General features: G+C 71.3%; 47 protein-coding genes, 3 tRNA genes and 2 pseudogenes (2 of these 52 only partly in view). 24 read left to right on the top strand and 28 right to left on the bottom strand.

Annotated features, from left to right (window positions below):
- A protein-coding gene (locus AB0N16_RS13095) for a hypothetical protein (protein WP_365795987.1) crosses the window boundary here: on the top strand, positions 1 to 2,729 show its 3' portion. Its footprint begins 1,510 nt before the window's first position; 2,729 of the gene's 4,239 nt are visible here — the last part of the coding sequence; its start codon lies off the left edge, out of view; it ends in the stop codon at positions 2,727 to 2,729.
- An 88-nt stretch (positions 2,730 to 2,817) separates the two neighbouring features.
- Here the strand turns inward: AB0N16_RS13095 and AB0N16_RS13090 are convergent, their stop codons facing one another.
- On the bottom strand, positions 2,818 to 2,976 hold the full coding sequence (locus AB0N16_RS13090; RefSeq protein ID WP_365795985.1) for a hypothetical protein: 159 nt from the start codon (positions 2,974 to 2,976) through the stop codon (positions 2,818 to 2,820).
- A gap of 130 nt (positions 2,977 to 3,106) precedes the next feature.
- Here AB0N16_RS13090 and AB0N16_RS13085 point away from each other — a divergent pair, with 130 nt between their 5' ends.
- Positions 3,107 to 4,270: an alpha-hydroxy-acid oxidizing protein gene (locus AB0N16_RS13085; RefSeq protein ID WP_365795983.1), complete on the top strand. Its 1,164-nt coding sequence runs from the start codon at positions 3,107 to 3,109 to the stop codon at positions 4,268 to 4,270.
- Between the two features lie 107 nt (positions 4,271 to 4,377).
- Here AB0N16_RS13085 and AB0N16_RS13080 read toward each other — a convergent pair whose 3' ends face one another.
- Entirely contained in the window at positions 4,378 to 5,187 is an 810-nt protein-coding gene (locus AB0N16_RS13080; RefSeq protein ID WP_365795981.1) for an SDR family NAD(P)-dependent oxidoreductase, read from the bottom strand.
- 78 nt (positions 5,188 to 5,265) lie between these two features.
- Between AB0N16_RS13080 and AB0N16_RS13075 the strand changes: the two genes are divergently transcribed.
- Positions 5,266 to 5,829 (top strand): TetR/AcrR family transcriptional regulator, encoded by a 564-nt coding sequence (locus AB0N16_RS13075; protein ID WP_365795979.1) that lies wholly within the window; start codon positions 5,266 to 5,268, stop codon positions 5,827 to 5,829.
- A 76-nt stretch (positions 5,830 to 5,905) separates the two neighbouring features.
- Here the strand turns inward: AB0N16_RS13075 and AB0N16_RS13070 are convergent, their stop codons facing one another.
- The gene (locus AB0N16_RS13070; RefSeq protein WP_365795977.1) at positions 5,906 to 6,874 is read right to left on the bottom strand and encodes an SDR family NAD(P)-dependent oxidoreductase; all 969 of its coding nucleotides are present in this window, start codon (positions 6,872 to 6,874) and stop codon (positions 5,906 to 5,908) included.
- A gap of 234 nt (positions 6,875 to 7,108) precedes the next feature.
- On the opposite strand from AB0N16_RS13070, the gene AB0N16_RS13065 reads away from it, so the two are divergent.
- Both AB0N16_RS13065 and AB0N16_RS13060 read left to right on the top strand, forming a co-directional pair.
- Positions 7,109 to 7,696 (top strand): TetR/AcrR family transcriptional regulator, encoded by a 588-nt coding sequence (locus tag AB0N16_RS13065; RefSeq protein ID WP_365795976.1) that lies wholly within the window; start codon positions 7,109 to 7,111, stop codon positions 7,694 to 7,696.
- A gap of 73 nt (positions 7,697 to 7,769) precedes the next feature.
- A complete protein-coding gene (locus AB0N16_RS13060) occupies positions 7,770 to 8,336 on the top strand; it encodes a YciI family protein (protein ID WP_365796205.1) in 567 nt (188 codons plus the stop codon).
- Between the two features lie 17 nt (positions 8,337 to 8,353).
- Here AB0N16_RS13060 and AB0N16_RS13055 read toward each other — a convergent pair.
- Positions 8,354 to 8,815, bottom strand: a pseudogene (locus tag AB0N16_RS13055) (hypothetical protein).
- Between the two features lie 111 nt (positions 8,816 to 8,926).
- Here AB0N16_RS13055 and AB0N16_RS13050 point away from each other — a divergent pair.
- A complete protein-coding gene (locus AB0N16_RS13050) occupies positions 8,927 to 9,865 on the top strand; it encodes an oxidoreductase (RefSeq protein ID WP_365795974.1) in 939 nt (312 codons plus the stop codon).
- A gap of 173 nt (positions 9,866 to 10,038) precedes the next feature.
- On the opposite strand, the gene nirD is transcribed toward AB0N16_RS13050, so the two are convergent.
- From nirD to AB0N16_RS13025, 5 genes are all read right to left on the bottom strand, one after another.
- Positions 10,039 to 10,401 (bottom strand): nitrite reductase small subunit NirD, encoded by a 363-nt coding sequence (nirD, locus tag AB0N16_RS13045; protein ID WP_365795972.1) that lies wholly within the window; start codon positions 10,399 to 10,401, stop codon positions 10,039 to 10,041.
- Positions 10,398 to 13,007 (bottom strand): nitrite reductase large subunit NirB, encoded by a 2,610-nt coding sequence (nirB, locus tag AB0N16_RS13040; RefSeq protein ID WP_365795970.1) that lies wholly within the window; start codon positions 13,005 to 13,007, stop codon positions 10,398 to 10,400. Before nirB ends, nirD begins: the two co-directional genes overlap by 4 nt.
- On the bottom strand, positions 13,007 to 13,210 hold the full coding sequence (locus AB0N16_RS13035; protein ID WP_365795968.1) for a hypothetical protein: 204 nt from the start codon (positions 13,208 to 13,210) through the stop codon (positions 13,007 to 13,009). Before AB0N16_RS13035 ends, nirB begins: the two co-directional genes overlap by 1 nt.
- A gap of 416 nt (positions 13,211 to 13,626) precedes the next feature.
- Complete coding sequence (locus AB0N16_RS13030) at positions 13,627 to 14,250, bottom strand: class F sortase (protein ID WP_365795966.1); 624 nt, start codon at positions 14,248 to 14,250, stop codon at positions 13,627 to 13,629.
- A 223-nt stretch (positions 14,251 to 14,473) separates the two neighbouring features.
- Entirely contained in the window at positions 14,474 to 14,998 is a 525-nt protein-coding gene (locus tag AB0N16_RS13025) for a hypothetical protein (RefSeq protein WP_365795964.1), read from the bottom strand.
- A gap of 102 nt (positions 14,999 to 15,100) precedes the next feature.
- Between AB0N16_RS13025 and AB0N16_RS13020 the strand changes: the two genes are divergently transcribed.
- Positions 15,101 to 15,541 carry an Imm7 family immunity protein gene (locus tag AB0N16_RS13020; protein ID WP_365795962.1) on the top strand — a complete coding sequence of 147 codons (441 nt, stop codon included), beginning with the start codon at positions 15,101 to 15,103 and terminating at the stop codon, positions 15,539 to 15,541.
- Between the two features lie 73 nt (positions 15,542 to 15,614).
- Here AB0N16_RS13020 and AB0N16_RS13015 read toward each other — a convergent pair whose 3' ends face one another.
- Both AB0N16_RS13015 and AB0N16_RS13010 read right to left on the bottom strand, forming a co-directional pair.
- On the bottom strand, positions 15,615 to 16,277 hold the full coding sequence (locus tag AB0N16_RS13015) for a YceI family protein (RefSeq protein ID WP_365795960.1): 663 nt from the start codon (positions 16,275 to 16,277) through the stop codon (positions 15,615 to 15,617).
- Between the two features lie 235 nt (positions 16,278 to 16,512).
- Complete coding sequence (locus AB0N16_RS13010; protein ID WP_365795958.1) at positions 16,513 to 18,156, bottom strand: M4 family metallopeptidase; 1,644 nt, start codon at positions 18,154 to 18,156, stop codon at positions 16,513 to 16,515.
- A gap of 138 nt (positions 18,157 to 18,294) precedes the next feature.
- Between AB0N16_RS13010 and AB0N16_RS13005 the strand changes: the two genes are divergently transcribed.
- Complete coding sequence (locus AB0N16_RS13005) at positions 18,295 to 18,747, top strand: gamma-glutamylcyclotransferase family protein (protein WP_365795956.1); 453 nt, start codon at positions 18,295 to 18,297, stop codon at positions 18,745 to 18,747.
- 243 nt (positions 18,748 to 18,990) lie between these two features.
- Complete coding sequence (locus AB0N16_RS13000) at positions 18,991 to 20,373, top strand: AMP-binding protein (RefSeq protein WP_365795954.1); 1,383 nt, start codon at positions 18,991 to 18,993, stop codon at positions 20,371 to 20,373.
- A 59-nt stretch (positions 20,374 to 20,432) separates the two neighbouring features.
- Here the strand turns inward: AB0N16_RS13000 and AB0N16_RS12995 are convergent, their stop codons facing one another.
- Positions 20,433 to 21,131, bottom strand: coding sequence for an ElyC/SanA/YdcF family protein (locus tag AB0N16_RS12995; protein WP_365795952.1), 699 nt, complete (start codon positions 21,129 to 21,131; stop codon positions 20,433 to 20,435).
- A gap of 187 nt (positions 21,132 to 21,318) precedes the next feature.
- On the opposite strand from AB0N16_RS12995, the gene AB0N16_RS12990 reads away from it, so the two are divergent.
- From AB0N16_RS12990 to AB0N16_RS12965, 6 genes are all read left to right on the top strand, one after another.
- Positions 21,319 to 22,056, top strand: a complete 738-nt coding sequence (locus tag AB0N16_RS12990) for a sirohydrochlorin chelatase (protein WP_365795950.1) — start codon at positions 21,319 to 21,321, stop codon at positions 22,054 to 22,056.
- A 201-nt stretch (positions 22,057 to 22,257) separates the two neighbouring features.
- Positions 22,258 to 23,538: a deoxyguanosinetriphosphate triphosphohydrolase gene (locus tag AB0N16_RS12985; protein WP_365795948.1), complete on the top strand. Its 1,281-nt coding sequence runs from the start codon at positions 22,258 to 22,260 to the stop codon at positions 23,536 to 23,538.
- A gap of 158 nt (positions 23,539 to 23,696) precedes the next feature.
- Positions 23,697 to 24,959, top strand: a complete 1,263-nt coding sequence (locus AB0N16_RS12980; protein WP_365795946.1) for an FAD-dependent oxidoreductase — start codon at positions 23,697 to 23,699, stop codon at positions 24,957 to 24,959.
- 125 nt (positions 24,960 to 25,084) lie between these two features.
- Positions 25,085 to 26,992 carry a DNA primase gene (dnaG, locus tag AB0N16_RS12975; protein WP_365795944.1) on the top strand — a complete coding sequence of 636 codons (1,908 nt, stop codon included), beginning with the start codon at positions 25,085 to 25,087 and terminating at the stop codon, positions 26,990 to 26,992.
- Positions 26,993 to 27,095: 103 nt separating this feature from the next.
- Positions 27,096 to 28,412 carry an RNA polymerase sigma factor gene (locus tag AB0N16_RS12970; protein ID WP_365795942.1) on the top strand — a complete coding sequence of 439 codons (1,317 nt, stop codon included), beginning with the start codon at positions 27,096 to 27,098 and terminating at the stop codon, positions 28,410 to 28,412.
- Between the two features lie 326 nt (positions 28,413 to 28,738).
- Positions 28,739 to 29,428 (top strand): Crp/Fnr family transcriptional regulator, encoded by a 690-nt coding sequence (locus AB0N16_RS12965; protein WP_365795940.1) that lies wholly within the window; start codon positions 28,739 to 28,741, stop codon positions 29,426 to 29,428.
- Here the strand turns inward: AB0N16_RS12965 and AB0N16_RS12960 are convergent.
- From AB0N16_RS12960 to AB0N16_RS12920, 9 genes are all read right to left on the bottom strand, one after another.
- The gene (locus AB0N16_RS12960; RefSeq protein WP_365795938.1) at positions 29,361 to 29,855 is read right to left on the bottom strand and encodes a hypothetical protein; all 495 of its coding nucleotides are present in this window, start codon (positions 29,853 to 29,855) and stop codon (positions 29,361 to 29,363) included. The two genes, AB0N16_RS12965 and AB0N16_RS12960, sit on opposite strands and share 68 nt — an antisense overlap.
- 3 nt (positions 29,856 to 29,858) lie before the next feature.
- Positions 29,859 to 31,115, bottom strand: a complete 1,257-nt coding sequence (locus AB0N16_RS12955; RefSeq protein WP_365795936.1) for a hypothetical protein — start codon at positions 31,113 to 31,115, stop codon at positions 29,859 to 29,861.
- Positions 31,115 to 33,067 (bottom strand): dynamin family protein, encoded by a 1,953-nt coding sequence (locus AB0N16_RS12950; protein WP_365795934.1) that lies wholly within the window; start codon positions 33,065 to 33,067, stop codon positions 31,115 to 31,117. Before AB0N16_RS12950 ends, AB0N16_RS12955 begins: the two co-directional genes overlap by 1 nt.
- A gap of 107 nt (positions 33,068 to 33,174) precedes the next feature.
- Positions 33,175 to 35,181, bottom strand: coding sequence for a dynamin family protein (locus AB0N16_RS12945; RefSeq protein WP_365795932.1), 2,007 nt, complete (start codon positions 35,179 to 35,181; stop codon positions 33,175 to 33,177).
- A 3-nt stretch (positions 35,182 to 35,184) separates the two neighbouring features.
- Positions 35,185 to 37,134 carry a dynamin family protein gene (locus AB0N16_RS12940; protein WP_365795930.1) on the bottom strand — a complete coding sequence of 650 codons (1,950 nt, stop codon included), beginning with the start codon at positions 37,132 to 37,134 and terminating at the stop codon, positions 35,185 to 35,187.
- A gap of 155 nt (positions 37,135 to 37,289) precedes the next feature.
- A complete protein-coding gene (locus tag AB0N16_RS12935; RefSeq protein WP_365795928.1) occupies positions 37,290 to 39,218 on the bottom strand; it encodes an ABC transporter ATP-binding protein in 1,929 nt (642 codons plus the stop codon).
- The gene (locus AB0N16_RS12930) at positions 39,218 to 40,951 is read right to left on the bottom strand and encodes an ABC transporter ATP-binding protein (RefSeq protein ID WP_365795926.1); all 1,734 of its coding nucleotides are present in this window, start codon (positions 40,949 to 40,951) and stop codon (positions 39,218 to 39,220) included. The genes AB0N16_RS12935 and AB0N16_RS12930 overlap by 1 nt, the downstream gene beginning before the upstream one ends.
- A 151-nt stretch (positions 40,952 to 41,102) precedes the next feature.
- Complete coding sequence (locus AB0N16_RS12925) at positions 41,103 to 42,557, bottom strand: FGGY family carbohydrate kinase (protein WP_365795924.1); 1,455 nt, start codon at positions 42,555 to 42,557, stop codon at positions 41,103 to 41,105.
- 212 nt (positions 42,558 to 42,769) lie between these two features.
- Positions 42,770 to 43,072, bottom strand: coding sequence for a YtxH domain-containing protein (locus AB0N16_RS12920; protein ID WP_365795922.1), 303 nt, complete (start codon positions 43,070 to 43,072; stop codon positions 42,770 to 42,772).
- Positions 43,073 to 43,216: 144 nt separating this feature from the next.
- Between AB0N16_RS12920 and AB0N16_RS12915 the strand changes: the two genes are divergently transcribed.
- The 5 genes from AB0N16_RS12915 to AB0N16_RS12895 all read left to right on the top strand — a co-directional run bounded on the left by AB0N16_RS12915 (position 43,217) and on the right by AB0N16_RS12895 (position 47,684).
- Positions 43,217 to 43,289 (top strand) — tRNA-Asn (locus tag AB0N16_RS12915).
- A gap of 5 nt (positions 43,290 to 43,294) precedes the next feature.
- Positions 43,295 to 43,367 (top strand) — tRNA-Asn (locus AB0N16_RS12910).
- Positions 43,368 to 43,588: 221 nt separating this feature from the next.
- Positions 43,589 to 43,662 (top strand) — tRNA-Ile (locus AB0N16_RS12905).
- A 547-nt stretch (positions 43,663 to 44,209) separates the two neighbouring features.
- Positions 44,210 to 45,805 carry a phospholipase D family protein gene (locus AB0N16_RS12900; RefSeq protein ID WP_365795920.1) on the top strand — a complete coding sequence of 532 codons (1,596 nt, stop codon included), beginning with the start codon at positions 44,210 to 44,212 and terminating at the stop codon, positions 45,803 to 45,805.
- Between the two features lie 229 nt (positions 45,806 to 46,034).
- Positions 46,035 to 47,684, top strand: a complete 1,650-nt coding sequence (locus tag AB0N16_RS12895; RefSeq protein ID WP_365795918.1) for an alkaline phosphatase family protein — start codon at positions 46,035 to 46,037, stop codon at positions 47,682 to 47,684.
- Positions 47,685 to 47,852: 168 nt separating this feature from the next.
- On the opposite strand, the gene AB0N16_RS12890 is transcribed toward AB0N16_RS12895, so the two are convergent.
- Positions 47,853 to 47,990, bottom strand: coding sequence for a hypothetical protein (locus AB0N16_RS12890; RefSeq protein WP_365795916.1), 138 nt, complete (start codon positions 47,988 to 47,990; stop codon positions 47,853 to 47,855).
- Between AB0N16_RS12890 and AB0N16_RS12885 the strand changes: the two genes are divergently transcribed.
- Entirely contained in the window at positions 47,989 to 48,711 is a 723-nt protein-coding gene (locus AB0N16_RS12885; RefSeq protein WP_365795915.1) for a hypothetical protein, read from the top strand. The genes AB0N16_RS12890 and AB0N16_RS12885 overlap by 2 nt on opposite strands.
- Positions 48,712 to 48,875: 164 nt before the next feature.
- On the opposite strand, the gene AB0N16_RS12880 is transcribed toward AB0N16_RS12885, so the two are convergent.
- A complete protein-coding gene (locus AB0N16_RS12880; RefSeq protein ID WP_365795913.1) occupies positions 48,876 to 49,499 on the bottom strand; it encodes an NAD(P)-binding domain-containing protein in 624 nt (207 codons plus the stop codon).
- A 33-nt stretch (positions 49,500 to 49,532) separates the two neighbouring features.
- Complete coding sequence (locus tag AB0N16_RS12875) at positions 49,533 to 50,267, bottom strand: SDR family oxidoreductase (protein WP_129772044.1); 735 nt, start codon at positions 50,265 to 50,267, stop codon at positions 49,533 to 49,535.
- Between the two features lie 143 nt (positions 50,268 to 50,410).
- Between AB0N16_RS12875 and AB0N16_RS12870 the strand changes: the two genes are divergently transcribed.
- The gene (locus AB0N16_RS12870; RefSeq protein WP_365795911.1) at positions 50,411 to 51,022 is read left to right on the top strand and encodes a helix-turn-helix domain-containing protein; all 612 of its coding nucleotides are present in this window, start codon (positions 50,411 to 50,413) and stop codon (positions 51,020 to 51,022) included.
- Positions 51,023 to 51,540: 518 nt separating this feature from the next.
- Here the strand turns inward: AB0N16_RS12870 and AB0N16_RS12865 are convergent.
- The 3 genes and pseudogenes from AB0N16_RS12865 to AB0N16_RS12855 form a co-directional block, all read right to left on the bottom strand.
- Positions 51,541 to 51,813, bottom strand: coding sequence for a hypothetical protein (locus AB0N16_RS12865; protein ID WP_365796217.1), 273 nt, complete (start codon positions 51,811 to 51,813; stop codon positions 51,541 to 51,543).
- Positions 51,814 to 51,938: 125 nt separating this feature from the next.
- Positions 51,939 to 52,169: pseudogene (locus AB0N16_RS12860) on the bottom strand (LysR substrate-binding domain-containing protein); the annotation flags it as partial.
- A gap of 481 nt (positions 52,170 to 52,650) precedes the next feature.
- Entirely contained in the window at positions 52,651 to 53,532 is an 882-nt protein-coding gene (locus AB0N16_RS12855; protein WP_365795909.1) for a helix-turn-helix transcriptional regulator, read from the bottom strand.
- Positions 53,533 to 53,735: 203 nt separating this feature from the next.
- Here AB0N16_RS12855 and AB0N16_RS12850 point away from each other — a divergent pair, with 203 nt between their 5' ends.
- Positions 53,736 to 55,172, top strand: coding sequence for an MFS transporter (locus AB0N16_RS12850; RefSeq protein WP_365795907.1), 1,437 nt, complete (start codon positions 53,736 to 53,738; stop codon positions 55,170 to 55,172).
- 384 nt (positions 55,173 to 55,556) lie between these two features.
- Here AB0N16_RS12850 and AB0N16_RS12845 read toward each other — a convergent pair whose 3' ends face one another.
- Complete coding sequence (locus AB0N16_RS12845) at positions 55,557 to 56,093, bottom strand: STAS domain-containing protein (protein WP_365795905.1); 537 nt, start codon at positions 56,091 to 56,093, stop codon at positions 55,557 to 55,559.
- Between the two features lie 692 nt (positions 56,094 to 56,785).
- Between AB0N16_RS12845 and AB0N16_RS12840 the strand changes: the two genes are divergently transcribed.
- Positions 56,786 to 57,034: the 5' portion of a hypothetical protein gene (locus AB0N16_RS12840; protein ID WP_365795903.1), read on the top strand. Its footprint extends 117 nt past the window's final position; only the first 249 of its 366 coding nucleotides appear in the window; the start codon lies at positions 56,786 to 56,788; its stop codon lies off the right edge, out of view.

The following is a 57,034-nucleotide window of genomic DNA, read 5'->3' as shown; positions in this document are numbered from 1 at the left end:
ACCAGCTGTCGACCACGCCCAGCAAGGTGCTGGACTCCGGCGCGATCGCCGCGGGCGGCACCACGACCGACGACACGCTGTCCGTTCCTCCGCAGAACGGCGGCGCCGCGTCGGCCAACGGCACCTGGGCGACCACCAGGCTCAACGGTTCCGAGGTCTTCTCCTCGGGATTCGGCACCCGCGTGAACGTCTCGGCACCCAGCGACGGCATCCTCGCCTACGAACACCAGGGCCAGACCGCGCAGTCGGTGACGGAGGTCCTCAACGGAGGCACGTCGGCGTCCGCGCCGGAGATCGCGGCCGCCGCCGCAGTCGTACTCCAGGCCTCCCGGCTGACCGGACAGCACCCGTCGCCCGATGACGTCCGTTCGCTGCTGGAGCGCACCGGCCGGGCCGTGCCCACGCCGCCGCAGATCGACCAGACACTGCACGTGGGCCCGCAACTCGACGTCACCGCCGCGCTGCAAGCGGTCCTGGCCAAGGCGCACGGCAGCCACGCCCACACCGGCACGCCCCGTATCGTCCGGCTCTCCGTGGCGCATCGCCAGACCACGGGCGGACTCGGTGGCGCGTACACCGAAGGCACCGACCCCGGCCACATCGACCTGGCCGGACCGGGCACGGGCGCCGGCGCCACCGGGGAGGGCCTGGTGGGACCGGTGACCATCGGCGCCGACGTGACCGGCCTGTCCGACCGGCAAGGCGTCGGCTACGCGCTGCGCATCGGGAGTCACGAGTTCACCTCGGATGTGCCGGCGATCCGGCTGACCCCCACGCAGATGCTGACCGCGGCCGGACTGCCGGTCGTCTCCACGACGGACCGTCAGGTGGCGCTCACCTTCGAGGTGCGCCACGGCCGCCACGTGCTGGCCTCGGCCACTCACGAGCTGACCTTCGGCCCCACCGACGGGGGCTACGCCGAGTCGCTCGCCCCGGTGGTCCGGCCCGTCGTCGGCGCGGGACACTCCGTGCGGGTGAGCTACGACCTCACCGGAGTGCGGAACGTCAGCTCGCCGAAGTTGGTCGTGTCGGGAGTCGGCCACTGGAGCCCCGCGGCGGCGCCCATCTTCTCCGCCTCCTACACCGCCCCGCTGACGGATCTTCGCGGCACGGTCACCGTCCCGGCCGGAGCCTTCTCCGCAGGCGGCGGCATCTACGGGATCGGCATCCTCCAGAACCCCACCGCCGGCTCCAAGGGCGGCCCGGCGTACGGCGAGTTCGCCTCGATCCGGGTCGACGGCGGCGACCCCTCGCAACGCCCGGCAGCGCCGACCCTGGCCGCGAAGGCAGCCGGAGACTTCGGTCACCTGCTGGAGATCAACCGGGCCGCACCACGGTTCTCGGTGCACTACGACGTTTCGGGCATCAAGGGCGCCACCGGCACCCTGCTGGAGTTCTCCGCGCCCGGACCGAACCTGTACCACTCGTACAACCTGGTCAGCAACCAGAACGGCACCACCCGCGACCACAACGGGGTGGACAGCCCGGCCACGCTCGACCGCTCGCTGACGGGCACGCGAGGCACGGCGGCACTCGACGCCCTCGCGCTCAAGCTGCCCTCGTCGATCGCCTACGACCTGCGCGTGTTCGCCGTCGACCGGCACGGCCGGACAGTCGGGCAGGCCTCGCCGACGTCGCTGCTGGCTTACGACGACGGACCGACGCCCGAGGGCACCAACCTGACCGACTTCGCGGTCGTCCCCGGCGGCACGTCCGTCGCGGCGGTCGAAAGCCCCACCGGTGAAGGCTCGGTGTACGCCTACGACGCCGCCACCGGAACCTATGGGCGCAAGTTGACGAGCGACCCCGCGTACGGCTCCATCTACGAGGTGTTCGGCGTCGACTCAGCCCACCACACGCTGGTCCTGCACAAGCAGACCACCACCGGTGAGCAGTGGCTCGAGACCTACGACACGAGCACCGGCGACGCGGTCGGCAGCCCCGTCCGCGTCGACGACCAGTACGTCGTGACGGGTGGGCGGGTGGACGCCAAGCGCCACCGTGCGGCGGTGCTCGCCTACCGTTCGAGTGACCGTGCGGGCTTCGTGCTCCCCGTGGACACGGCGACGGGCGCCCAGGGGACGCCGCTCCAGCTCGAACCCACCCCGGACGGGAGAACCTCCTACGGTCTGCTGGACGTGGACGAGTCGACCGGCGTCTTCTCCGCGCAGAAGTCCGGGTCCACCATCAACTGCCTGGCGTCGGTCGGGTCCGGCACCCTGGCCTCGATCGACCTGGACCGCGCGACGGTCACCAACAGCCAGGGGGGCGCCCCTTGCGCCACGGATCTCGCCTCCGACCAGAAGGGCAACCTCTACGAAACCTGGTACCACTCCTTCAGCGTCAACTTCGCCGGCACCGGGTACTTCGCGCAGTTGCCCGCCGGGGACCAGGTGAATCTCGGCATGGCGCAAGCGCCCCTCGCGCTCGCCGTCGACGGCGTGCACCAGCTGGCGCTGTTCGCCTTCCGGGTCCCGGACCTGAAGCCGACGGGAGGCTTCCAGCAGTACGGCTTCGGTGACAACAACGCCACCGGCCGCATCGCCGTCGTCGACCTGAAGACGGGCCGGACGGTGCGCACCGTGACCGGCGTCGAGTACCCGCTGTTCGGGTCCTACAACGGCCGGCTCGAAACCCATCGCGAGCGCGTCATGCAGCTCGACCCGGCAACCCGGACCGGCTGGACGTACGCGGGCGACGGCAGCCAGATCCAGCAGTTCTCCTACTGACCCGACCCGCTGCTCGACCACCCGGGTCCGCGGGCGCCACGGCGCCCGCGGACCCGCGGTGTTTCCGGAGGACCGAGACGACGTGCCGTCAGAGCAGGCCGAGGTCGCCGAGTTGCTTGTACAGGTCGGCGCGTGGCTGCGAGGCGTCGCCGGTCACCGCTCGCGGGGTTTTCTCGAGTTCGGCCCAGGAGGCGCGCGGGCGCAGTTGCAGGGCGTTGATCAGCGCCAGCTCGTCCTCGCTCAACAAGGAGGGGACAGCATCCTGCGTCAGCGCGCCCCTGGTGCGAGAATCCTGCGTTTCAGGGCTATGCCGCGTCAGTCATTGTGGACCCGAGGGCCCGCATTCGGCGGGCGGGGGCGTGAAGGAGCTCTGGATCATGGCTTTCGCCGACTACCAGAACGAGATCTACCTCGACGGGCTGCGCGGGGTGACGCCGCGGTTCCCGATGACGTACGACGAGCTGGAACCGTTGGCCCAGGCCGCGATGCCCACCTCGGTTCGGTCGTATGTCGCGGGCGGCGCGGGCGACGAGCGGACCCAGCGGGCCAACGTCAGCGCGTTCGAGGGCTGGGGGCTGATGCCTCGCATGCTGGTGGGGGCGAGCGAGCGGGACCTGTCCGTCGAGTTGTTCGGGATGCGGCTGGCCGCGCCGCTGTTCATGGCGCCGATCGGGGTGATCGGGCTGTGCGCGCAGGACGGCCACGGTGATCTCGCCGTCGCGCGCGCCGCCGCCCGTACCGGCGTGCCGATGGTCGCCTCCACGCTGACGGTCGATCCGCTGGAGCAGGTCGCCGCCGAGTTCGGCGACACTCCGGGCTTCTTCCAGCTCTACACCCCCACCGACCGTGGACTGGCCGAGAGCCTGGTGCACCGGGCCGAGCAGGCCGGGTTCAAGGGGATCGTGGTCACGCTGGACACCTGGATCACCGGCTGGCGGCCACGGGACCTCGGCACCAGCAACTTCCCGCAGCTGCGCGGGAACTGCCTGGCCAACTACACCAGCGACCCCGTCTTCCGCTCCCTGCTCGGCGGCCGGACTCCGGAGGAGGACCCGCAGGGCACGGTCGCCCTGTGGGCGGGCATCTTCGGCAACCCGCTCACCTGGGACGACCTGCCCTGGCTGCGGTCGATCACCGATCTGCCGTTGATCCTCAAGGGCATCTGCCACCCCGAGGACGTCCGCCGGGCCAAGGACGCCGGCGTGGACGGCGTCTACTGCTCCAACCACGGCGGCCGCCAGGCCAACGGCGGCCTGCCCGCCCTCGACGCGCTGCCCGGCGTGGTCGAGGCGGCCGACGGCCTGCCCGTCCTGTTCGACTCCGGGGTGCGGACGGGAGCCGACATCATCAAGGCCGTGGCGCTGGGCGCGACCGCCGTGGGCGTCGGCCGGCCCTGTGCGTACGGTCTCGCGTACGGCGGTGAAGCCGGCCTCGTCCATGTACTGCGGGCCCTCCTGGCCGAGGCGGACCTGATCATGGCCGTCGACGGGTATCCGACGCTCGCCGATCTCACGCCCGAGGCCCTGCGGCGCGTCGCCTGACCCGTCGGGCCGGGGCGCGGTCGTCAGCCGCTGGCGCGCCCTCGGCCTCGGCCCTGGGGACGGTCGTCAGTCGGTGGCGCCCTCGGCCTCGGCCCTGGGGACGGTCGTCAGTCGGTGGCGGCCGTGACCGACTCCCAGCGGGCGTACTCGTCCAGCAGCTCGGCGAAGTGGCCGCGCACCATCTCCAGGCCGGCGGTGGCCACCGCCAGGTGCACCGGGGGCTCCTCGACGCCGGTGATGTCGGCCACGGCCGCCATGGACCTGGTGAGGTTGCCCCGTACCGCCTGCTTGGCGAACTCGGCCATGGTGGCGTAGGAGTCCGCGTAGTCCGGGACGGACCTGGCCGGGAGCTTGGAGCTGGTCCCGAAGTTGGTGTCGAAGCCGGCCGGCTCGACCAGGGTGACGCGGATGCCCAGCGGGTCGAGCTCCTTGGCCAGTCCCTCGGTCAGGTTCTGTACGGCGCTCTTGGAGGCGCAGTACACGGCCATGGTGGGCAGGCTGACGTGGCCGCCCATGGAGCCGATGTTGAGGATGTGGCCGGATCCGCGTTCCCGCATGTGCGGGAGGACGGCGTGGACCACCTGGACGATGCCCACCACGTTGGTCTCGAACTGGTCCCGCACCTGGGCGGCGCTGACCTCCTCGACGGCACCGAGCTGGCCGTAGCCGGCGGCGTTGACGACCGCGTCGACGGCGCCGAAGCGCTCGACGGTCTCCCGCACGGCCTGCTCGATGCTCGCGGCGTCGGTGACGTCGAGGCGCGTGACCAGGACGTTGTCGAGGCCGGCGAAGGCCGGGTTGGCCCTGGCGGGGTCGCGCATGGTGGCGGCGACGTTCCAGCCGCGCGCCGCGTACTCGAAGGTGAGGGCTTCGCCCATGCCGGTCGAGGCGCCGGCGATCAGAACGGTCTTGCTCATGATGTGCTCTCTCGCTCTCACTCCACTAAACAGAATCTACAAAACATGTATAGCACGCCCAGTCGGTATGGTGTGCCTATGACCGTGACCCGAGGGGACATCCAGCGCCGTGAGCAGGTGCTCGCGGCCGCGCTGAGCGTTTTCGCCACGTTCGGCTACCGCAAGACGTCGATGGACGCGGTGGCCCGGGCCGCGGACATCTCCCGCCCCGGCCTGTACTTCCTCTTCTCCGGCAAGGAGGAGCTGTTCCGCGAGACCATGCGGCAGGAGCTGGACCGGGCTCTGGACGACGTCCGTACGGCGCTGGCCGCGCCCGGCGCGGATCTCGACGCGCGTCTCGTGGCCGCGCTCGACGCGAACCTGGGCCGGTACGTCGGCACGCACCTCAACGTGGGCGTCGACGACCTGCTGGAGCACAGCACCGCCCAGCTGCACGGCATGTACGACGACCACCGGAACGCCTTCCTGGACACACTCGCCACGGCGATCGCCGACTCCGGCGGGGAGACGGGAAGCGTCACATCCCGCCAGATCGCGGAGGTTCTGCAGGCGGCCGGCGAGGGCTGGAAGCACCGGGTCGCGGACCGGGGGGAGTTCGTGGAGAGACTCCGGGTGGCGGTGGCTGTGGTGTTGCGGCCGTAGCCGCCGTGGCGGCTGGTGGCCGGGGTGTGGCTGTGCGGGTGTCGGGGTGTGGCTGTCGGGTGACTGCCACCACCGGTCAGAGCGAGGTTCGGACTGTCGGCGTGATCGTGAGCAGATCGGTGGAGAGCTGCCAGAGGCGGGTCGCGTGCTCGGGGTTCAGGGCGTGGGCGGCGACGCCGCGGCGGATGCCGGACCGGTGCGGGCCGGCCTCGTTGACATCCTCGAAGTAGCGTCCGGTCACGCCCTCGACCAGCGGGGAGGCGGCGAGCAGGACCGAGGTCGCGGCTCCCTGCTCGATGCTCTTCCAGGACACGTCGGTGCTGGTGGGGTCGAAGGCGGACGGGCTGTTGGAGATGTCGCCGATGTGGCGGCCGAGCCGGGTGCTGGTGATACGGCCGGGGTTGAGGGCGTTGACGGCGATCAGGTCGGCGGCCCAGCGGCGGGCGGCCTCGACGGCGAACAGGACGTTGGCGGTCTTGGACTGGCTGTAGGCCGCCCACGGGTCGTAGGGGTGCCGCTCGAAGTGGGGGTCGTCGAAGAGGACGTCCCCGTTGACGTGTCCGACCGAGCTGACCGCGACCACGCGTGCGCCCCGGGCCGCCGTCAGGGCGCCGTGCAGGCCGGTCGCGAGGGCGAAGTGGCCGAGGTGGTTGGTGGCGAACTGCATCTCCCAGCCCTCCTTCGTCCGCTGGAGCGGGGTGGCCATGACACCGGCGTTGAGAACGAGGGCGTGCAGAGGGCCGTGCCAGGCGTTCACGAAGGCGCGTACGGAGGGCTGGTCGGCGAGGTCGAGCAGGGCGGCGCGGACCGTGCCGGGGCCGTCGGCCGGGGTGATCTCCTCGGCGGCCTGTGCGCCTGCCGCCAGGTCGCGGACGCCGATGACGACCTCGGCGCCGGCGGCGGCGAGGGCGCGCGCGGTCTCCCGCCCGATACCGGAGGCTCCGCCGGTGACGACGGCACGCTTGCCGCCGAGGTCGAGACCGAGGAGTACCTCGGCGGCGGTGGTCTGTGCTCCGAAGGGGGTGGTGACGAGGCTGTGGGACATGGCGCTCTCCAGGCAGTGAGGGGGGAATCGGCTGGGCTGGTACGGGGAAGCCCGATGCCGCGGCATGGCGGCATGGCGGCACGGCGGCTCGGCGGCACCGGCCATGGCATGGCATGGCGTGGCGTGGCGGCAGGGGGCGTCGTACGCTCTTATCCGGAACTGGTTCCGGTTCGCCCCTCGAAGGTAAGCGGAACTGGTTCCGCTTGCAAGTCGTGTGGTGAAGGGGAGCCGAGGGTGACCGGAATCGACGGAGGCGGGGCGACGTCCCGCAAGCCGTTGCGTGCGGATGCGCAGCGCAACGAGGACCGGCTGCTGGAGGCGGCGGCCGAGGCGTTCGCCCGTGAGGGGTCGGGTGCCTCGGTGAAGGACATCGCCCGGCAGGCCGGCGTGGGTGTCGGCACCCTCTATCGCCGGTTTCCCTCCAAGGAGCTGCTGATCGAGGCGGTGTACCGGCACGAGGTGCAGCGTCTGTGCGAGGCGGCGGAGGAGCTGGCGGCGACGCTGCCGGCGGTGGAGGCGCTGCGGACGTGGATGGAGCGGTTCATCGACTTCATGGCGGCGAAGCAGGGGATGGCCGACGCGCTGCGCGTGATCCTGACGGACGACAGCGAGAAGCTGCACACCCGGACACTGCTGGTCGACGCCATCGCCTGGCTGCTGGACGCCGGGGAGGGGGCGTCGCCGGTGGCGCGGCCGGGGGTCGATGCGCGTGATGTCCTGATGGCGCTCGGGGGGATCAGTCTGATGGCGGCGAGCGAGGAACAGCGCGAACTGGCGAGCCGGCTCATCGACCTGCTGCTGTGCGGGGTGGTGGAGGGGTGACGGTGGACGGTGCCCGGTATCCCTGCGGGGGCCTTCTGCGGACACCGTTCGCGGTGTGGAAGGGTCCTCGGCCATGGAGTTCTTCTGTTACCACCGTGACCGGGCCGATTCCCTGGCGTTGCGCCGGGAGCTGGTGGAGGAGCACTGGTCCTACATGGACCGGTACGAGGCGGAGCTGATCGCCCGCGGGCCGGCCTTCGGCGACGGCGGGACGCTCACCGGCAGTGTGCACATCGTGGGTCTCCCGGATCCCGCCGCTGCCCGCGCGTTCGCCTTCGACGAGCCCAACTACCAGGCCGGCGTCTACCGGGACGTGCTGCTGCGCCGGTGGCGCAACCTGCTGGGCCGCACCATGTGGGGGTTCCCCGGCGGCCGGGCCGGCGGCAACCGGTACCTGGTGCTCGGTCTGGGGCCGCAGCGGGCCGACGCCGACGCCGGCATCGACCCCGGCCTGCCGCCCGGCGTCGACCGCGACGATCTGATCGCCTTCGGCCCGCTGCTGTCCGACGACGCGGTCACCTGGCTGGGCACGGCGGCACTGGTCCGGGCGCCGGACCCGGAGGGGGCGCGGGCCGTCCTGGCTCCGCACCGGTACGCGGAGACAGAGGTGCACGAGTGGGAGTTCGGCGGACGGCGCTGACGAGCCGGGGCGCCCCCCTATACGGCCAGCAACTCCGCCAGCACGTCGGCGAACCGGGTGATGCGGTCCAGCTGGGGGCCGGTGCGCGCGATGCGGAAGCCGTGCCGGCGGCCCCCGAACGCCGCCTGCACGGCGTGGACTGCGCCCAGCGTCCTACGCGTGCGCGGTCGAGTTCCGCCGCCTCGGCGAAGACGTCGAGGAGGCGGTGGACCGTCTTCGGCAGATCGTCGGCGGTCCGGCTCGTGGACGTTGCCGGGATGCGGGAAGGACACCTTAAGGACAAGCTGCCCGCCGGTGGACCGCTGCCGTACCGGGACGATCACTCCGACGCCCCCGTGCGTCACCGCACCGTCGGGTACGCACTCCCAACACTCCAGCAGGTCCTCGACGATCGCCGGGAGCCCGGCGATCCAGGCCGCCCCGCGCTCACCCTCACGGTCGATCGTGCCGCCCGCCAGCGCCTCCGGAATGCCGATCATCCCGGCACCCTACGCTCCGGTGAGAGGCGCGTACGGCCGCGTCCGGTGTCCTGTCGTGCCCCGTCCTAGGCTTGCCCGCGACACGGACCCCCACCTGTGGAGGGCGCCCTCATGCGCAGCAGTGGCTGGAGAAGCGGCGACATCCCGGATCTCACCGGTCGCGTCGCCGTCGTCACCGGGGCCAACAGCGGGCTCGGGTACGTCACCGCGCGGGAGCTGGCCCGCAAGGGCGCCCAGGTCGTGCTCGCCTGCCGGAGCGAGGCGCGCGGACACGAGGCCGGGGACCGGATGGCCGCCGAAGTACCCGACGCGCACATCGAGTTCGGGCGGCTCGATCTCGGGGACCTGGCTTCGGTACGGGACTTCGCCGGTTCGTTCCCGTACGGCCGCCTCGATCTCCTCGTCAACAACGCCGGGGTGATGGCGCCGCCGTACGGGACCACCGCGGACGGCTTCGAGACGCAGTTCGGGGTCAATCACCTCGGGCACTTCGCCCTCACCGGGCTGCTCATGCCGGTCCTGCTGGGCACCCCCGCGGCCCGGGTCGTCACCGTCTCCAGCATGATGCACGTCCTCGCCAACATCGACCTCGACGACCTCAACAGTGCCCGCCGCTACCGCCGTTGGGTCGCCTACGGCCGGTCCAAGACCGCCAACCTGCTCTTCGTCCACGAGCTGGCCCGGCGCGTCGACGCCCACGGCGGCGACCTCGTCGCGGCCGCCGCCCATCCCGGGTACGCGTCCACCAACCTGCAGACCGCCGGTCCCCGTGCCGAAGGACGGCGCGGGGCCGAGCGGGTGATGGCGGCCGCGAACGTCGTCTTCGCGCAGTCCGCCGAGGCCGGGGCGCTGCCCACGCTGTACGCGGCCACCGCCCCCGGCGTACGGCCCGACTCGTTCACCGGGCCCTCGATCGCGATGTGGCGCGGCACCCCGGCCCCCTCCCGGCGCGCACCCTGGACCCGCGACGACACCATGGCGCAACGCCTCTGGGACGCGTCGGAGCGACTCACCGGAGTCTCCTACGCCACCACCCTGAAGGAACTCTGACCGGGGTCTCCAAGGCCACCACCCTGAAGGAACTCTGACCGGGGTCTCCAACGCCGCCACCCTGACGGAACTCTGAACTCCTAGGAGCACCGACGCCGCGTCCCCCCCCGGGGCCGGCACAGTCGCCACGCCGTGCCGCGCCCCGCTCCTGGAGGACAGCGCGAGCGTGGTCTTCAGGAGCTGCTCAAGGCGGTCCGTACCGCGTAGGCGGCCACCCGCACCCCCTCGTCGTCCAGGCACTGGCCGGTCACCAGGTCGAAGCGCTGCTTGAGCAGGGGCGAGGCGACGAACGGGCGGCCCTGGTGGGTGCCGGTCAGGCCGCGGGAGAGGACCGCCGCGCCGCCGAAGGGGTCGCGGTTGTCGATCGCGTAAAGACGGTCCGCGCGGTCACGGAAGACGGCGACCTGGCGGCCGTCCGGCAGCAGCGCGGCCACCCCCCGCCCCGGGGTCAGCCGGCTCAGGTCGCAGACCGTGAACCAGTCGTCGTCCAGTCGGAGTTGGACCGTCAGCTCGGTGGTCTCGGGTGCCAGGGTCATCGCTGGGCACTTCCTTCCAGAACGTCTTCGGCGGGGCGCAGGCCGATCGAGAGCAGGGGCAGGTCGGGCTTCGTCTGGTCGCGCTCGGGCACGAAGCCGACGACCGGGTCGGGGGTGTCGGGGGCGTTGACGAAGGACACGAACCGGGCGAGCTTGTCCGGGTCGGCGATGGTCGACGCCCATTCGTCCGCGTAGTGGGCGACGTGCGCCGCCATCAGGGACTCCAGCTCCTCGCAGATGCCGAGGGAGTCCTCGACCACCACGTCACGGACATGGTCCAGGCCGCCCGGGATCCGCTCCAGCCAGGTCGACGTGCGCTCCAGGCGGTCCGCCGTACGGATGTAGAACATCAGGAAGCGGTCGATCAGCCGGACCAGTTCGGCGTCGGTCAGGTCCTGGGCGAGCAGGTCGGCGTGGCGCGGAGTGGCGCCGCCGTTGCCGCCGACGTAGAGGTTCCAGCCGTTGGCCGTGGCGATGACACCGAAGTCCTTCGACTGGGCCTCCGCGCACTCGCGGGCGCACCCGGAGACCGCCGACTTGAGCTTGTGCGGCGAACGCAGGCCCCGGTAGCGCAGCTCCAGGTCGATCGCCATGCGGACCGAGTCCTGGACGCCGTAACGGCACCAGGTCTGTCCGACGCACGACTTCACCGTGCGCAGCGCCTTGCCGTACGCGTGGCCGGACTCGAAGCCGGCGTCCACCAACCGAGTCCAGATCAGCGGGAGTTGCTCGACCCGCGCGCCGAACATGTCGATCCGCTGGCCGCCGGTGATCTTCGTGTAGAGGCCGAAGTCCCGGGCGATCTCACCGATCACGATCAGGCCCTCGGGGGTGATCTCGCCGCCGGGGATGCGCGGGACGACCGAATACGAGCCGTTCTTCTGGAGGTTGGCGAGGAAGTGGTCGTTGCTGTCCTGGAGCGCCGCCTGCTCGCCGTCCAGGACGTAACCGCTCGCACCGATCGTCGGGGCGAGGGAGGCGATGATCGACGCCACCGCCGGCTTGCAGACCTCGCAGCCGTCGCCGCCCCGGGCACCCTCCCGGCCGTAACGATCGAGCAGCTCCCGGTAGGTGTTGACGCGCAGCGCGAGGACGATCTCGTACAGCTCCTCGCGGGTCTGCGCGAAGCAGCCGCACAGGCCCTTGTCGACCTCGACGCCGGACGCCTCCAGCTCGGCCGTGACCAGCTGGCCGAGGACCTTGACGCAACTGCCGCAGCCGGTACCGGCCTTGGTGCACTTCTTCACCTCCGGCACGGTGGTGCAGGAGTGCTCGGTCACCGCGCCCCGGATGGTGCCCTTGCTGACGTTGTGGCAGGAGCAGACGACCGCTTCGTCGGGGAGCGCGGACGGGCCGAGCTGGGCGCCGCCGCTCGCACCGGCCGGCAGCACCAGGGACTCCGGGGAGAGGGGCGGCACCGAGCCGGTGAGGGCGCGCAGGGTGCCGTACGCGTCCGCGTCGCCGACCAGGATGCCGCCGAGCAGCGTGCCGTCCCGGCCGATGACCAGCTTCTTGTACAGGCCCGAGCGGGCGTCGGAGTAGACGACGTCCAGGCAGCCCTCGGTCGTGCCGTGCGCGTCGCCGAAGGAGGCCACGTCCACGCCGAGCAGCTTGAGCTTGGTGGACAGGTCGGCGCCGGTGAAGGCGGATTCGTCCCGCGCGATGGTGGCCGCGGCCGTCGCCGCCTGCTCGTACCCGGGCGCCACCAGGCCGTACACCCGGCCGTCCGCCGCCAGCGCGCACTCGCCGATCGCGAACACCCGGGGGTCGTCCACCGTACGGCACTGCTCGTCGACGGCGATGCCACCGCGCTCGCCGACGGACAGTCCGCAGTCCCGGGCGAGTTGGTCCCTCGGCCGCACCCCGGCGCTGAACACCACCATGTCGGTGGCGAGTTCGGTCCCGTCGGACAGCTTCATGCCGACGACGGCGCCCGCGTCGTCCGTCACGATCTCCTGGGTGCCCACGCCCGTGTGCACGGTCAGGCCCGTCTCCTCGATGGTGCGCAGCAGGGCCGCGCCACCGCCCGCGTCCACCTGCACCGGCATCAGCCGGGGCGCGAACTCCACGATGTGCGCGGTGAGTCCGAGCCCCTTCAGCGCGCCCGCCGCCTCGAGTCCGAGCAGACCGCCGCCGACCACGGCACCCACGGTCGCCCTCGACTTCGCGTACGCCTCGATCGCCAGCAGGTCCTCGATCGTGCGGTAGACGAAGCAGCCGTCGGCGTCCTTGTGGGGGACCGGCGGCACGAACGGGTACGAGCCGGTGGCCAGCACGAGCGTGTCGTAGCCGAAGACCCGGCCGGACCTGGCCGTCACCTTCCGCGCCGCGCGGTCGACCGACTCCGCCGGGTCGCCGAGGTACAGCTCGATGCCGTGGGTGTCGATGAACTCCATGTCGGTCATGGACAGTTCGTCGGCGGAGGTGCCCGTGAAGTACGAGGTGAGGGCGACCCGGTCGTACGCGGGACGCGGCTCCTCGCACAGCACGACCACGCGGTGCGTGGCGGTCAGGCCGCGCTCGGCCAGCGCTTCGAGGAAACGCTGCCCGACCATCCCGTGGCCGACGAGCACGATCGTGGGGGTGGCCCCCGGGGTGGCGGTCATCAGGAGCCTCCATCGTGGGTGAACGCGCCCGGGGCGGCGACGGCGAGCGGTACGGCGTCGCGGCCGGGGCGTGCCTCGGCCTCGCCGGTCGCGTGGCTGTGGTGCGGGCCGCGGGAGCGCGGTGCGCCCACGTCCCGTCCTCGGCCGTCGGGGTGCGTCTCGAGGCCGGCGCCGATCACCGCCACACGTGTATGCGAGGTCATGTCAGGAGCGTGCGCGGCGGACGTTACCCGGCCGCATCCCCCCTGTTTCCCGCACGGAACGCTGCCCTCTTCGGGGGTGGGGGTGGGATGTGAGGGGTCTGGGGCCGGGCCGGCGACCGCTGTGAGGTGGGGAAACGCGGGGGGAGCGGGCGGCGCGCCCCGGCGTCCTGCGGGGCGCGCGCAGGCGGCGGACGGCCGGGTATACGGCCGGTGGCGCGGCGGGGTGTACGGCGAGGGGTACGGCCGGGCGGCCGGGGGCGCGACGGGGTGTGCGGCCTGGGGTACGGCCGGGCGGCCGGGGGCGCGGCGGGGTGTACGGCCGGGGGGTACGGCCGGGCGGCCGGGGGCGCGGCGGGGTGTACGGCCGGGGGTACGCGGGGTGTACGGCCTGGGGTACGGCCTTGGGCGGACGTTCGTCAGCGGCTTCCCGTCAGGTGGGCGAAGACGACGACGTTTCCCTGGTAGCCGGTGGTCCGGGAGTAGCCGCCGCCGCAGGTGATCACCCTGAGCTCGGGGCGTCGGGCGGCTCCGTAGACCTTCTCGTCGGGGAAGTTCCTGGCCTGGTACACCTCCACCGCGTCGACAGTGAAGACCGCGACGGTCTTGTCCTGCCGGTCCACCTCGATGGTCGCGCCGCGCTTGAGGGCGCCGAGGTCGTAGAAGACGGCAGGGCCCTCGGTGTTGTCCACGTGGCCGGCGACGATCGCGGTCCCGGTCTCGCCGGGTGCGGTGCCCGACTCGTACCAGCCGGCGAGGTTCTTGTTGCCGGCGGGCGGGACGTCGAGGCTGCCGGCGGGGGTGAGGGCGAGGCCCATGAGGGGGGCGTTCACCCGGATCTCGGGGATGCGGATACGGGTGGGCGGGGACGGGGGGAGTGCCGGGGCTTCGAGGCGTTCCTCGCCGGGGTCGGGGCGGCCCTCGGCGGCGGACGGCTGGGGTGGCGCGGTGTGCGGACCAAAACCGGGGCCGAGCAGCCAGACGCCCGAGCCGAGCGCTACGACCGTTACAGCGGCTATCGCGGTGTCCCCGATCTTGCGCATGCGAACCCCTTGTTCGGAGGTCAGAGCTTCTGACGCGGGGGTGAGGGGGTAGCGGAAGCGTCCCGGTGCAGCAGGGGCGCCACCTCCAACAACACTGGGAGGTCTCGCGAAAGTGACAGCCTCTAACCAACCTGACCCCCTACCCCCTCCGGGCCGCGAGGGGCGTCGGACCCGGAGGGGGTGGGATGTGCGGTACCGGCGGACGGACAGCGGAGGGTGTCCGTCAGATCCCGTCGCCTCTCGCCCGGCGATGCAGGAGCCAGGTACCGCCCGCGGCGGCGACGGCCAGAGCCGTCACACCCGCCGCGGTCTGCACGGGGTCGGTGCCCAGAGCACCACCGACCCCCGTCTTCACGCTGCCGTGGGGCTGCACTTGCCCGCCGGCGGCCGGCATCAGTGCCACCACCAGGTCGCCGGTCACCTGCCGGGTCCCCTCGGCGCACTTCGCGACGATCTCATACGTCCCCGGTTGCGCGCTGGGCGGCACCTGGAACTGGCCGATCGCCTCGTCCTCGTGGGCGCTGGGCGCGAGCGTGAACGTCCCGGCGCCGACCGAACTGGCGTCGCCGACAGCAGACGACTTCTCCCCGCAGGCGGCCGTGTTCACCGAGACCTGGGCGCCCGCCGCCGCGGTCGACGGGTAGACGTCCAGGCTGCCGGTACTGCCGCCGTACGCCGGCGCGGCGCCGAGACCGGCCGCGGCCACGGCGAGCGCGGCCCCGGCCAGCGGACGGACAGTGCGTCGCATGGTGCTCCCTCGTCGAGCTCGTCCCACTCACTCCCTTGCTCTTCCGAGGTAAAAGCCAACGGGCCGGGCCCGCTTCCTGAGATTCCGTCAGGTGTGGGTTGAATGGGTGTCACGAAGAGGGGCCGAGGTAGCAGTCGCGAGGGAATTCCAGCAGGTCAAGGGCCCTACGAAGACTCCAGTATGAAAAACACACGAACGGCGGGTCCTGCCGGGGGTGAACGGGTGACCCCCGTCGTGGGGACCTTCCGGCGGGCCTGCCGGTGGACCGCCGCGGTCCACGGAAGCGGCAGGAGCAGGCCGTCCGGAATCGCCTGGACGGTATGGTCCAGGACTCCCGCCCGACCACATCACCGCTCGGCGCCCGATGCTCTGAGCCTGTTCGAGCATGTGGTGGCGACTGCTCCAGGCTCGTACGCCCTCCGTCATGTCCGGGCCGACGGGGATCCGGGCCATGAGAACGAGGTACGCGTGTTCAGGGGCGCCGGGGGTGCGGTCCGCGCGGCGCACGGGGCCGTTGCTGTCTCCGTGCATCCACACCCTTGAAGGGCCTTCCAGCGGCCAGGACCGGCCTTGGGCGGGCACCCTGCCGCACGGCCCGCGTCGGGGGAGTTCGACGTCAGCCCCCTTCGGGGGTCATCCGGATCGCCGCGATGTCGAACTGCAGCCGCACCGTCTCGCTCACCATCGCGCCACCCTCCGCCAGGCGGGAGTTGTAGGACAGGCCCCAGTCCATGCGGTTGATGGTGGTCGTGCCGTCGAAGCCGACGCGCTGGTAGCCGAAGGGGTCCGTGACGTTGCCTATGTAGGTCAGCTCCAAGTCCACCGGGCGCGTCGTGTTCTTGATGGTCAGGTCCCCGGTCATGACGTAGACGTCGGGGGATTTGAGACGGACCGCCGTGCTGGCGAAGCGCATGCGCGGGTGGGTCGCCGCGTCCAGGAAGTCGCGGCCGATCAGATGGGCGTCGCGTTGTTCCACGCCCGTGTCGACACTCCCCGTGGAGATGATCAGCTCCGCCTGGGAGCGGGACGGGTCGCGGCCGTCGAAGTAGAGGCGGCTCTTGTACTCGGCGAAGGCCCCGCGGACCGTCGTCACCATCGCGTGCCGGACCGAGAAACCGATTCTGCTGTGGGCCGGGTCGATGATCCATTCGCCGGTGAGGGCGGCGAGGGCGGGGTCGAGGAGGACGGGGGCGGAGGTGGGGGAGGCCGACGCGGCCGTCGGGCGTGGGGGGACCGTGGGGGTGCGGCGGGACGTGTGGGGGCGGCTGAACAAGTTCATGATTTATCTAGTTAGTCGACTCGGCGAATAGTCGCAAGTGGGTGCCGGGGCAAAGGAGTTCGAGAATTCCGTATACGGTCACCGAAACTGCACATCATCGCCATGGGATCCACCCAGGAAGTGCTCGGTATTCCCGGATCACGTGTTTCCTTGAATGGTGCTATTCCCCTTTGTCTGGGGTGTATGTGACGGCCGCCCCGGTTCGTTCGCCGGGGCGGCCGTCCCGAACCGCAGGTCAGCTCACGTTCACCGCGCTCCAGGCCGCGGCCACCGCGTTGTACTCGGTGCTCCCCGTCCCGTACAGGTCCTTCGCCGCGTTCAGGGTCGCCGTCCGCGCGCCCGCGTAGTTCGTCGAGGACGTCATGTAGACCGTCAGGGCGCGGTACCAGATGGCCCCCAGCTTGTCCCGCCCGATCCCCGTCACCGTCGAGCCGTTGTACGTCGGTGAGTTGTAGCTGACGCCGTTGATGGTCTTCGCGCCGCTGCCTTCCGCCAGCAAATAGGCGAAGTGGTTCGCGACGCCGGAGGAGTAGTGGACGTCGAGATTGCCGACCGACGAACTCCAGTAGTCGGCCGAGTTCCCGTCCTTCGACGGCTGGTCCATGAACCGCAGCGCCGCCTTGCCGAATCCGGAGCGGACGATCTCCTCGCCGATCAGGTAGTCGCCCGGGTCGGAGGGGTTGTTCGCGTACCACTCCACCAGTGTGCCGAGGATGTCGGAGGTCGCCTCGTTCAGGCCGCCGGACTCGCCCGAGTAGGTCAGCGCCGCGGTCTTGGAGGTGACGCCGTGGGTCATCTCGTGGCCCGCCACGTCCAGCGCCACCAGCGGGCCGAAGGTGGTCCCGTCACCGTCGCCGTACGTCATGCAGAAGCAGCTGTCGTCCCAGAAGGCGTTGTTGTAGCTGTTGCCGTAGTGGACGCGGTTGTACGAGCCCTTGCCGTCGCCGGCGATGCCGGTGCGGCCGTGGACGTTCTTGTAGTAGTCCCAGGTCTCGTTGGTGCCGTACTGGGCGTCGACGGCCGCCGAGGAACGGTCCGAAGTCGCCCCGGTGCCCCAGTGGTTGTCGGCGTCGGTGAACACCGTCGACGGCGCCCGGACGATGCAGATGCCGAAGATGCACAGGTCCGTCTTGTTGGCCGCGTCGCCCGTGTACGTGTTGCCGCGCGTCGGGTCGGTGAGGTTGTACGTCGATCCGGAGAGCGTCGTCTCCAGCGGAACCGTGCCGCTGTACAGCGACTTGCCGTCGCCCGTCGCCGTCTCGATGCTGTCCCAGGCGTCGATCTGGGCGCCGGTGCGGGCGTTGGTCAGCACCGTGCGGGCGACCGGGTTGCCGAGCGAGTCCTTGCCGACCGCGTTGGTGCGCCAGGCCAGCTTCGGGGTGCCGTGCAGGGCGTCGACGACCAGCTCCGGCCTGGCCTTCACCTGCTTCAGCGCGTCGCCGAGGTTCGCCGCCCGCAGCGCGTTCACCGCGAGGTCGGCGGCCTTCGGGGCGGATATGTCCGGGACGATCGAGGCGAGGGATATCTTGCCCCGGGTCGCCCGGTCGGCGCCGCGGTAGGCGCCGTCCGCCTTGAGGTGGACGACGAAGTCGCCGCCCAGTACCGGGAGCTGACGGTAGGTGCGGTCGTAACGGACGTGCTGGGTGCCGTTCTTGTCGACGACCACGTCGCGGACCTTGGTGCCCTCGGTGGAGGTGAGTCCGAGGGTGCCGGCGTACTGGACGAGCGCCTGCGCCGCGTTCTCGATCGCGGTGGCCCGGGTCGGTCTCGCGTCGGCGTGGGCGGCGGGGGAGAGTGCGGCGGCCAGCAGGGTCGCGGTGGTGGCGGCGACGCCGGCCGTGGCGAGACGGGAAACTCGGGTGTTCCGTGTCCGGCTCATCGATCTCCTTGGAGACGCGCCTCAAAGGCGTGGGGGTGGCGCTGATGACTTCAGCGATTTAAGAGGCCATGACAATCCATGTCCATAGCGCCTCCATGGAGATGTGTGTGGGGGTGGAGGGGGTGGAGAATCCTTTCTGTGACCGCCCGGAACCCCCGCCACCTCCCTTTCTTCGTCTACGGCACGCTCCGCCCCGGCGAGGTCAACCACGACCTGTTCCTGCGGGGCCGGACCGTGTCCGAGGAACCCGGCCGGCTCCCGGGCGCGGTGCTGTACGACGGGCCCGGCTATCCCTACGCCGTCGAGGAACCCGGCGCGGACGTGCGCGGCGAACTCGTCACCGCGCGCCCCGAGTCGTACGACCGACTCCTCCTGGAACTCGACGAGTTGGAGGAGTGCGTGCCGGGGGATCCGCACGGTCTGTACGTGCGCGTGGAGCGGGACGTCGTACGACGGCGGGACGGGGCCGCCGTCCGGGCCTGGGTGTACCTCGCGGGGGCCGCCGTGGCCGCGGGGCTGCGTGCGGAGGGCCGTCGTATCGAGGGCGGTGACTGGCTGGCCCGCGGGCTGAGCGGGCCCACCGCGTCGTAGCCGTGGCCGCGGCGACCTGGTACGGCCCATGTGGCTTGTTCCGTGCCGGGGTTGGCCGATCGGCCACCGTTGAGACTTCAAGGGGCCGGACTACAGTCGTGCACCTGTTCGCGAAGCTCCGCGCACCACGCCCCATCCCGTACGACGTTCGGCATCACGCTCCACGGCCCGGTCCGGGCCCCCGCCGCACCCGGACCCGGCCTCCCCCCACGTACACGCATGCAGCCAGGAGGTCTCCGAGTCATGCCTCTGCGTCACCTCACCCCCCGCGACCAGCACCTCTTCTGGCAGTACGGCCGCGGCCCCAGCGCACCCGTCCACGAACCGCTCGTCCACCGCGCGATCGAACGGCACGCGATCGCCCACCCCCACGCCGTCGCCGCCGAACACCACGGCGCGACCCTCACCTACGGCGAACTCGACCGCTACGCCGGTGCCCTCGCCGCCCAGCTGGTCCGCGAGGGCGTCCGGCCCGGCGACCATGTCGGCCTCTTCGCCCGCCGCTCCATCCCGATGCTGGTCGGCCTGCTCGCCGTCCTCAAGGCGGGCGCCGCCTACGTCCCCCAGGACATCGGCCGCACGCCCCCGGAGCGGCTCGGCCCCGTCATCCGCACCGCCCGCACCCGGGTGATCCTCACCCAGAAGGAACACGCCCCGCGCATCCCGCTCCCCGGCGGCCACCGGCTCATCGCCCTCGACGACCCCGTGCCGTACCAGCGGGCCGCCATGGTCGTGCCCCCGCACCCCGACGACGGCTGCCACGTCCTCTTCGCCGCCGGCCGCCCCGAAGGCGTGAAGGTCACCCACCGCAACGTCACCAACCTGCTGCTCACCCAACCCGGCGGCCTCGGCATCCGCCCCGGCGACCGGGTGGCCCAACTCCTCGGTATCGCCTCCGGCCTGGCCGCCTGGGAGATCCTCGGCTGCCTCACCCGCGGCGCCACCCTGGTCATCCGCGGCACGGACCCCGCCGGCGCGGCCGGCACCGCGACCGTCCTGATCGCCACCCCGGCCGTGCTGTCCGGCATCGACCCAGCCGCCTGCCCGCGGGTGCGCACGGTCGCCGTAGCCGGGGAGCCGGGCCCGCCGCGTCCGCTGGCCGACCGCTGGTCGCGACAGGCCGCCCTCTTCGACTGCCGCGGTCCGGCCGAGGCGACCGTCGTCAGCACCATGGGCCGCCACGACCCGGCCGCCGGGCGACCGGCCGCCGGCCGCCCCGTCGCCAACACCACGGTGTACGTCCTGGACGCCGACCGCCGGCCGCTGCCCGTCGGCGAGACCGGCGAGGTGTGGGCGGGCGGCGACTGCGTGCCGGCGGGGCACCTCGGCGACGGCGGGCCGAGCGCCGGGCGGTACGCGCCCGATCCGTTCCTCGGGGAGGGCCGCGCCATGCTCCGCACCGGGACGCTCGGCCGCTGGACCTCCGACGGCGGCCTCGAACACCTCGGCCGCGCCGCCGAAGACCGACCCGAGCCCCACGCGTCCCGCCCCCACACCACCGGCAGCCACCCACACCAACCGGCCACGACCTCGACCACGGCCACGGCTACGACCTCGGCCACGGCCACGGCCACGGCCACGGCCAGGGCTGCGGCCGCGTACGCCGAGGCTGCCCAGCGCTCCTGACTGGGCCGGTGGGCCCCGACGATCTGGTCGGCGTGACCGGCGTGACCGGCGTGACCGGACTAACCAGACCGGCGGGTCTGGCCGGTCGCCGCGGCCAAGGCCTTCGTGACCCCCGGTTCCTTCCTGCCGAGGAACTGGGGGTTCGGCTCGAAGAGCACGTCCAGGGCCGCCTTGCCCGCCGCGAGGACCTCCCGCGTCCCGCCGTAGTACCAGGTCGCGTCGTGCTTGTCCTCGACCCCGACCCCGTACGACTCGACCCCCGCCGCCTCGCACAGCGCCACCGCGCGCCGGATGTGGAAACCCTGGCTGATCAGTACCGCCCGGTCCACGCCGAAGATCTTCTTCGCGCGGACGCAGGAGTCCCAGGTGTCGAAGCCGGCGTAGTCGCTGACGATGCGCTTGGCCGGTACCCCGTGCTCGGTGAGGTACGTGCGCATGGCGTCCGGCTCGTCGTAGTCCTTCCGGCTGTTGTCGCCGGTGACGAGGACGACCTTGATACGGCCCTCCCGGTACAGCTTCGCCGCCGCGTCCAGGCGGTGGGCGAGGTACGGCGACGGCTCGCCGTCCCACAGGCCCGCGCCGAAGACGACCGCGACGTCGGTGCGGGGTACGTCCGCCGCCGTGCGCAGCCGGTCGGCCGTCGACACGTACAGCCAGGTGACCGGCAGCAGTGCCAGCACGCAGCCGGCCATCACGCCCTGCACCAGGCGCCGTCTGCCGGTACGGGTGCGCGGCAGACGCGGTCGGCGGATCTTCATACGGTTGCTCCCCCTCGACTTCTCCTCGGCTTCCCCGTGGCCGTCCCCCGGCGGCTCCGACCTTGGAGGACGCGGGCCGAGGCGTTCCGGTTCGCTCACAGCGGCCGGACTCGTGCCGTGAAGCGTACGAAAACTCCCGTGACCGTCAGGCAACGGGGGTGCAATCCCGTCCGGCGAGGATCCCCCTATGACCGTGTCCGAACTCCCTCCGCGCCCCGGCCCGCCCGCCCTGGTCCTGGTGGCCCACGGCAGCCGTGACCCGCGTGCGCTCAGCACCGTACGGGCCCTGATGGACCGGGTGCGCGAGCTGCGCCCCGAGCTGTCCGTGCACCTCGGGCACATCGAGCTGAACGAGCCGCTGCTCCCGGACACCCTCGCGGCCCTCGGTGACACCCCGGCCGTCCTGGTCCCACTCCTCCTCGGTCGTGGCTACCACGTCAAGCGGGACATCCCCGAGATGGCGGCGGCAGCGCAGGCGCCCACGCGCATCGCCGGCCCCCTCGGCCCGCACCCCCTGCTCGTCGACACCCTGCACGCCCGCCTGCTGGAGGCCGGCTGGCGCCAGCGCCCCGCGAGCGCCGTCGTGCTGGCGGCGGCGGGTTCCCGCGACCCCGAGTCCAGGCTCGACACGCAGCGGACGGCCCGCCTCCTGTCGGCCCGCCTGGGCGTCCCGGTCCTCCCCGGCTACGCCTCCGCGGCCAGCCCCACGGTCGCGGACGCGGTGCACGCCCTGCGTGCGAGGGGCCGCCGCCACATCGCCGTGGCGTCCTGTTTCACGGCCCCCGGCCGCTTCGCCGCAGAGTGCGCGGCCCAGGCGCCATGGCTGGCATCGGCCCCACTGGGAGCCCACGACGCGATGGCCGGCCTGATCCTGCACCGGTACGAGCGGGCACGGGAAACGCAGCCGGTGACCGCGGCCGCGTAAGGGGGGCCGCGCCCGGCAGACGCGGGTGTGTGACGCGCCCCTTCAGGGGCGCGGGCCGTGCCGATATGCGGCTCCACCGCGCCGGCGCGACCAGCCCCCCCACACACACCCGCACTCGCGCACCGGACCCGACCGACCCGACCCCCCCATGCTGGGCGCACCAAGCACCCGTTTGTCACTATCGCCCCGTACTGTCGAACCATGGCAGTCCCCGCACCCGCACCCGCCTCGGCCTACGACCCGGCGTCAGCCGACCGTTGGGCTCCCGAACCCGACAAGCGCCCCGGCCGCACCGCCTTCCAGCGGGACCGCGCCCGCGTCCTGCACAGCGGGGCGCTCCGCAGGCTCGCCGGCAAGACCCAGGTCGTCACCCCCGGCAACCCCAGCCAGATGTGGGACGCCAGCCCCCGCACCCGCCTCACCCACTCCCTCGAATGCGCCCAGGTCGGCCGGGAGCTGGGCGCCGCCCTCGGCTGCGACCCCGACCTCGTCGAGGCCGCCTGTCTCTCCCACGACCTCGGCCACCCGCCCTTCGGTCACAACGGCGAACAGGCGTTGAACGAGTTCGCGGACGACTGCGGCGGTTTCGAGGGCAACGCCCAGTCCCTGCGCCTGCTCACCCGCATCGAGCCCAAACGGTTCACTCCCGAGGGCTCCGTCGGCCTCAACCTCACCCGCGCCGCCCTGGACGCGGCCACCAAGTACCCGTGGCCGCGCGGCGCGCACCCCACCGACCCGGCGTCCCCGAAGTTCGGTGTGTACGAGGACGACCGCCCGGTCTTCGACTGGGTCCGCAAGGAGGCCCCCGGCACCCGCACCTGCTTCGAGGCGCAGGTCATGGACTGGTCCGACGACGTCGCCTACTCCGTGCACGACGTCGAGGACGGCCTGCACGCCGGCCACATCGACCCCAACTGCCTGCACGCCGAGCCGGAACGGCAGGAGGTCTACGCGGTCGCCGTCGGCAGATACGTGCCGGCCGGCACCGACCCCGCCGAACTCGCCGCCGCCCTCGACCGGCTCCAGGACGAGGAGTGGTGGCCGCACGGCTACGACGGCACCGCGGTGGCCCAGGCCCGCCTCAAGGACGCCACCAGCCAGCTCATCGGCCGCTTCTGCCTGGCCGCGGAGGCCGCCACCCGCGAGAGGTACGGCACCGCCCGGCTCACCCGCTACGGCGCCGAACTCGTCGTACCGCGCGAGGCCCGGATGGAGTGTGCGGTGCTGAAGGCGATCGCGCACCGTTACGTCATGCAGCGTGCCGAACAGGAGCGGATCCGCGCCGATCAGCGGGTCGTAGTCGCCGAACTCGCCGAGGCGCTGACCCGGCGCGCCCCCGACGGCCTCGACCCGCAGTTCCGGGCGCTGTTCGACGCGGCGGACGACGACCACGCCCGCAAACGCGTGATCGTCGACCAGATCGCCTCGCTCACCGACGCCTCCGCGCGGTCGTCGCATGCGAGGCTGACGGGGCGTACGTGAACACTTTGTGACCCTCTGTGACTCCTCGTGGCCTGAACGAGTCATGATCGTGTCAGCGGGGGGCACTCCCTCTTCCCGCATCACGCTGCGTGCGGGAGGCTCACAGTGCGGCGCATGTGGGTGGCATATGTGGCGGCACCCTTACGAGGAGGCATCAAGTGGTCGACGCGGACCAGACATTCGTCATCGTCGGTGGCGGACTCGCCGGCGCGAAGGCGGCCGAGACGCTCCGAGCCGAGGGCTTCACCGGCCGGGTGATACTGATCTGCGACGAACGCGACCACCCGTACGAGCGGCCGCCGCTCTCCAAGGGCTATCTGCTCGGCAAGGAGGAGCGCGACAGCGTCTTCGTGCACGAGCCCGCCTGGTACGCGCGGAACGACATCGAGCTGCACCTCGGCCAGACCGTGGACCGGATCGACCGCGCCGCCAGGACCGTCCGCTTCGGCGACGACGGCACGATCGTCCGCTACGACAAGCTGCTGCTCGTCACCGGCGCCGAGCCCCGCCGCCTCGACGTTCCCGGCACCGACCTGGCCGGCGTCCACCACCTGCGCCGCCTCGCGCACGCGGAGCGCCTCAAGGGCGTCCTCGCCGCCCTCGGCCGGGACAACGGGCACCTCGTCATCGCGGGTGCCGGCTGGATCGGGCTGGAGGTCGCGGCGGCGGCCCGGACGTACGGCGCCGAGGTCACCGTCATCGAGCACGGGCCGACCCCGCTGCACGGCGTGCTCGGGCCCGAGCTGGGCAACGTCTTCGCCCAGCTGCACCAGGAGCACGGGGTCCGTTTCCGCTTCGGCGTACAGCTCACCGAGATCGTCGGGCAGGACGGCATGGTGCTCGCCGCCCGCACCGACGACGGCGAGGAGCACCCGGCGCACGACGTGCTCGCGGCGATCGGCGCGGCGCCGCGGGTCGGGCTCGCCGAGGCGGCCGGGCTGGAGATCGCCGACCGGGCGCACGGCGGGGGCATCGTCGTCGACGAACGGCTGCGGACGTCCGACCCCGACATCTACGCGGCCGGTGACGTGGCCTCCTTCCCGCACGCCCGGTTCGGCACCCGGCTGCGGGTGGAGCACTGGGCCAACGCGCTGAACGGCGGTCCGGCGGCGGCGCGCTCGATGCTGGGGCATGACGTGCCCTACGACCGGGTGCCCTACTTCTTCTCCGACCAGTACGACCTCGGGATGGAGTACAGCGGATGGGCGCCGGCCGGGTCGTACGACGAGGTCGTCATCCGGGGGGACGCGGGCAAGCGGGAGTTCATCGCGTTCTGGCTGAAGGAGGGGCGGGTGCTGGCCGGGATGAACGTGAACGTGTGGGATGTCACAGAGCCGATCCAGAAGCTGGTCGTTTCGGGGGTCGTGGTGGACACCGATGCGCTGGCGAATCCTCATGTGCCGTTGGAATCGCTCGCCTAGGGGGCTGCCGGGATCCGTCGGGTCGCGGGTGCGGGTGCGTGGGGGTTGCTCGCGCAGTTCCCCGCGCCCCTTAAGGGGCGCTCCAGCTCGACGGAGTTGTCATGGGACCCCCGTAGAATTCATCCGTGGCAGGACGGATCAATGACGAGGATGTGAAGGCGGTCCGGGACGCGGTCCCGATCGACGCCGTCGTGTCCGAGTACCTCCAGCTGCGCAACGCGGGCGGCGGGAACCTCAAGGGACTCTGCCCGTTCCACGACGAGAAGTCGCCGTCCTTCCAGGTCAGCCCGAGCAAGGGACTCTTCCACTGCTTCGGCTGCCAGGAGGGCGGCGACACCATCACCTTCGTGATGAAGGTGGACCACCTCTCCTTCTCGGAGGCGGTCGAGCGGCTGGCCGGGCTGGCCGGCATCACCCTGCGGTACGAGGAGGGCGGGTACAACCCCTCCCACCAGCGCGGTGAGCGGATCCGGCTGGTCGAGGCGCACAAGATCGCCGCCGTCTGGTACGCGGAACAGCTCGCCACCAGCCCCGAGGCCGAGACCGGCCGCCTCTTCCTCGCCGAGCGCGGCTTCGACCAGGCCGCCGCCGTCCACTTCGGTGTCGGCTACAGCCCCCAGGGCTGGGACCACCTCACCCGCTATCTGCGCGGCCAGGGCTTCACCGACAAGGAACTGCTGCTGTCGGGGCTGTCGCAGGAGGGGCGGCGCGGGCCCATCGACCGGTTCCGGGGACGGCTGATGTGGCCGATCCGGGACATCGGCGGCGAGGTCGTCGGCTTCGGCGCCCGCAAGCTGTACGAGGCGGACAACGGGCCCAAGTACCTCAACACGCCCGACACCGCGATCTACAAGAAGTCCCAGGTCCTGTACGGCATCGACCTCGCCAAGCAGAGCATCGCCAAGTCCAGCCGCGCGGTCGTGGTCGAGGGGTACACGGATGTCATGGCCTGCCATCTGGCCGGGGTGACCACCGCGATCGCGACCTGCGGCACGGCCTTCGGCGGCGAGCACATCAAGATCCTCCGCCGGCTGCTGATGGACAACGGCAGCGCCCGCGTGATCTTCACCTTCGACGGTGACGCGGCCGGTCAGAAGGCCGCCCTGCGCGCCTTCGAGGACGACCAGAAGTTCGCCGCCGAGACGTACATCGCCATCGCGCCGGACGGCATGGACCCCTGCGAGCTGCGCCTCGCCAAGGGTGACGAGGCGGTCGCCGACCTGGCCGAACCCCGCACCCCGCTCTTCGAGTTCGCACTCCGCCAGATCGTGGCCCGCTACGACCTGGACACCCCGGCGGGCCGCGCGGCCGCCCTGGACGAGGCCGCACCGATCGTCGCCCGGATCAAGAACAGCGGCGCCCAGCACGAGGTCGCCGTCGAACTGGCCGGCATGCTCGGCATCCTCGACACCCAGTTCGTGGTCAAGAGGGTGGCCCAGCTGGCCCGTTGGGCACGTGACAAGGGCGGCAGGGGGCCCGCCCCGGCGCGCGGCCCGCAGCAGCCGTCGTACGACACCGGCGGCTCGCGCCCGGCCGTCTCGGGACCCGCCCTCAATCTGCGCAACGCCGTCTACGCCACCGAGCGCGAGCTGCTGAAACTCGCCCTCCAGCGGCCCGACTTGGTCTCCCCGGCGTTCGACGCGTACGGCGTCGACGAGTTCACCGCCGCGCCGTACGCGGCCGTACGCCAGACCATCATGGAGGCGGGCGGCTCCGAGTGGGGTGTGCAGGACCCGCAGGAGTACCTGGTCCGGGTGCGTGAGGCGGCCCCCGACGACACGGTCCGCGCGATGGTCACCGAACTCGCCGTCGAGGCGATCATGCGCCGCACGGTCGACGAGAACTACGCGGGCGAGCAACTCGTGACCGTCCGCCGCCGGGCCGTGGACCGCCGTATCCACGAGATCCAGATCACCCTCACCCGCCTCGGCAGCGGTGGCGACCCGGCCCAACTCGCCGCCGTGCAGAACGAGTTGTGGGTTCTCCAGCAGTACGGTCAGGCGCTGCGCGAGCGCGGCGTCGCCGCTCTGTGAGCTTCGAGCGGCCGACAGGATAACCACGCGGTCACGGACCGGACGCAAAAAGTCACCGCACGCCCCTCGTGGCGGCGATGTGTCTTACCCCACACTGGGGGCGGTGCCTGAGTCCTCGGAGCGCGGCCGGCCTGTCCCGGACGGGTCCCACACCCCCGCCGTTCCACTCATCGCGTACGGGACGGACAGCGGCGAGGCCGTCGTCTCCGTCCCCGAAGTACCGCTGCCGTACCCCCTGGCAGCGATCATCCTGGAGGTCGCCCCCGTGCAGACCCAGACCCTGACCCAGACCGACAGCACGCTCACGGACGAGCCGGAGGCCGACGCCGACGTCTACGCCGGCGTACCACCGCAGAGCCGTGTCGCGCTCCACCCCGAGACGGAGACGGAGCGGCCGGCGGAGGCCGAGGGCCCGGCCGTGGAGGACCTCGCGGCCGACGCCCCGGAGTCCGAGCCCGAGACCGAGCCGGAGCCCGAGCCGGCCGCCGTCGCCCGCGTCGACAACGGCAGCCCCTCCTCCGACCTGTTCCGGCAGTACCTGCGCGAGATCGGCCGTATCCCGCTGCTCACCGCCGCCGAGGAGGTCGAACTCGCCCGCCGAGTCGAGGCCGGCCTGTTCGCCGAGGAGAAGCTGGGCAGCGCCCCGGACCTCGACAGCGAGCTGGCCCTCGACCTCGACCGGCTGGTCGTCATGGGCCGCATGGCCAAGCGCCGCCTCATCGAGGCCAACCTGCGGCTTGTCGTGTCGGTGGCCAAGCGGTACGTCGGCCGCGGCCTGACCATGCTCGACCTGGTCCAGGAGGGAAATCTGGGCCTGATCCGCGCCGTCGAGAAGTTCGACTACGCGCGCGGCTACAAGTTCTCGACCTACGCGACCTGGTGGATCCGCCAGGCCATGTCCCGCGCCCTGGCCGACCAGGCCCGCACCATCCGGGTCCCGGTGCACGTCGTGGAACTCATCAACCGGGTCGTGCGCGTCCAGCGCCGGATGCTCCAGGAACGGGGCTACGAGCCGACGCCCGAGGAGGTCGCCGCCCACCTCGACCTGGCGCCGGAGCGGGTCGGCGAGGTGCTCCGCCTCGCCCAGGAACCGGTCTCCCTGCACGCCCCCGTCGGCGAGGAGGACGAGGTGGCCCTCGGCGACCTCATCGAGGACGGCGACGCCGCGAGCCCGGTGGAGTCGGCCGCGTTCCTGCTGCTGCGCGAGCACCTGGAGGCGGTGCTGTCGACGCTGGGGGAGCGGGAGCGGAAGGTCGTACAACTGCGGTACGGCCTGGCCGACGGCCGCCCGCGGACGCTGGAGGAGATAGGGCGCATCTTCGGCGTGACACGGGAACGGATCCGCCAGATCGAGTCGAAGACCCTCAACAAGCTCCGGGACCACGCCTTCGCGGACCAGCTGAGGGGCTACCTGGACTGAGCCCCGCCACCTCGCCGCCCTTCAGCCACCCCGCCGCCCCCGGCAGCGGTCCCAGACCCCACCCGTCCGGGTGGGGTCTTCCCGTCCGTGGTGTCACGCGGCATCACGCTTGCGCAAAAAATCAAATTCCTGAACAGGGCGGTTATAAGCGTCACATAATGAAATCCGGCGCTGTGTCCGAAAACGAACGGCAATTCGAGGGGGGCTCGATTATGGCGTCTGGGGCTGCGCGCAGTGCATCCGCCCTGAGGGCGGAGAGGAATCCCTGGCCGGCCAGCAGCCTGCTGGGCGAACTCTCGGCACCGACGCGCGACCATCTGATCTCCTTGGGACGGCCGACGCGCTTCACCGGCGGCGAACGGCTGATGCGCGAGGGGGAATCGGGCTCGCATATGTTCCTGCTGCTCAGCGGCTGGTTCAAGGTGCTGGCCATGACGGAGGACAACCGGGAGGCGCTGCTGGCGGTCCGGGCCGGCGGCGACATCGTCGGCGAACTCGCCTGCTTCGACGACCAGCCCAGGGTCGCCACCGTCGTGGCGTCCGGCACGGGCGTCGCCAACCGGATCAGCAGCCAGGAGTTCCTCGCCTTCCTGGCGCTCTACGACGACGCCGCCCAGGCCGTGATGCGGGCCGTGGCGGGGAAGCTCCGCTGGGCGACCCGACGCCGCCAGGAGTTCGGCAGCTGCGCGGTCGCGACGCGGGTGGCCCGGGTGCTGGGGGAACTCGCCCGGATCTACGGCCGGGCCGGGGACACCGGCATCTCCATAGGCGTGGCACTGACCCAGCCCGAACTGGCGGAGCTGGTCGGCGCCTCCGAGCCGAGCGTGCACCGGGTGTTACGGTCCCTGCGCCAGCAGTCGGTCATAGAGACGGGCTACCGGCGGATCCTGGTACGGGACGTGTCCGAACTCAGCCGGATCGCCGGCACGGTCTGGGGCACCTCGCCGCTCACCGTGTCGCCCCTGCCAGGACCAGCCAGGAAGCCGCCGCCAGCACCATCGCGGAGACCCAGATGACGGCGCGGGCCGCATAACGGTTCTTCAGCTCGGCGATCCGGGCGATGGCGTTGGCCGTCTCCCACAGCTCGGTCCCCGGCTGCCGATCCGGGTCGGCCCCGCCGCCCTCGGCCGCGTCCAGCGAGAACCGGTTGGACGCGGCCAGCCCGGCCTTGCGCGGCCGGATCACCTGCACCAGCAGATAGCCGGACATGACGAAGGCGAGCCCGTAGCCGAGGGTGGCCAGCCAGAAGAGCACGGCCAGCGGTGCGGTCGGGGCCGGGGTGCCGAGGTCCCCGATCCGGGTGGCGATGACGGCGGCGAGCCCGACATGCACCGTCACCATCGTGCCCGCCTTCGCGTCCGCCTGCTGCGTGACCAGCTGGAAGGAGGTCAGCGCCGCGACCGCCGCGGTCAGGTCCTGCGCCGTTCGCTCGTGTTCGGTCATCGCTCAGTGCCCACCGTGAGGGAAGTCGGGCAGATGGAAGTGGTGATGGCCCCCCGTGGCGTCCGTGGCGTCCGTGGCGTCCGTGGCGTCCGTGGCATGGGGGTGGAACGGATCACCCAGAGGATGTCCGGGGTCGGAGTGGCCCGGGTCGTGGTGGTAGGGGTCCGGGTGGTGCGGATCGGGGAGACGGGGATCCGGGTGGTACGGATCCGGGTGGTGCCCGTCGTGCGGGTCGTAGGGGTCGGAGTGGTGCCCGTCGTACGGGTCGTAGGGGTCGGAGTGGTGCCCGTCGTGCGGGTCGTAGGGGTCGGAGTGGTGCCCGTCGTGCGGGTCTGTGTGGTGCGGGTCCGCGTGCTGCCCGGCATGTCCGCCCCCGTGGTCCCGCTGGTCGCCGTGGTCCGCATGGTGCCCGGCCCCCTGGTACGGCTCCCCCTGCCGTTCCTCGTCCGGGCCGTCGAAGTCGGGGTCGGTGGCCGCCGACATGGTCGCCGGGGCTGACATGGTCGCCGGGGCTGCGGTGTGGTCGCCCGGCAGCACCCACTCGCGCAGCGTCCTGCTCTGCGAGACCACCGTCGCCGCGAGATGTGCCGCGCCCAGCGCCGGGACCACGAACTCCCGCAGGGCGGTACGGCCCGGCGAGTGACCCCAGATCACCTGCTCCGCCCCCAGGTCCCGGGCCGGAGCCGACCTCGGCACGTGCAGCCAGGCACTCGACGTGAAGTCCTTGTCCTGGAGGACCACGTCGACACGGCGGAACTCGTCCGCCGACAGCCCGTTGGCCTGGGGCAGGATCACGTCCCGGTAGATGCCGTCCGAGACGGCGAGCGCCAGGTCGCTGGCGGGGTCCGCTTCCAGCGCGTGCCGCACCGGACCGGAGTCGACCAGCCGGTTCACCAGCACCACGCAGTCACCCAGGTAACCCCGGTCGGCCCGGGAGATCGCCCCCTGGCCGATACTGGCCCGCATCCGCAGCCGGCCGAACAGCCCGGGCGCCCGGTTCGCCTGGAAGAGGCCGTCGCGCAGCCCGAGGACCAGCGCGGGGACCGCGCGTACGACGTCGACCCCCGCCGGGAAGACGACCAGCTGGCCGTCGCCCTGGAGCTGCTGCTGCGCCCGCACCCGCAGGACCCGGGCCCGGCGCAGCGCGTGCTCGACCACGAGCCGGAGCCGGTACTGGGCGTCCTGCTGCTCGGGGTAGGTGTGGCGGCTGTAGTGGCGCAGGTCCACCGCCAGGCACAGCCGTCTGCGGTAACGGGCCATCACATCCTCACCAGGTCGTCCACCACGTCGTCGAGTTCCACCCCGGTGCGGCGCAGCTGCTCCTCCAGCTGCTTGAGTTCGGTGCGGCGCTGTTCGACCGCCTCCGCGCCCTGTTCCCGGGTCTCCTGGGCCGTCGCCACACTGCGGGTCAGTTCCTCGATCCGGGAGGACAGCCCGCTGTTGACGGCCTCCGTGATGGGCCGCATGGTCGTGTCCACGAAGGACTTGGCGGCGATGCGGGCCTGCTTGGGCGCCTCCAGCCGGATCTGGGTGGCCATCTCCCGGCCCACGGCCTCCCGCATCCTGGTCTCCAGCCGGCCGCCCGCCATGTTGCTCTGCACGATGCCCTGGATGACCAGCCCGGCGATCAGCGTGGGGAGCCCGAACGGGGTGAACAGCCACACCATGGCGATGGCCATGGTCGGCAGCAGCGCGCGCAGCGCCTCCTTGACGCCGAACTGCGCGCCCATCATGCCGCCGGCCACCCCGCCCAGGACGAAGCCGCCCACCCCGGCCAGGAACCGGGTCAGCGGCGGCTCCTGCTGACGCTCACCGGCCGCGGCGGCACCGGTCACCCCGGTGAGGTCGACCCGCAGCCGGTCCAGACGCGCCTCGAAGGAACCCAGTTCGGTGTTCATCCGCTCGGCGAGCTTCTCCAGGTCCTGGGCGATCACCGGTTCCAGGGAGCCCGCCACCCACTGGGCCACCTTCTCCTCGATCCGCTTGGCGGTGCCCGCGGCGATCTCCCCGGCGATCTGCTCGACACGCTCCTTGAGCTTGAGCGGGTTCATCCCGAGCTTGGTGGTGAGGGGGACGTCGGCCGCGACGACCGGGGCCTCGTCCGCGACCGCCGCCAGGAAGCCGCCGAGCAGGTTCTCCACCCGTTCCTGGAGCTGCCGGGTCTGGTTCTCGGTCTCCATGGTGATCTGCCGGGCCTGGGCCTGGAGTTCGCGCAGCGGCTGCTGGGCGCCCTCCCAGCGGCGCTCCAGCTCCCCGCTCCGCGAGTCCAGCATCGCCAGCTCGTGCGGGATGTTGCGGTCCAGTTCACGGGCGAGGCCGCTCAGCGCACGGGCCGGGGCGAGGATCTTGACCTTGTGGCGTTCGGTGGCCAGATAGTGTTCGAGCGCCGTCTCCAGCGCGGCCACCCCGGAGGACCGGAAGGCGGCCGGGTCCTCGGCGATCCTGGCCCGCAGCGCCGTCTTGCCGTCCACGAAGAAGAACCGGCCCTGGTCCCGCTCGTCGCCGCGCAGGGCGGTGATGCGGTGGCGGGCCGCCGCCATGACGTCCTCCCGCTCGTGGTCGTCGATGGCGTCGAAGTAGGTGAAGACGAAGAACGGGTCGTGGGCGTCCAGATACGTCGTCAGGAACTGGGACTCGTCCATGCTCATCGGGGCGATGGCATGCTGGAGGAAGATCACCGCGTCGGCCTTGCGGAGGTAGCCGAGGGTGATCTCGTCACGGCTCTCGTGGTCGTTGAGGCCGGGTGAGTCGACCAGCACCACGTTGTTGCGGCACAGTTCCAGCGGCCAGGTGACCTCGGCCTTCACATAGGGGTTGCGCTGGTCGTGCGCCTTGTTGTTGACGGTGATGAGGTCGACGAGCCGCTCGGGGGCGACGGACTCCGGGGAGACGGAGTCCTCCTTCCACAGCTGGGCGGCCGGGGCCTCGCCGAACCTGACCTCGGTGATGACCGCGGTGGCGGGCACCGCCTTGACCGGCAGCACCTGGGCGCCCAGCAGGGCGTTGACGAAGGTGGACTTGCCGCGCTTGAAGTCGCCGACGACCATCACGTAGAAGGCGTCGGTGTCCATCCGCTCCAGGATGGCGGACACCATGCTCTGCGCCCCGCTGTCACCTATCTGTTCGGCGATCTTGCCGAGTTGGCGGCAGATGCCGGTCAGCCGCAGCCGCTGCGCCGCCGCGACGGCGTATCCGCCTTCTTCCGTGCTCATGGTCCGTTCGTCCTCTCTGTTCTGATCTGTTCTGATCCGTACCGATTCACTCTGATCAGCTCTGGTTCATTCGGATCCGGAGCTGGTGAGGGGTCCCGGCCCGCGGGTCAGGCCCGGAGTCCGGCACGGATGCGGGCGCCCAGGGCGGCGGCGGACCGGGCCAGGGACTCCCAGTCCTGGTCGCCTCCGGTCCGGGAGTCGGCCACCGTCCGCCAGGCGTCGTGCCAGGCGAGATGCGACTGCTGGAGCTGTTCGAACACGTCCCCGTAGACCTCGGAGAGCATCTCGACCGCCTGCCGCTGGAAGGCCGTCGTGGCCTCGTCGACGACCCGGACGAGCAGCGCGTCCACCTCACTGCGCTGGGCCTCGGTGGCGGCCCGGATGGACGCCTCGGCGAGCAACCCGCCGAGCAGGCTGAAACCGGCGCCGTAGATCATCGGCAGGGGCGCCGAGCGGGCGGCGGCGATCAGATAGCCGACGATGGCCCCGCCCTGGGCACCGAGGCGGGTGGCCAGCCGGACCCCGGACAGGTTGGAGACGTCGCCGGAGATCTCCGGCTCGACGGACAGCTTCAGCCTGCCCGCGGCCGGGATCCAGCTGGGCCGGGCGCCGGGCAGCCTGGCGGCCACCTCCTCGTCCAGCCAGCCGCTGTCGGCGGTGAGGGCCGGCAGCAGCACGGTCCGCTCGGACTCCTTGGCCAGCACGGACAGTTCGTGGCGCAGCCGGAACGGCAGATCGCGCTCCCACCAGCCGCGCGGGTCGCCGGTCCGGTCCAGTTCCCAGCGCAGCCGTTCGATCATTCCGTCGCGCTTGCTCTGCACGTACTCCCGCAGCCGGGTGGTGAGGGTGAGCCGGCGCGCGGTCAGATCGATACGCAGCTGCTCCCACTGGCGCTCCTCGTTCTCGCGCGCCGCCTGCGCCTTCTTCGCCGCTTCCGCGGCCTCGTCCGTGGTGAGCCGGTCCAGCGCCATCGTCCGGCTCGCGATCGCGGTCATCGCGTCGCAGTGGTCGGCGATCTGGGCGGCGATCCGCCGGTCGCGCCACACGGCACGGCCGTCCCGACGGGCGAACCCCTCGGTGAGCGCGTGCAGCGCGGCCACCTCGGCCTCGCCGCCGCCGGGCCGGGGGGCGGCCAGCACGCCCAGGTTCGACAGGCCGGCCAGCCGGCGCCCGAGGTCCTCCAGGGCCTCCGCCCGGTCCTCGGGATCGAGCAGGTCGAGCATCGTGACGACGACGGCGACGAAGGGGATGTGCCGGCGCAGCACCTCCTCCTCCAGCAGGCTGCGTTCCGTGATGCCCAGCGGGGACAGCGCGGAGACGACGAACAGCACGGCGTCGCAGCCGGCGGCGACCTCGCGCACCTGCTCCAGCTGCTCGTCGTTGCCGAAGTTGACCCCGGGGGTGTCCACCAGTTCGGCGTCCAGGCCGTCCAGCCACCCGTCGGCCACAGTGAGGGTCACGGAGGGTTCCGGGGCTCCGCCCGCGGCCCCGGAACCCTCCCCGGGTACGACCCCGGTCAGGCCGTCCCACGCGCCGTCACCGTCGAGACGGCGCAGCTCGCGGCGGCCGTCCGGCCAGCGGACCGTCAGCGTCTCGTCCTGGGCGGCACGCACCACCACCGGAACCCGGGTCACCGGCAGCGAGCCGGTCGGCAGCAGGTCCCGGCCGAGCAGCCGGTTGACCAGGGTGGACTTGCCGCGGTTGAACTCGCCCACCACGGCGACCCGGAACAGCCGCCGGCCCCGCCCGTCGGCCAGCGCCGCCAGGTCCGCCGCGATCCGGTCCAGCTGATACCGCTCCGCCAGCCCCTGCGCCTCCCGCAGCCAACCGGGCGCGTCCCCACCGACATCGGCGACATGCGAGGGAACGGGCAGAACACCACCGGCGGACCCGGAAGCCGAAGAAACGGCACTGCCGGCGGAGCCGGAGAGGGCCGATGGTTCGGCGACCGAGACGACCGGCTGTCCGGCGGCGGGTGCGGCTGGCTTGGTGGGGGTGGGGGTGGGGTCGGAAGCCGTCTGTTGGATGCCGGGTGGAGCGGCGGCGGTGGTGTCGGCGGTGGCCGGTGGTGGGGTGCGGGTGGTGGGTTGTTGGGGATCGGCCTGTATGTCCATGGCTTACGACTCCTTTGGTGCGTGCGCGGTGCCTGCGGTGCGCCGGCGCAGGACGGCGACCCGTTCACGCCGCTTCCGGGCGGTGGCCGCGGTGCCCTCGGCGGCCGCGACGGCGGCGTCCAACGCGACCCGCTGGCGTTGGTTGGCCAGGGCGAGCCGGGCGATCTCGTCGCTGAACTCGGCCTCGTACTTCTGCCGGAGCGCCGCGACACTGTCGTCCACCGCCTCGGCGATGCGCTGGAGCGAGACCGTGCGCAGGGCGTCGACCTCGGTGTACGCGGTGGCGATGATCGGGCGCGCCTTCTGCAGGAACTGGGTCCGCGCGGTGTCCCGGCCGCGGGTGCCCATCATGGCTCCGAGCGCGCCGCCGATGACGGTGCCGATCCCGGGGGCGATGAAGCTGCCGATGACCGCGCCGGCCGCCGCGCCGCCCCCGGTGCGCCAGTTGCCGACGCTGACCAGTTCGGCGCCCATCGCGGTCAGTGCCGCGTCCACATCGGACAGATCCGGTTCGGGCAGGTCCAGGTCCGTCACGGGGACCACCGGCGCGGTGGGTGTCTCGCCGGCCAGACCGGCGAGCGCGCCGTACTGCGCCGCGAAGTCCCGGGCGAGTTCGCCGGCTTCGGCGGCCAACAGCTCACCGGCCCGCCGGGCCGCGGCCCGGGCCGTCTTCCCGGCCTCCTTCTTGAGGTGGCGGCCGACGATCCCGGAGACCTCGGAGGCCGCCTCCCGAATGTTGTCGATCTTCTCGCCGGCGACCGCGGCGACCACCTTCGCGTCCAGCCCGGAGCGTCCCGAACCGACCGCGGCGTCCGTCGCGGCGTACCGCGTGCCGGTGTTCACCCGGTCGACGACGCGCCGGGTCCAGGCGTCCAGGAAGCCCGGGAAGTCCGGCAGCGACAGGGCGGCCAGTCCACGCCGCGCGCGGCGGTTCTCGGCGCGCTGGGCGTCGGCGGTCTCCTCCACGGCCGCGAGCAGCTGGGAGAGCAGGGTCAGTACGGTGGCCGCGATGGCGGACTCCCGCCGCTCCGCGGCGAGCCGCACCAGCCGCTGCTCCACGGCACGGAAACGGGCCAGATGACCGGAGTGGTCCACGACCGGCCGCGGACCGCCGTCCGCCGGGTCGGTCTCCAGCAGGGCCTTGCCCGGCGCGCAGGGCAGCAGCAGCGGCTCGGTGATGCCCATCGACCTGAGCCGGTCCGCGACGAACTCGACGGTGTCGTCCCGTTCGCCCTCGTCGACGAGATCGATCTTGGTGACCATGAAGACGCACCGGTCGTGGTGGTTGAGCAGCGGTCCGGTCAGGAAGTCCGCCAGGGTCATCGACATGGCCGCGACGGCCGGCACGACCACCACCGCCAGATCCGCCTGGCGCACGGCGGCCTCGGCCATCTCCCGGTGTCCCGGGTCGGTCACGCTGAACCCCGGGGTGTCCAGGACCGCCACGCCGTCGCCCAGCGGCCGGACCGGGGACCGTACCTCCAGATCCCGTACGCGCAGCGCCAGGTCGGTGGTGAGCACCCGGTCCAGCGCGGCTTCCAGACCGTCCGCGGTCGGCGTGCCCGGCCCGCCGGCCCACTTGTCGAAAGCCGCCGACGGCCAGTCCAGTTCGGTTCCGTCGGCCGTTCTCAGCCGCAGGCCCTCGGTGCCGTCGTGGTGCCGCAGCACCGTGGTGACGGTGGTGGTCACCCGCGCCGACGACGGCAGCAGCCGACGTCGCAGAAAGGCGTTGAGCAGGGTGCTCTTGCCGCTCGACGCCTCGCCGAAGACGGCGATGCGCAGTTCAGGGTCGTCGGCACGGGTCTGTACGGTCCGCAGTGCCGACCACAGCTTGTCGCGACGCGCCGCCGGGAGGTCGAGCTCTCCCAGGACCTCGCGGATCCATGTCAGGTGTTCGCCGACGGCGGGTGCCCATGCTCCGCCCGCCCCGTCGGCTACGGTTTTCCTCCCCACGTCGGCAGCGTAGGGAGACCGGGGGTGGCCGGTTCCCGTCAGGCGATGGGATCGCGGCAAGCAGGTATTCGGCCACTTGAGCGAGGGGCCGAAGGCAGCGGCCCCGCCCTCGGGGAGGGCGGGGCCGCCGTGCCGTGCGCTCGGGGCGCGGCCGGTCAGTCCACCTCGGCCACCGCCTGCGCGAACTGCGCCTTGTACAGCCGCGCGTACGCCCCGTCGGCCGCCAGCAGCTCGGTGTGCGCGCCCTGTTCGACGATCGAGCCGTTCTCCATCACCAGGATGGTGTCGGCGTCCCGGATCGTCGACAGCCGGTGGGCGATGACGAACGACGTGCGCCCGTGGGCCAGCTTGGCCATCGCCTTCTGGATCAGCACCTCGGTGCGGGTGTCGACCGAGGAGGTCGCCTCGTCGAGGACCAGGATCGTCGGGTCGGACAGGAACGCCCGCGCGATGGTGATGAGCTGCTTCTCACCGGCGCTGACGCCCGTGCCCTCGTCGTCGATGACGGTGTCGTAGCCGTCGGGCAGGGTACGGACGAACCGGTCGGCGTGGGCCGCCCGTGCCGCCTCCTCGATCTCGCCCCGGGTGACCTCGCGCGAGGCGCCGTACGCGATGTTCTCCGCGATGGAGCCGCCGAACAACCAGGTGTCCTGGAGCACCATGCCGATCCCGGCCCGGAGTTCGTCGCGGGTCATCCGCGTGATGTCGACGCCGTCGAGGGTGATCCGGCCGCCGGAGACGTCGTAGAACCGCATCAGCAGGTTCACCAGGGTGGTCTTGCCGGCGCCGGTCGGGCCGACGATCGCCACCGTGTGGCCCGGTTCCACCTTCAGCGAGAGGTCCTCGATGAGCGGCTTCTCCGGGTCGTACCGGAACGACACGTGCTCCAGCGCCACCCGCCCGCGCAGCTCCGCCGGACGCTCGCCCGGTACCGGGTCGGCCTCCTGCTCCTCGGCGTCGAGGAGTTCGAAGATCCGCTCGGCCGAGGCGACACCGGACTGCACCAGGTTGGCCATGGAGGCGACCTGGGTCAGCGGCATCGAGAACTGCCGGGAGTACTGGATGAACGCCTGGACGTCACCGATGGACAGGGCGCCCGAGGCCACCCGCAGACCGCCGACGACCGCCACCAGCACGTAGTTCAGGTTCGACACGAACATCATCAGCGGCTGCATCACACCGCTGTTGAACTGCGCCCGGAACCCGGCCTCGTACAGCGCCTCGTTCTGCTCGGCGAACTGCTGCGCCGATTCCTCCTGCCGGCCGAAGACCTTCACCAGGGTGTGTCCGGTGTACATCTCCTCCACATGGGCGTTGAGCTTGCCCGTGGTGCGCCACTGCTGCACGAAGTGCGGCTGCGAGCGCTTGCCGACCCGGGTGGCGATCAGGAACGACAGCGGCACGGTGGCCAGGGCGACCAGGGCGAGGATCCAGGACACCCAGAACATCACCGCGAGCACACCGATGATGGTGAGCAGCGAGTTGATGAGCTGCCCCATCGACTGCTGGAGCGTCTGCCCGATGTTGTCGATGTCGTTGGTCGCCCGGGAGAGCACCTCGCCGCGCTGCCGCTTGTCGAAGTACGACAGCGGGAGCCGGGACAGCTTCGCCTGGACGTCCTCGCGCAGCCGGTACATCGTGCGGTTGACGGACCGGTTGACCAGCCGGGTCGCCACCGCCATCAGCAGGCCGGCGACGACGTAGGTGCAGAGCGCGAACAGCAGGACGTCGCCGACCTGGCCGAAGTCGATGCCCTTGCCCGGGGTGAAGTCGGTGCTCCTGAGCATGTCGGCGACGGTGTCCTGGCCGCGCTCGTGCATGCCCTGCAGGACCTGGTCCTTGGTGGTTCCGGCCGGCATCTGCTTGCCGATGACACCGGCGAAGACCAGGTCGGTGGCGCGGCCGAGGATCTTGGGGCCGATCACGTTGAGGGTGACGCTCGCGACGACACAGAACAGCAGCACATAGATGGTGAACTGTTCGGGTTTGAACCGGGCGAGAAGCCGTTTGCCCGAGTTCTTGAAGTCCATCGAGCGCTGGTCGGGGCCGCCCCCGGCCATCATGCGTCCCATGGGCCCGGCCATCAGGCGGCCTCCGCTTCCGTCAGCTGGGAGAGCACGATCTCCCGGTAGGTCTCGTTGCCGGCCATGAGTTCGTGATGCCGGCCGGTGCCGACGACACGGCCCTCGTCGAGGACGACGATCCGGTCGGCGTCTCTGATGGTCGCCACCCGCTGGGCGACGATGACGACGGTCGCCTCGGCCGTCTCCTGGGCGAGCGCGGCGCGCAGGGCGGCGTCGGTCGCGTAGTCGAGGGCGGAGAAGGAGTCGTCGAAGAGGTAGATCTCCGGGCGCTGCACGAGCGTGCGGGCGATGGCGAGACGCTGGCGCTGGCCGCCCGAGACGTTCGTACCGCCCTGGGCGATGGGCGCGCCCAGCCCGCCCTCCAGCTTCTCCACGAAGCCCTTGGCCTGCGCCACCTCCAGCGCGTGCCACAACTCCTCGTCGGTGGCGTCCGGGTTGCCGTACCGCAGGTTGGTCGCGACCGTCCCGGCGAACAGGTACGGCTTCTGCGGCACCAGGCCCACCGTCTTGGCGAGCAGCTTCGGGTCGAGCCCGGAGACCTCCTCGCCGTCCACGAGGACAGAGCCGTCCGTGGCGTCGAAGAGACGCGACACCAGGCCGAGCAGGGTGGACTTGCCGCTGCCGGTGGAGCCGATCACGGCGGTCACCTCGCCGGGGCGGGCCACCAGGTCTACGGCCCTGAGTACCGGCTCCTCGGCACCCGGATAGCGGAAGCCCGCGCCCCGGATCTCCAGATGCCCGTGCCGGCGCAGCTCGACGACCGGCGCGATCGGCGGCACGACGCTGGACTCGGTGTCCAGGACCTCCTCGATGCGCTCGGCACAGACCTCGGCACGCGGCACCATCATGAACATGAAGGTGGCCATCATCACGGACATCACGATCTGCATCAGGTAGGCGAGGAACGCCGTCAGATCGCCGATCGCCATGTCACCGCTGTCGATGCGGTGGGCGCCGAACCACACCACCGCGATCGACGACACGTTCACCGTCGTCATGACGATGGGGAACATCAGCGCGAGCATGTTGCCGGTGGCCAGCTGCATGTCGGTCAGGTCCTTGTTGGCCTTCCCGAACCGGCCCCGCTCGTACTCGTCGCGGACGAACGCGCGGATCACCCGGTTGCCGGTGATCTGCTCGCGCAGCACCCGGTTCACCGTGTCCAGCCGCACCTGCATGGCCCGGAACAGCGGACGCAGCCGGCGCACGATCAGAGCCACCGAGACGGCCAGCACCGGAACGACGGCGACCAGCACCCCGGACAGCGGCACGTCCAGGCCGAGGGCGAGCACGATGCCGCCGACACACATGATGGGCGCCGACACCATCAGCGTGAACGTCATCAGGACCAGCATCTGGACCTGCTGTACGTCGTTGGTCGTACGGGTGATGAGGGAGGGCGCTCCGAAGTGACCCACCTCACGTGCGGAGAAGGACTGCACCCGGTCGAAGACGGCGGCCCGCACATCCCGGCCGAGCGCCGACGCGGTCCTGGCGCCGTAGTAGACGGCACCGATGTTGCACACCACCTGGGCCAGGGAGATGCCGATCATCAGGGCACCGAAGGACAGGATGTAGTCCGTGTCGCCCTTCACGACGCCGTTGTCGATGATGTGCGCGTTGAGCGTGGGCAGGTAGAGGGTGGCGCAGGTCTGCAGGAACTGCAGCAGCACCAGGATCGAGATGGGTTTCCTGTAGGGCCTGAGATAGGTCCGCAGAAGTCGTATGAGCACGCTACGTCTCTCGGAGTCGGCGGTGGGGGCGGGATCGCTTGCCCGAAGGGCGGTGTCGCTTGCCCTAGGCCCCTATCGTCCGACACTCCACCCGCGTTACCTCAACCGATTAACCCGACAGCGGACGCCCTACGGCACCGGGGGCGCGCGACTACGCCCGAAACGCCCCCGGATGGGTCTGTTCGCGCACCGACACGAACTGCTGCCGCACCGCCTGCCCGACGGCCATCTCGTCCCCTGGCTCCAGCACCTGCGCCGCCGCACCCTGCCAGACGGGCGGAGTACGCGGATCCAGGGCCCCCTGCGAGACCCCGAGCGCCCAGGCCGCCTGCCGGGCCGCCCCGATCGCCGCGTAGTCCGCCGGCTGCGGTACGACGACCTGCGCGCCGAACAGCATCGGCGCCGCCGCCTGTACGGCCGGCAGCTCGGCGGCCTGCCCCAGCAGGAAGATCCGCCGCACCTCCACACCCCGGCCGCGCAGCACGTCCAGCGCGTCGGCGAGCCCGCACAGCATGCCCTCGAAGGAGGCCCGCGCGAGATGCTCGGCCTTCATGGACTCCCGGCGCAGCCCGGCCAGCGTCCCGGCGGTGTGCGGCAGGTTCGGCGTCCGCTCACCCTCCAGGTACGGCAGCATGACCAGCCCGTGCGAGCCGGGCGTCGACTTCATCGCCAGGTCGGAGAGGCTCTCCAGATCCGCCAGCCCGAGCAGCTCGGCGGTCCCGCGCAGGGTCCGTACGGCGTTCAGGGTGGTCACGACCGGCAGATGCATCCCGGTGGCGTCGGCGAGCGAGGTGATCATCCCGGAGGTGTCGGCGAGCGCCTCCGGGTGCACGGCCATCACGGACCCGGACGCGCCCAGGGACACCACGGCGTCGCCGAACCCCAGCCCCAGCCCGAAGGCGGCGGCCATGGTCTCGCCGGTCCCGGCGGAGATCAGCAGCCCCTCCGGAGTCGTACCGGCCGCGTCCGAGGGCCCGATCACCTCGGGCAGCATGGCCTGGTGGCCCAGGGCCAGTTCGACGAGGTCGGACCGGTAGCCGCCGGTGGCGGCCGACCAGTACCCGGTGCCGGAGGCGCCGCCTCGGTCGGTGGTCCTTCGGACCGGCCGCCCGAGCAACTGCCACACCAACCAGTCGTGGGCCTGCAGCAGCGCGGCGGTCCGCCGGGCGTTCTCCGGCTCGGCCTTCGCCAGCCAGCGCAGCTTGGTCACCGGCTGCGCGGCCTGCGGCACGCACCCCACCGCCTGCGCCCAGGCCTCCCGGCCGCCGAGCGCGTCGATGAGATCGGCCGCCGCGACCTGCGCGCGCCGGTCGCCGCCGACGATCGCCGGGCGGACGGTGTTGCCCTGGGCGTCCAGCGGGATCAGCGCGTTCTGCTGCGCGGAGACGCCGATGGCCTGCACGCCCTCCAGGAGGCCGCCGCCGGCGGCCTCACCGAGCGAGAGCAGCCAGGCCTGCGGGTCGACGTCGCTGGGGCGCGCCGCGCCGTCCGGCGTGTCGACCGGGTGCGGTGCGTATCCCTGGCGGAGCACCGCGCCCGTGTCCGTGTCGCAGACCACGATGCGAGTGAAATCCGGTGAGCTGTCCAACCCGGCGACTATCCCCATGCCCGAAATTCTGCCGCACGCGCCGCTGTGGTTCGGCCGACGGGCGCCGTTGGGGTGAGGGCCGGCTGCCGGTGCGGACCCGTGGGGGCCGTTCGCGCCCGCGCGGCGGAGCCGCATATCGGACACCGACCCGCGCCCCCGGGGGTGTCGGGCGTGTCGAAAAGTGAGGGCCAGGTGGTGCAGGCCAGGTGGTGCCGGCCAGGTGGTGCCGGCTAGGGGGTGCTGGTGCCCCAGTCGTCCGCTCCGTCGGCCTGGCCGCGCTCGCGCAGGGAGCGGACCCGGGCCGCCACCGAGTCGGGCACCCGGTCGCCGACCTTCTCGCTGACCGTGTGGAAGGCCTTGCCGGCGTAGACCCGGCCCTGCTGGGCGGCGGTCTCGGCGGTGTTGCGAACGGCGGGGTTCTGGGCGACCTGGCGGGCGGACTTCTTCAGCTGTTCGTATCGCTCCCGTCCGGCCCTGGTACCGAGCACGTAACCCAGTGCGAGCCCGACGACGAACGTGAGCTTGTAGCGCATGGCGGCCACCCTTACCTCGTGGGGGAGTCTCGTGGGGAGTACCGATTGGCGGAGCACCCCCCTGCTTGCGCTAATGTATGTGTCGCAGCGAGCGGGCGCTTCCTGGCGGATACCCAGGTAGGTACGTTCGATGCAACGAGACCTTCCTCCGTAGCTCAATTGGCAGAGCAGCCGGCTGTTAACCGGCAGGTTACTGGTTCGAGTCCAGTCGGGGGAGCTCGGTCCTCCGTAGCTCAATTGGCAGAGCAGCCGGCTGTTAACCGGCAGGTTACTGGTTCGAGTCCAGTCGGGGGAGCATGCTGAACGAGGGCCCCTGAGGGGGTCCTTTTTCATGTCCGAGGCCCCTGACGGGGTCCTTTTTTCATGTCCGTTCCGTGTCCGCGGGAACCGCTGGGCCTGCGCCGATGTCCTGAAGGTCGTGAACGTCCGCGGAAGCCGACCATCCGAAGCAGGAGATCGTATGAGCGGCTATGCTGCGGCAGACGGCGCGCACACTTGTACGCGACACGCCGCTATGGGGCGGTAGCTCAGCCGGTTAGAGCAGCGGACTCATAATCCGTCGGCCGTGGGTTCGAGTCCCACCCGCCCCACCTGTGCAGGGCTGTGACCTGTGGAAACGCTCATTTTTGGGTGTCGGAGCGTCAACTTTGCCCGAGCGGACTCAATCCGCTGCTCGTGGGTTTGGAGTCCGGCGGTGGTCGGGGGAGCTCCAACCCATCTGACCTGCGGCGGAATCGGTGATCGAGGTTCTCGCTCGGCGTCCGGGCGCCTGTCCTGAGGGTGGGGGTGTGGACGCGACGCTCCGCAGCCTCGCACAGACACCGATGGGGCTGCGGCTCCTGATCGGCGTCGAGATCGGGCTCGTTCCCTTCGTGCCTACGCCCCGGCCCGTCGGTGCCGCCTGCGAAACGGTGACCCAGACCGGGGCGGCGAGGTTTCAGGACTTCTTTGCGGGCTATTCGTCGGACGTGTCCAGACGCTACGGCGGCAGCCCCGCGGGGACGGCATCCTCCGCATCGCGGACCGCACGGAACCACGCTGCCGAGATACCCGCCCCGGAGCATCTGACAGCGTCCCGGGCATACAGATGACTGATGGACATGCCTGCTTTGCCGGGCGCTGCCCGTGGGAGGGGCCATGAAGCTGGCCGACTGGCTGCTAGCGCCCGGCGAGCGAGGTAACCCCGCGACCCGTCTGGAGAGCCGCCGGCCCGGAGGAACGGCGTGGTCGACGGGCAACCAGGTACGTCCCCTCGTCCATGGCGCGGTGTACTTCGGTGAACTGCTCAAGGCCGTCCGCGCCCAACAGCCGGGCGACCTGCTGCTGTTCACCGACTGGCGCGGCGACCCCGACGAACGGCTCGACGGCCCCGGCAGCGAGATCGGACAGGTGCTGTGTGCGGCGGCCGAGCGCGGTGTCATCGTCAAGGGGCTGATCTGGCGTTCTCATCTGGACCGCTTCCAGTTCAGCGAACGCGAGAACCGTCACCTCGGTGAGGAGATCAGAGCGGCAGGCGGAGAGTGCCTGCTCGACATGCGGGTGCGCCCCGGCGGCTCGCACCACCAGAAGTTCGTCGTACTGCGCCACCCGGGACGGCCCGAGCGGGACGTCGCCTTCGTCGGCGGAATCGACCTGTGCCACAGCCGCCGCGACGACACCGCTCATCAGGGCGACCCGCTCAGCCAGCCGTTCGCCGCCGCCTACGGGTCGCGTCCGCCCTGGCACGACGTCCAGCTCGCGATCCACGGCCCCGCCGTCGGTGATGTCGAAGCCCACTTCCGCGAACGCTGGGAGGACCCGGCTCCGCTCAGCCGCAGCCCGCTGGGGCGGCTGCGAGAACTCCTGCACCATGAGGACACCACAGCGGACCCGCTGCCTCCGCAGCTGGACGACCCGGAGCCCTGCGGAACGCACACCGTGCAACTACTGCGCACCTATCCGGCCCGCGTCCACGGCTACGACTTCGCCCCGCACGGCGAGCGCAGCATCGCCCGCGGCTACCAAAAGGTCATGCGCCGGGCCCGCTCGCTGATCTACCTGGAGGACCAGTACCTGTGGTCCGCCCAGGTCGTCAGGTGCTTCGCCGAGGCACTGGCCGCCCACCCCGGGCTGCGCCTCATCGCGGTCATTCCCGCCCATCCCGACGAGGACGGGCGGGTGACGCAGGCGATGAACCTCGTCGGGCGGATCAGCGCCCTGAAGTCGCTGCGCCGCGCGGGCGGCGACCGTGTCGCCGTCTACGCGGTGGAGAACCACGCCGGGACTCCCGTGTACGTCCACGCGAAGGTCTGCGTCATCGACGACGTGTGGTCCTCAGTCGGATCGGACAACGTCAACCGCCGTTCCTGGACGCACGATTCCGAGTTGAGCTGCGCCGTCGTGGACGAGGCGATCGACCCCCGGGAGCCACGCGACCCCGGAGGTCTCGGCGACGGCGCCCGCGCCTACGCCCGCGACCTGCGACTCGAACTGGCCTGCGAGCACCTGGACCGCGCTGACCCGCAGGGACTGTGTGACCCGGTGAAGGCCTTCCGCGCCTTCGCGGAGTCCGCCGCGGCGTTGGACGCGTGGTACGACGGCGGGTGCCAGGGACCCCGGCCTCCCGGCCGCCTGCGGACCTACCGCACCCCGCGTCTGTCGCCCACTACGACGGCCCTGGTCACCCCGCTCTACCGACTGCTCGCCGACCCCGACGGCCGCCCTCTGGCCCTCCGCCGCACCAACGAGTACTGAAGCTCCCTAGGCGGACTCTTTCTGACCAGCCGCCACCCCAACGCGTTCACCGTGCTGGTGCCGGTCCGTCTTCTCGAGCGTCTCCGTCCTGGGGAAAGCCGGGCCCGCTTGGTGAAGACCCGACCGCTCATTCCGGGCGTGTTCACACATGCGCCGTTTCCGGTACACAAGGCGGGCCTCTGATGGGCCCGGCACCCGCAGCCCGCCCCGAACACCCGGGAGAGACCAGATGTCCAGACGCCACGTCAGGCCCGCAGCCGTCCTCGCCGCCGCCGGAGTGCTGACCGGGGTTACCGCCGCCCAGCCCGCCGCGTTCGCCGCCTCCCACCACCGTGCCGCCGCCCGGCACGTCCTGCTGGTCTCCGTCGACGGGCTGCACCAGTCGGACCTGGCCTGGTACATCGCCAGACATGCGGAGTCCGCGCTGGCCCGGCTGGTCGGCGGCGGCGTGCAGTACACCCACGCCAGGACCACCACGCCGTCCGACTCCTTCCCCGGCATGGTCGCCCAGGCGACCGGCGGCAGCCCCGGCACCACGGGCATCTACTACGACGACACCTACAACGCCGCGCTCCTCCCGGCGGGAACCACCAGTTGCAAGGGCGTCAAGCCCGGAGTCGAGGTGGACCTCACCGAAGACCTGGACAAGAACCAGGCCTCCATCGACGCCGGTCAGGGCCTCGCGGGCCTGCCGGACAGCATCCTGTCGATGACCGGCCACCCGCAGAGCCTGATCAACGCGTCGAAGCTGCCCGTCGACCCGAAGACCTGCAAGCCGGTCTACCCGCACTCGTACCTCAAGGTGAACACGGTCTTCGAGGTGGCCCGCCAGGCGGGTCTGCGTACCGCCTGGTCGGACAAGCACGCCGCCTACGAGATCCTCGACGGCCCCTCGGGCACCGGCGTCCAGGACCTGTTCACCCCGGAGATCAACAGCGACGCCCTCGGCTACGCCGCCGGCAACGACTGGACCACGGACAACAAGGCCACCGAGCAGTACGACGGCTACAAGGTGAAGGCCGTCGTCAACGAGATCGACGGCTACGACCACAGCCGCACCCACAAGGTCGGCACCCCGGCGATCTTCGGCCTCAACTTCCAGTCCGTCTCCACCGCGCAGAAGCTGCCCGCCTCCGACGGCCTCACCGGCGGCTACACCACCAAGAACGTCCCGGGCCCGCTGCTGGTGAAGAACCTGGACTTCGTCAACACGGAGATCGGCGCCCTGACCGCCGAGATCCGCAAGCGGCACCTGTCCGGCAGCACCGCCGTCATCCTCTCCGCCAAGCACGGCCAGTCGCCCACCGACCCCGCCGCGCTCACCCGCGTCGACGACGGCCCGCTGCTGGACGGCCTCAACGCCGCCTGGAAGAGGCTGCACCCCGGCGCCGCCGACCTGGTGACGCACGCGGTGGACGACGACGCCATGCTGCTCTGGCTCTCCGACCGCTCCGCGGCCGCCACCGCCTTCGCCAAGAGGTACCTGCTCGCACAGAGCGGCACCGGCACCGACATCAACGCCGCGCCCAAGGCCTACACCCACAGCGGGCTCCACAAGGTCTACGCCGGCCAGGCCGCCGCCGACTACTTCCACGTCAAGGCCGGCGACGCCCGGGTCCCTGACCTCCTCGGAGTCGCGCAGTACGGCGTCGTCTACACCGGCGGCACCAAGAAGATCGCCGAGCACGGCGGCAGCCACTCCGACGACCTCGACGTCCCCCTCGTCGTGTCCGGCGCCTCCGTCCCGGGCGGCGTGCGAGACTCCGCGAGCGTGCAGACCAAGCAGATCGCACCGACGATCCTGAGCCTGCTCGGTCTCGACCCGCGCTCCCTCAAGGCCGTGCGCGAGGAGCACACCGCCGTCCTGCCGATCCGCTGACCTGGTCGTTTACGACTGACCTTGAGGCCGCCCAGGTGATAGTCAGCCGGGTGGCCTCATGCATGGTGCTGTCTATGTAGATCGTCAGCTCGGCCGCTGCTCGGCCGAAGTGCAGGCGATCATGACATGGGTCGGCCCCGACCAGACGTACACGGCCGGGGCCTTGGTTCAGGCTCGCGCGGAAACGATCAGTGTTCCGACGATGCGCCGGCCGGGCGGCGCGGCCAGCACTTCGGCGCGCACATCGCCGAAGCCGTGCCCGGCAAGCAGCGCACGAGTGTGAAGAGAGACCGAGGAAAGGGCCATGGCCAAAGAGCGAGTGACGGTGTGCCTCCCCCCGTGCGACCTGGGGGACGTGGTGCAGGCCATCGGCGCGGCGATGGCGCCGTACGACTACAACCGTGATGTCGGAGTCGGCGATCCGGACGTCGAGACGTGGTGGGACTACTGGCAGGTCGACGGCGGGGGCTGCGAGTTCCTGGTCATCCCGGGGCACGAGGACGACCCGCGCCTCATTCGGGGCGCCGAAACCCTGTCCGGAGAGCCGCGCAACGTTCCGCCCTCACTGTGCGACGGCGGGCCACGCGCGCTGCTGGACCTCGAAACGCCACGCGCGCGGGCGGCTGCTCGGGCGCGGCGGGCCTTCGAAGCGTGGCAGGACTTCTCCGCCGCTTACCCGCCGACCCGGCCGACGAGCCACTTCTGGGCCAGGCACTTCGCCGACCCCGAGAACTACCCGCAGGCACAGGTCCTGGAGGACTACCGTACCCAGCCGGCCGTCGTGGCGCTCAGGAACAATCCCGAGCTCCGGGAGCTGATCGGCGGCGACCCGGCCGCCCGCCTGACCGGCGATCTCGAAGGGTACGCACGGGAAACCGCCGATAAGGCCCTGCCCACACACGCTCTGCTGACCCTGGACGGACGCTGGCTGGACGTCACGAACGCCGAGCGGCGCCGCTGCTTCAACGACTACCTCGACGCACTTCCGGCCGACGCCTACGCCGTGCGCGTGCTGTACCACGGATGAGGTGTGCGTCCGTCAACCAGTGGAGCACGTGCGAGTTCCAGCTGGACGTTTGAGAGCACTATCACTGCATACCGCCAGGTAGAAGCCAGGCTGCCTGGTCCTTGCTCGATCGTGTGAGGTTTCAGCAGTAACTCGCAGATTCTGTGTGTGGCTCTCGTAATTTGCTAGACGGGAAGTTCGGTGATGCCGAGGGCGAAGTCCACGTTCCCCACCCCGTGGTTGGCGAGGCCCACCGTGACCACGCCCGCTCCTTCCAGCCAGTGCGCCATTTTCAGGCCACCGACGTCCAGCGGGCGCAGCCCCAGGGTCTCGATGAACGCCTCCACACGTGCTTTGGCCTGCGCATCGTCGCCGGCGATGAAGACGTCGGGCCGCCCCTTCTCCAGGACATGGCGGAAGACGGTGTTGAATGCCTTCACCACGCTGGCGCCGGCCGGGGCCGCTTGGGCGACTCCCTGCGCGATCGAGGTCTCCTCGCGGTGGGCCAGGCCGTCGAACGTGGAGTTGAAGGGGTTGCTGATGTCGACGATGACCTTGCCCGCGAGAGCGTCTCCGTACTGGGTGACGGCCGGCACGACACCGTCGTACAACAGGGCCACGATGACGATGTCCCCGGCCGGGGCGGTGCCCCATTCTCCCGTCGTGGTGCCGCCGCCGAGAGTCTTGGCCAGGTCAGCGGCCTTGGACTGATCGCGGCCCATGACCTCGACGGTATTGCCGCCCGCTATCGCCCGCGCGCCGATGGTGCGGGCCATGTTCCCGGTGCCGATGATGCTGATGCTGCTCATGAGATGTCCTGCCCTGGTTGTGTGTTGTTCGGTTCAGATGGCGGTGGTGCCGCCGTCGGCGACGAGTTCCATGCCGTTGACGTAGCTGGAGTCGTCGGAGGCGAGGAAGAGGGCGGCGGTGGCGATCTCGTCGGGGCGGCCCATCTGGCCGCGGGGGATGAGGGACTCGAACTGGCGCTTGGTGGCCTCGTCGAAGAGTTCCTCCTGCTTGGCGGTGGCGACCTGGCCGGGGGTCAGGACGTTGACGCGGATGCGGCGGTCCTTGAGTTCGTTGAGCCAGATGCGGGCCCAGGCCTGCTGGACGGCCTTGCTGCCGGCGTAGACGCTCCAGCCGGGGAAGGCGCCGAGGGAGGCGTTGGAGCCGGTCATGAGGATGGAGCCGCCGTCGTTGAAGAGCGGAAGGGCCTTCTGCACGGTGAACAGGGTGCCGCGGGCGTTGAGCCCGAACCAGGTGTCGAACTGGGCCTCGGTGATCTCGCCGAGCGGGGCCGGTTCGCCGCCGCCGGCGCTGGCCCACAGCACGTCGAGGCTGCCCTTCTCCCGCTTGACGGTGTCGTACAGGCGGTCCAGGTCGTCCAGGTCGGCGGCGTCGCCCTGGACTCCGGTGACGTTGCGGCCGATCTGCTTCACGGCCTCGTCCAGGGCCTCCTGGCGGCGGCCGGTGATGAAGACGTGTGCTCCCTCGTCGACGAACAGCTTCGCACCGGCCAGCGCCATGCCGGTGGTGCCGCCGGTGATGACCGCGACCTTGCCGTCGAGCTTTCCCATAGTCGTTCCCTTGGATCGGTAATGCCGTGTGTGCCTGGGACGACGGCGTTATGTACACCGCCCTGTGTGCTTACGCTACGGGGCCGGTGGCTGGGACGCAACTATGTACACCGGTCGTTACCTAGCTGCGGTACGGTGGATCCATGACGGAGTTGGAGAAGGGCCCCACGGGCCGCCGCCGCGGCCGGGGCGCCCGCGAGCGCATCATCAGTGCGTCCCAGCAGCTGTTCCGCGAGCAGGGCATCAACCGCACCGGCATGGACCAGCTCTGCGCGGCGGCCCAGGTGTCCAAGCGCACGGCCTACCAGCACTTCGCCGGCAAGGACGAACTCGTCGCCGAGTACCTGCGCCGGTTCGACCCCTCCGTTCTGTCCGGCGTGTTCGACCGCACCGACCTCACGCCCCGCGAACGGCTCCTCGCCGCCTTCGACGTCCCCCCCACCACCCCCCTGTGTCCCTACATCGCCGCCGCCGTCGAACTCCACGACCCCCAGCACCCCGCATCCCAGTACGCGCGCGACTACAAGAAAGCCGTCGCCGCGCGGCTCGCCGAGACCGCCCGCGAAGCCGGCGCCGCCGACCCTGAACAGCTCGGCGAGCAACTCGCGCTGCTCATCGACGGCGCCGCGGCCCGCACCCGGGTCCTCAACGCCGACGCCTTCCCCGCCGCCGCCGCCATCGCCGCCGTCCTCATCGACAACGCCATCCCCGCCACAGCCGGCGATGACCGGCGGCGGGAGGACGTGTCAAGTTGACTTGGCACTCCGCGGCCGGGCTGGACGCGCCGCCCGTCGCGCGGCCGCACCCGCAGGTACGCGACACCAGCCGCCTGGCACCTGGCCCGGACCTGCCGACTTTTGCGGAACCGGCCGCCCGCCCACTGAGGGCCGCGGCGGAAGCCACCAGGGAGAGCGGCGACCCCCGAAGCCTTCAGGAGTTCGCGGGCCGTCATCCCGGCCCAGGGCGCTGACGCGCCGCCGGTTCGAGCAGACGGCTGATCACATAAGAAGATGCGGGTGGCCCGCCAGCGACGCTGGCGGGCCACCCGCATCCTCAGAACCTCTACGAGCCGGAGACTTGCGCCCCTCATCCACTCCATCGCGGCGCTCTCCTCGTGGTGCAGCACGCGGTCTCAGGCGCTTCGGAGCCCCCTCGGACAACTGCTGGCCGAAGAGCCGAAGAGCGGAACCGGCCCAGCGGTCAGCCGCAACAGCACCGCTCCCGCAGGCCATTTCACTCCGCAGCGCATGATGAACGGGGGCAGCCAAACTACTCAAGCGTGTCTTGAGACGGCTTCGCCGCCACGCTGCCACATCTCATAGTTGCCGCATTCTGCCGTGATCTCGGCCGTCGACTGAGCCGCGGTGAGGAAGTCGTCCACTACCGGCGAGGTGTGCGATGCCGCCACCGCGAGGCACACCTGGTCGGGCGCCAGTTCCGGGATGGGCACATAGACGACGTCCGGATGCGAGTAGAACACGGACGCCGAGCGGGCCAGGAAGGAGATGCCCCGTCCGGCCGCGACATGCTCGAGCGTCTCGTCCACCCCGCGCACCGGGTACCCGGCATTGGGGAGCGGGCGCCTGGTGGGCTGCGTGTTCGGGTCACCGTGCCAGCCAGCGTTTCGCCGGTCAGGTCGGCCTCGGTGACCTCCTCCTTGCCGGCCAACCGGTGTCCGGCGGGCAGCACCGCCACCCGCGGCTCGGTGTACAGCGGGGTGACGCGCAGGCCTGCTTCGTCGATGGGCAGCCGCACGTAGCCGACGTCGATGCGGCCGTCGAGCAGCATCGCAGCCTGGTCGTCCCCTTCGATCCGCTGCACGTCCACGACCACGTCCGGGTGCCGGTCCTCGAACGCACGGGCCGCCGGAATGACTGCAACGCCGGCCCGGAAACCGACCATCAGCCGCCGCTTGCCGTCGGCGGCCGCGGACACCCGGCGGCGGACCGCGTGGGTCGCGCGGCACTCGCCACCGCAACGCGGTAACCGCCCATTCACGCGGACCGTGAGGTGGTCCGACCGTGCCACGCCCCCGCCCGGGGATACCGGGCGGGGCTTGTTGCGCACGCAAAGGCGTCGCATCCAGCGACGGGTTGCCCCTGCGTCTTGGCGCGCGGAGTCAGGTTCGACGTCGCCGGGTCAGGTCGCGGACCGCTCCCGAGCGACGACGGAACCCGCGTCGAGTTGCGGACCGACGGCGACAACGCGGGCAACGCGGGGAACGCGGTCAACGAGGGCAACGCGGGCAACGCGGGCAACGACCAGGAGTACGCCGCGGACGGGAATTTCAAGCAGCCGGTGAAGTACGTACTGGGAATCGTTGGTGGGAAACGGTCCGCCTGGGAACGCCTCCATATCCCGCACGCTTCCTTTGAGCCTGGTCTCACACCGCCGCTGAGGTGCGCTCGGCCTCAGGTGCGACTGCGCTGCCCAGCAGGCGCAGAGCCGCCTCGGACGGTGAGCCCGGTTCGGCCGTGTAGGCGATCAGGCGCTGGCCGGACGAGCCTGGGAGCACGAGGTTCTCGAAGCTCAAGTCCATCGGGCCGACCAACGGGTGACGCAGCTGCTTCAGCCCCGAGGTGCAGGTGCGCACCGGATGGCGGACCCAGCGGGCGGCGAACTCGTCGCACTGCATGGTGAGTTGCCCGACCAGTTCGGTCAGCCGGCGGTCGTCGGGGTGCCGGCCGGCGATCAGCCGCAGCGAGGCGACCGCGAGCTGCGCCTCGTCGTGCCAGTCGGTGTACAGCGCGCGGTAGCGCTCATCCAGGAACAGCATGCGCGTCACATTGGGCCGGGTGCCCGGCGTCTCGGGGCTGTCCGCGGGCAGATGCGCGGCGAGCAGGGCGTGCCCCAGCCGGTTCCAGGCCAGTACGTCGTTGCGGCGGTCCAGGACCAGCGCCGGCACCTCCGACATGGCCGCCAGCAGCTGCCGTGCCGAGGGGCTGGCCTGCTCCGCGCGGGGCGCGGTGGGGCGGGCCGCGGCCGCGGTGGGGCGGGCCAGGTCTTTCAGATGCGCCATCTCGTCGTCGGTCAGCCGCAGGGTGCGGGCGATCGCGTCCAGTACGGAGTCCGAGGCGCTGAGGGCGCGGCCCTGTTCGAGACGGGTGTAGTGGGTGATGCTGACCCCGGCGAGCATGGCCAGTTCCTCCCGGCGCAGCCCGCTGACCCGGCGGCGGGTCGGATGCGGGGTGATGCCGACGTCCTCCGGGCGCAGTGCGGCACGGCGGGACCTGAGGAAGTCTCCCAGTTCGGACGGAGCGCCCATCGATACCCTCCTGATCACTCCCCCCCATGATGCCCGCCCAGCGCGCCGGTCGTGAGCCGTAAGGGTGGTCATGTGATGACCACCCTTGTGCCGGCTGTCCGAGACAGGGTGCTGGCTGGGGTCCCGGGCCGAAACGAGTCTCTTTCCCAGCGGTGCGCACGGCAGGCGCGCCGAAGGAGCTCGAACGAAAGGGACTCGACGTCATGTCCGTCACTGATTCGGCCCCGGCCGGTACGGCCGCGGGAACGGCCCCGGCCGTCCTCACTCCGCGGCTGCGCCTGGTGCTGGTGCTGCTGCTCGCGGCCCAGTTCATGCTGGCCGTGGACTTCTCCATCCTGAACGTGGCGCTGCCGGTGATCGGCGAGGGTCTCGGCTTCTCTCTCGCGCATCTGCAGTGGATCGGCACCGCGTTCGCCCTGTGCGCGGCGGGCTTCACCCTGCTGTTCGGCCGGGTCGCGGACCTCTTCGGTCGTCGCCGGCTCTTCCTCGGCGGTCTGGTGGTGCTGGGCGCGGCCTCGCTCGTGGGCGGTCTGGCACGGAACCCCGAGGTGCTGATCACGGCCCGGGTCTTCCAGGGGCTCGCGACCGCTGCGGTGACCCCGGCCGGGCTTTCGCTCATGACGACCTCGTTCCCGGAGGGCCCGCTGCGGGAGAAGGCCCTCGGTCTCAACGGGGCTCTGATGTCGGCCGGGTTCACCACCGGCGCGATCCTCGGCGGCCTGCTGACCGACCTGCTCTCCTGGCGCTGGGCGTTCTTCATCAACGTGCCCGTCGCCCTCGCCGTCCTGATCGTCGCCCCGACGGTCATCGAGGATTCCCGGCCCGACGAGCGCCCGAAGCTGGACGTGCCCGGCGCCGTCAGTGTCACCCTTGGTCTGCTGGCCGTCGTCCTCGGCCTCAACCAGGCCGGTGAGCACGGCTGGGGCTCCGCGAACGCCCTGCTGTCGCTGGCGGTCGGCGTGCTGTTGCTGATCGCGTTCTGGGCCGTCGAGCGCAGGGTGAGTGCCCCGCTGGTGCCGCTCGGCGTGCTCGGCAAACGTTCGGTGGCCTGGGGCAACGTCGCCGGTCTGATCGCCTTCCTCACCGAGACCTCCCTGGTCTTCCTGCTGACCCTCTATCTCCAGGAGGTGCTCGGCTTCTCCCCGCTGGCCGCCGGTCTGTCCTTCGGTGTGCTGGGCATCGGCACGGTCGTCGGCGGCTCGGTCGCCCCGAAGGTCATCGGGAAGACCGGCAGCAAGCAGACGCTGATCGCCGGCGGCGTCCTGCAGACCGTGTTCACGGCCGCCCTGCTCGGCCTCGGCGACGACCGCTCCTGGATGTGGCTGCTGCTGGTCGCCACCTTCGTCGGTGGTGTGGGCAACATGCTCGTCATCGTCGGATTCATGGTCACCGCCACCTCCGGTCTCGCCGACCACGAACAGGGCCTGGCCACCGGGCTCGCGACCATGACCCAGCAGGTCGGCATCACCATGGGCACGCCGATCATGAGCGCCATCGCCACCGCCGCGATGACCGGCACCGGAGCCTCGGCCGTCCTCGGCGGACTGAGGACGGCCATCGCGGTCAACGCCGCCCTCGTCCTCGTCGGAGCCCTCACCAGCGCCGCGTTCCTGCGTGGTGCGCGGTCGAGTGCGCGGTGACTCACGACGGCACGAACCGCGCGCCGCCGGCCTGGCCGCTCCGGACGAGGACAGGGCGGTACGCCCGGACGGCCGGCGGTCCGGTGAGACGCGGTGGCGGACGGTCCGGCTCGACGCGGGGACCCCATCGCATACCCGCACGGATCCACCGACCCGGACCGCGCCCGCACGGCCGGCTGCTCTGGGCGCACGGCGGGAGCCGGCCGCGCGGATCGCAGGTGAAACACCGTCAGAGGGGCAGTCGTCCGGTGTACCGTCCGCACCGCCGAAGAAGCCTCACATATGCCCCGTGCTGTGCGGGGGTGGCCGGCGGGTTGTCAATCGGCCTGCTCCCTGAGCAGTTCTGACGTCACCGCTCGCCGAACGGTAAAGAGCCGGGTTCTGTCACTGCGCCTGCCGGCGGTTGACCCGGCGCAACCGGACCGCGTCCACGATGGACGACTCGCTGTCATGGCGCTTTCGGGTTTGTCCCTGCCCTGCCGGGCGGTCACCGCGCATCACCGGGGAGTACAGAGGCAAGCGGATGTGTCCGGTGCGGCGGGATGGGGTGGCCGGGGCGGCCGGAGCCGGGACACCCCCGGGAGGAGGCGACAGATGTCCGGACGGAACGCCGAGGAGCAGGAACCCGGAGCCGGTCAGGTCGAGTATCAGGGTCAGTGTCGGCGGCGGGTGGTGCAGTCGCAGGGTTCCGCCGGCCTCGGTGGATTTCTGCGCGGCGTGAAGGAAGGTGTTGAGGCCGCTGCAGTCGCAGAAGGTGACGGGAATGAGGTCGATGTCGATGATGCGGATACCGTCGCTCAGGCACTGCGCCAGTGCCCTGCGCACCAGCGGGGCGGATTCCAGGTCGATCTCGCCGGCCAGGGTGATGAGTGCCCGTTTCCTTCGGTCATGACGGTAGACGGTGAGCTGGGGGAGGGGCATGACGCCTCGGTTCGGAGGACCGTACGGCAGCGGACGCGGTGAGGCCGGGGAATCCCGGCCTCCTTGGCGCGCTGCCGGCCAGGGCGTGGGTTCGGCGGAGGTGAAGCAACGGCTGGGTCCGCAACCTGTGTTACAGAAGAGCGGATCCACCCGGTTCCTTCCAGTGATGCGCCAGGTGGCGGACGAAGACTCCGCTTCCCGCGGCCATCTGTGTCGATCAACGACAAGTCGCCAGGGTCTGGGACGTCCGTACAGCAGCATAGTCCTCAACCCGGCCCGGCGGGCGGTTCGAAGCCGTCCGTTCCTCGTACCGGGGCGATGCCAGGAGACGCTGCCCCGCGGGTACGTCCCCTCCCCGGCACGGCACTTGGGCAGGCGGCGCGAAACGCGGTGACCGACGGCCGTCTGGAATGGCACGGTACAGACCGGTCTGCGCCTCCGGGTTCACCGGCATGTGCCAGGGGCTGACGCGTCAGAACCGGCGTGATCCGGTCGGAGGCGGCATCCTGTCGCCGCTCCCTGTCATCCCGTGAGCCGACGGTAGAATGAGGTTCTCTGAGACCTGTGGGTCGGAGTGGGCGCAGTGGTCGGAGTAGTTGGCGATGGATATGACGCTTCGAGCGATTTCCGCCGCGGATGCGGACCAGGGATTCCGGCATGTCGTATCCGGATTCTCGGGGGAACGCGGCGGTGTGGAGGACGAGTGCTTCCTCGGCCGTGAGTGGGAAGTCCTGGAGCAGATCCTGCTGGCTCAGGGGCCTGAGGAGATCAGCGAACTTCCCCTCACCATGGGCGACCTCCTCGGTGACGACGGCCTCGGCACCACCTGCTTCTACCTCCCGCCGGACGAGGTGGCGGTCGCGGCCCGTTTCCTGGTCTCCATAGACGCCGAACGGTCCGTCGCCGACCACGCCGACGAGATCGCGAGGACGTTTCGCCAC

Source organism: Streptomyces sp. NPDC051105, assembly GCF_040682795.1.
Taxonomy (GTDB): domain Bacteria; phylum Actinomycetota; class Actinomycetes; order Streptomycetales; family Streptomycetaceae; genus Streptomyces.
This window is presented reverse-complemented; position numbering and strand designations above follow the sequence as displayed.

Coding starts and splice junctions, on each gene's coding strand:
- AB0N16_RS13085 (WP_365795983.1), top strand. CDS start 3,107: ATGGCTTTCGCCGACTACCAGAACGAGATCTACCTCGACGGGCTGCGC.
- AB0N16_RS13080 (WP_365795981.1), bottom strand. CDS start 5,187: ATGAGCAAGACCGTTCTGATCGCCGGCGCCTCGACCGGCATGGGCGAA.
- AB0N16_RS13075 (WP_365795979.1), top strand. CDS start 5,266: ATGACCGTGACCCGAGGGGACATCCAGCGCCGTGAGCAGGTGCTCGCG.
- AB0N16_RS13070 (WP_365795977.1), bottom strand. CDS start 6,874: ATGTCCCACAGCCTCGTCACCACCCCCTTCGGAGCACAGACCACCGCC.
- AB0N16_RS13060 (WP_365796205.1), top strand. CDS start 7,770: ATGGAGTTCTTCTGTTACCACCGTGACCGGGCCGATTCCCTGGCGTTG.
- AB0N16_RS13050 (WP_365795974.1), top strand. CDS start 8,927: ATGCGCAGCAGTGGCTGGAGAAGCGGCGACATCCCGGATCTCACCGGT.
- nirD (WP_365795972.1), bottom strand. CDS start 10,401: ATGACCCTGGCACCCGAGACCACCGAGCTGACGGTCCAACTCCGACTG.
- nirB (WP_365795970.1), bottom strand. CDS start 13,007: ATGACCGCCACCCCGGGGGCCACCCCCACGATCGTGCTCGTCGGCCAC.
- AB0N16_RS13035 (WP_365795968.1), bottom strand. CDS start 13,210: ATGACCTCGCATACACGTGTGGCGGTGATCGGCGCCGGCCTCGAGACG.
- AB0N16_RS13030 (WP_365795966.1), bottom strand. CDS start 14,250: ATGCGCAAGATCGGGGACACCGCGATAGCCGCTGTAACGGTCGTAGCG.
- AB0N16_RS13025 (WP_365795964.1), bottom strand. CDS start 14,998: ATGCGACGCACTGTCCGTCCGCTGGCCGGGGCCGCGCTCGCCGTGGCC.
- AB0N16_RS13020 (WP_365795962.1), top strand. CDS start 15,101: ATGGGTGTCACGAAGAGGGGCCGAGGTAGCAGTCGCGAGGGAATTCCA.
- AB0N16_RS13015 (WP_365795960.1), bottom strand. CDS start 16,277: ATGAACTTGTTCAGCCGCCCCCACACGTCCCGCCGCACCCCCACGGTC.
- AB0N16_RS13010 (WP_365795958.1), bottom strand. CDS start 18,156: ATGAGCCGGACACGGAACACCCGAGTTTCCCGTCTCGCCACGGCCGGC.
- AB0N16_RS13000 (WP_365795954.1), top strand. CDS start 18,991: ATGCCTCTGCGTCACCTCACCCCCCGCGACCAGCACCTCTTCTGGCAG.
- AB0N16_RS12995 (WP_365795952.1), bottom strand. CDS start 21,131: ATGAAGATCCGCCGACCGCGTCTGCCGCGCACCCGTACCGGCAGACGG.
- AB0N16_RS12990 (WP_365795950.1), top strand. CDS start 21,319: ATGACCGTGTCCGAACTCCCTCCGCGCCCCGGCCCGCCCGCCCTGGTC.
- AB0N16_RS12985 (WP_365795948.1), top strand. CDS start 22,258: ATGGCAGTCCCCGCACCCGCACCCGCCTCGGCCTACGACCCGGCGTCA.
- AB0N16_RS12960 (WP_365795938.1), bottom strand. CDS start 29,855: ATGACCGAACACGAGCGAACGGCGCAGGACCTGACCGCGGCGGTCGCG.
- AB0N16_RS12955 (WP_365795936.1), bottom strand. CDS start 31,115: ATGGCCCGTTACCGCAGACGGCTGTGCCTGGCGGTGGACCTGCGCCAC.
- AB0N16_RS12950 (WP_365795934.1), bottom strand. CDS start 33,067: ATGAGCACGGAAGAAGGCGGATACGCCGTCGCGGCGGCGCAGCGGCTG.
- AB0N16_RS12945 (WP_365795932.1), bottom strand. CDS start 35,181: ATGGACATACAGGCCGATCCCCAACAACCCACCACCCGCACCCCACCA.
- AB0N16_RS12935 (WP_365795928.1), bottom strand. CDS start 39,218: ATGGCCGGGCCCATGGGACGCATGATGGCCGGGGGCGGCCCCGACCAG.
- AB0N16_RS12925 (WP_365795924.1), bottom strand. CDS start 42,557: ATGGGGATAGTCGCCGGGTTGGACAGCTCACCGGATTTCACTCGCATC.
- AB0N16_RS12920 (WP_365795922.1), bottom strand. CDS start 43,072: ATGCGCTACAAGCTCACGTTCGTCGTCGGGCTCGCACTGGGTTACGTG.
- AB0N16_RS12900 (WP_365795920.1), top strand. CDS start 44,210: ATGAAGCTGGCCGACTGGCTGCTAGCGCCCGGCGAGCGAGGTAACCCC.
- AB0N16_RS12895 (WP_365795918.1), top strand. CDS start 46,035: ATGTCCAGACGCCACGTCAGGCCCGCAGCCGTCCTCGCCGCCGCCGGA.
- AB0N16_RS12885 (WP_365795915.1), top strand. CDS start 47,989: ATGGCCAAAGAGCGAGTGACGGTGTGCCTCCCCCCGTGCGACCTGGGG.
- AB0N16_RS12890 (WP_365795916.1), bottom strand. CDS start 47,990: ATGGCCCTTTCCTCGGTCTCTCTTCACACTCGTGCGCTGCTTGCCGGG.
- AB0N16_RS12880 (WP_365795913.1), bottom strand. CDS start 49,499: ATGAGCAGCATCAGCATCATCGGCACCGGGAACATGGCCCGCACCATC.
- AB0N16_RS12875 (WP_129772044.1), bottom strand. CDS start 50,267: ATGGGAAAGCTCGACGGCAAGGTCGCGGTCATCACCGGCGGCACCACC.
- AB0N16_RS12870 (WP_365795911.1), top strand. CDS start 50,411: ATGACGGAGTTGGAGAAGGGCCCCACGGGCCGCCGCCGCGGCCGGGGC.
- AB0N16_RS12855 (WP_365795909.1), bottom strand. CDS start 53,532: ATGGGCGCTCCGTCCGAACTGGGAGACTTCCTCAGGTCCCGCCGTGCC.
- AB0N16_RS12850 (WP_365795907.1), top strand. CDS start 53,736: ATGTCCGTCACTGATTCGGCCCCGGCCGGTACGGCCGCGGGAACGGCC.
- AB0N16_RS12845 (WP_365795905.1), bottom strand. CDS start 56,093: ATGCCCCTCCCCCAGCTCACCGTCTACCGTCATGACCGAAGGAAACGG.